Origin of the sequence: uncultured Chitinophaga sp. (assembly GCF_902168175.1) — a bacterium.
GTDB lineage: Bacteria > Bacteroidota > Bacteroidia > Chitinophagales > Chitinophagaceae > Chitinophaga.
The window spans coordinates 230,686-288,356 of the sequence record NZ_CABHOU010000076.1; the positions used below are offsets into that span (position 1 = coordinate 230,686).

General features: G+C 48.7%; 45 protein-coding genes (2 of these 45 only partly in view). 30 read left to right on the top strand and 15 right to left on the bottom strand.

Annotated elements, in window-relative coordinates; translation table 11 throughout:
- Nucleotides 1–560: the 3' end of a redoxin domain-containing protein gene (locus QZT80_RS18235; RefSeq protein ID WP_295125292.1), read on the top strand. It extends 952 nt beyond the left edge of the window; the window shows 560 of its 1,512 coding nt (coding positions 953–1,512); the start codon falls outside the window, past its left edge; it ends in the stop codon at nucleotides 558–560.
- A gap of 256 nt (nucleotides 561–816) precedes the next feature.
- Nucleotides 817–2,472, top strand: a complete 1,656-nt coding sequence (locus tag QZT80_RS18240) for a M1 family metallopeptidase (RefSeq protein WP_295125294.1) — start codon at nucleotides 817–819, stop codon at nucleotides 2,470–2,472.
- Nucleotides 2,473–2,592: 120 nt separating this feature from the next.
- Here QZT80_RS18240 and QZT80_RS18245 read toward each other — a convergent pair whose 3' ends face one another.
- Nucleotides 2,593–2,925 carry a hypothetical protein gene (locus tag QZT80_RS18245; RefSeq protein WP_295125296.1) on the bottom strand — a complete coding sequence of 111 codons (333 nt, stop codon included), beginning with the start codon at nucleotides 2,923–2,925 and terminating at the stop codon, nucleotides 2,593–2,595.
- Nucleotides 2,926–3,179: 254 nt separating this feature from the next.
- Here QZT80_RS18245 and QZT80_RS18250 point away from each other — a divergent pair, with 254 nt between their 5' ends.
- Nucleotides 3,180–3,788 carry a dihydrofolate reductase family protein gene (locus QZT80_RS18250; RefSeq protein ID WP_295125298.1) on the top strand — a complete coding sequence of 203 codons (609 nt, stop codon included), beginning with the start codon at nucleotides 3,180–3,182 and terminating at the stop codon, nucleotides 3,786–3,788.
- Between the two features lie 53 nt (nucleotides 3,789–3,841).
- Here the strand turns inward: QZT80_RS18250 and QZT80_RS18255 are convergent, their stop codons facing one another.
- The 6 genes from QZT80_RS18255 to katG all read right to left on the bottom strand — a co-directional run bounded on the left by QZT80_RS18255 (nucleotide 3,842) and on the right by katG (nucleotide 9,531).
- Nucleotides 3,842–4,648, bottom strand: a complete 807-nt coding sequence (locus QZT80_RS18255) for a helix-turn-helix domain-containing protein (RefSeq protein WP_295125300.1) — start codon at nucleotides 4,646–4,648, stop codon at nucleotides 3,842–3,844.
- Between the two features lie 47 nt (nucleotides 4,649–4,695).
- Nucleotides 4,696–5,715, bottom strand: a complete 1,020-nt coding sequence (locus tag QZT80_RS18260) for an SDR family NAD(P)-dependent oxidoreductase (RefSeq protein ID WP_295125302.1) — start codon at nucleotides 5,713–5,715, stop codon at nucleotides 4,696–4,698.
- A 161-nt stretch (nucleotides 5,716–5,876) separates the two neighbouring features.
- On the bottom strand, nucleotides 5,877–6,257 hold the full coding sequence (locus QZT80_RS18265; RefSeq protein WP_295125304.1) for a SnoaL-like domain-containing protein: 381 nt from the start codon (nucleotides 6,255–6,257) through the stop codon (nucleotides 5,877–5,879).
- Between the two features lie 90 nt (nucleotides 6,258–6,347).
- Nucleotides 6,348–6,845 (bottom strand): anthrone oxygenase family protein, encoded by a 498-nt coding sequence (locus QZT80_RS18270; protein WP_295125306.1) that lies wholly within the window; start codon nucleotides 6,843–6,845, stop codon nucleotides 6,348–6,350.
- Nucleotides 6,846–6,855: 10 nt separating this feature from the next.
- A complete protein-coding gene (locus QZT80_RS18275; RefSeq protein ID WP_295125308.1) occupies nucleotides 6,856–7,146 on the bottom strand; it encodes a cytochrome c in 291 nt (96 codons plus the stop codon).
- A gap of 114 nt (nucleotides 7,147–7,260) precedes the next feature.
- Complete coding sequence (katG, locus tag QZT80_RS18280) at nucleotides 7,261–9,531, bottom strand: catalase/peroxidase HPI (RefSeq protein ID WP_295125310.1); 2,271 nt, start codon at nucleotides 9,529–9,531, stop codon at nucleotides 7,261–7,263.
- 325 nt (nucleotides 9,532–9,856) lie between these two features.
- On the opposite strand from katG, the gene QZT80_RS18285 reads away from it, so the two are divergent.
- The 4 genes from QZT80_RS18285 (at nucleotide 9,857) to QZT80_RS18300 (ending at nucleotide 13,314) form a co-directional block, all read left to right on the top strand.
- Nucleotides 9,857–10,990, top strand: coding sequence for an MBL fold metallo-hydrolase (locus QZT80_RS18285; RefSeq protein WP_295125312.1), 1,134 nt, complete (start codon nucleotides 9,857–9,859; stop codon nucleotides 10,988–10,990).
- Nucleotides 10,991–11,327: 337 nt separating this feature from the next.
- Complete coding sequence (locus tag QZT80_RS18290; RefSeq protein WP_295125314.1) at nucleotides 11,328–11,612, top strand: hypothetical protein; 285 nt, start codon at nucleotides 11,328–11,330, stop codon at nucleotides 11,610–11,612.
- Nucleotides 11,613–11,739: 127 nt separating this feature from the next.
- On the top strand, nucleotides 11,740–12,030 hold the full coding sequence (locus tag QZT80_RS18295) for a hypothetical protein (RefSeq protein WP_295125316.1): 291 nt from the start codon (nucleotides 11,740–11,742) through the stop codon (nucleotides 12,028–12,030).
- Nucleotides 12,031–12,681: 651 nt separating this feature from the next.
- Nucleotides 12,682–13,314, top strand: coding sequence for a hypothetical protein (locus QZT80_RS18300; protein WP_295125318.1), 633 nt, complete (start codon nucleotides 12,682–12,684; stop codon nucleotides 13,312–13,314).
- Here QZT80_RS18300 and QZT80_RS18305 read toward each other — a convergent pair.
- Both QZT80_RS18305 and QZT80_RS18310 read right to left on the bottom strand, forming a co-directional pair.
- Nucleotides 13,311–14,303 (bottom strand): helix-turn-helix domain-containing protein, encoded by a 993-nt coding sequence (locus QZT80_RS18305; RefSeq protein ID WP_295125320.1) that lies wholly within the window; start codon nucleotides 14,301–14,303, stop codon nucleotides 13,311–13,313. The two genes, QZT80_RS18300 and QZT80_RS18305, sit on opposite strands and share 4 nt — an antisense overlap.
- A gap of 391 nt (nucleotides 14,304–14,694) precedes the next feature.
- Nucleotides 14,695–15,675 (bottom strand): c-type cytochrome, encoded by a 981-nt coding sequence (locus tag QZT80_RS18310; protein WP_295125321.1) that lies wholly within the window; start codon nucleotides 15,673–15,675, stop codon nucleotides 14,695–14,697.
- Nucleotides 15,676–16,051: 376 nt separating this feature from the next.
- Between QZT80_RS18310 and QZT80_RS18315 the strand changes: the two genes are divergently transcribed.
- The 9 genes from QZT80_RS18315 (at nucleotide 16,052) to QZT80_RS18355 (ending at nucleotide 30,149) form a co-directional block, all read left to right on the top strand.
- Nucleotides 16,052–16,819, top strand: a complete 768-nt coding sequence (locus QZT80_RS18315) for a MerR family transcriptional regulator (RefSeq protein WP_295125323.1) — start codon at nucleotides 16,052–16,054, stop codon at nucleotides 16,817–16,819.
- 145 nt (nucleotides 16,820–16,964) lie between these two features.
- Nucleotides 16,965–17,549: a sigma-70 family RNA polymerase sigma factor gene (locus tag QZT80_RS18320; RefSeq protein WP_295125325.1), complete on the top strand. Its 585-nt coding sequence runs from the start codon at nucleotides 16,965–16,967 to the stop codon at nucleotides 17,547–17,549.
- Between the two features lie 65 nt (nucleotides 17,550–17,614).
- Nucleotides 17,615–18,769 carry a FecR family protein gene (locus QZT80_RS18325; protein WP_295125327.1) on the top strand — a complete coding sequence of 385 codons (1,155 nt, stop codon included), beginning with the start codon at nucleotides 17,615–17,617 and terminating at the stop codon, nucleotides 18,767–18,769.
- A 422-nt stretch (nucleotides 18,770–19,191) separates the two neighbouring features.
- Complete coding sequence (locus QZT80_RS18330; protein WP_295125329.1) at nucleotides 19,192–22,731, top strand: SusC/RagA family TonB-linked outer membrane protein; 3,540 nt, start codon at nucleotides 19,192–19,194, stop codon at nucleotides 22,729–22,731.
- Nucleotides 22,732–22,750: 19 nt separating this feature from the next.
- The gene (locus QZT80_RS18335; protein ID WP_295125332.1) at nucleotides 22,751–24,217 is read left to right on the top strand and encodes a RagB/SusD family nutrient uptake outer membrane protein; all 1,467 of its coding nucleotides are present in this window, start codon (nucleotides 22,751–22,753) and stop codon (nucleotides 24,215–24,217) included.
- Nucleotides 24,218–24,241: 24 nt separating this feature from the next.
- The gene (locus tag QZT80_RS18340; RefSeq protein ID WP_295125335.1) at nucleotides 24,242–25,168 is read left to right on the top strand and encodes an ABC transporter ATP-binding protein; all 927 of its coding nucleotides are present in this window, start codon (nucleotides 24,242–24,244) and stop codon (nucleotides 25,166–25,168) included.
- A gap of 12 nt (nucleotides 25,169–25,180) precedes the next feature.
- Nucleotides 25,181–27,502, top strand: a complete 2,322-nt coding sequence (locus QZT80_RS18345; RefSeq protein WP_295125338.1) for a Gldg family protein — start codon at nucleotides 25,181–25,183, stop codon at nucleotides 27,500–27,502.
- Between the two features lie 5 nt (nucleotides 27,503–27,507).
- Entirely contained in the window at nucleotides 27,508–28,857 is a 1,350-nt protein-coding gene (locus QZT80_RS18350) for a DNA mismatch repair protein (protein WP_295125341.1), read from the top strand.
- Nucleotides 28,854–30,149: a DNA mismatch repair protein gene (locus QZT80_RS18355; protein WP_295125343.1), complete on the top strand. Its 1,296-nt coding sequence runs from the start codon at nucleotides 28,854–28,856 to the stop codon at nucleotides 30,147–30,149. The genes QZT80_RS18350 and QZT80_RS18355 overlap by 4 nt, the downstream gene beginning before the upstream one ends.
- Before the next feature lie 89 nt (nucleotides 30,150–30,238).
- On the opposite strand, the gene QZT80_RS18360 is transcribed toward QZT80_RS18355, so the two are convergent.
- The gene (locus QZT80_RS18360; RefSeq protein WP_295125346.1) at nucleotides 30,239–30,814 is read right to left on the bottom strand and encodes a ferritin-like domain-containing protein; all 576 of its coding nucleotides are present in this window, start codon (nucleotides 30,812–30,814) and stop codon (nucleotides 30,239–30,241) included.
- A 251-nt stretch (nucleotides 30,815–31,065) separates the two neighbouring features.
- Between QZT80_RS18360 and QZT80_RS18365 the strand changes: the two genes are divergently transcribed.
- The 8 genes from QZT80_RS18365 (at nucleotide 31,066) to QZT80_RS18400 (ending at nucleotide 41,767) form a co-directional block, all read left to right on the top strand.
- A complete protein-coding gene (locus QZT80_RS18365) occupies nucleotides 31,066–31,488 on the top strand; it encodes a hypothetical protein (protein WP_295125349.1) in 423 nt (140 codons plus the stop codon).
- Nucleotides 31,489–31,683: 195 nt separating this feature from the next.
- A complete protein-coding gene (locus tag QZT80_RS18370; RefSeq protein ID WP_295125352.1) occupies nucleotides 31,684–32,181 on the top strand; it encodes a sigma-70 family RNA polymerase sigma factor in 498 nt (165 codons plus the stop codon).
- A complete protein-coding gene (locus tag QZT80_RS18375; RefSeq protein ID WP_295125355.1) occupies nucleotides 32,171–32,800 on the top strand; it encodes a hypothetical protein in 630 nt (209 codons plus the stop codon). Before QZT80_RS18370 ends, QZT80_RS18375 begins: the two co-directional genes overlap by 11 nt.
- A gap of 131 nt (nucleotides 32,801–32,931) precedes the next feature.
- Nucleotides 32,932–35,004 carry a glycoside hydrolase domain-containing protein gene (locus tag QZT80_RS18380; protein WP_295125358.1) on the top strand — a complete coding sequence of 691 codons (2,073 nt, stop codon included), beginning with the start codon at nucleotides 32,932–32,934 and terminating at the stop codon, nucleotides 35,002–35,004.
- Nucleotides 35,005–35,042: 38 nt separating this feature from the next.
- Complete coding sequence (locus tag QZT80_RS18385; protein WP_295125360.1) at nucleotides 35,043–35,516, top strand: PPC domain-containing DNA-binding protein; 474 nt, start codon at nucleotides 35,043–35,045, stop codon at nucleotides 35,514–35,516.
- 1,045 nt (nucleotides 35,517–36,561) lie between these two features.
- Nucleotides 36,562–39,636 carry a TonB-dependent receptor gene (locus tag QZT80_RS18390; protein WP_295125362.1) on the top strand — a complete coding sequence of 1,025 codons (3,075 nt, stop codon included), beginning with the start codon at nucleotides 36,562–36,564 and terminating at the stop codon, nucleotides 39,634–39,636.
- Nucleotides 39,637–39,664: 28 nt separating this feature from the next.
- On the top strand, nucleotides 39,665–41,350 hold the full coding sequence (locus tag QZT80_RS18395; RefSeq protein WP_295125365.1) for a RagB/SusD family nutrient uptake outer membrane protein: 1,686 nt from the start codon (nucleotides 39,665–39,667) through the stop codon (nucleotides 41,348–41,350).
- 27 nt (nucleotides 41,351–41,377) lie between these two features.
- On the top strand, nucleotides 41,378–41,767 hold the full coding sequence (locus QZT80_RS18400) for a hypothetical protein (RefSeq protein WP_295125368.1): 390 nt from the start codon (nucleotides 41,378–41,380) through the stop codon (nucleotides 41,765–41,767).
- 42 nt (nucleotides 41,768–41,809) lie between these two features.
- Here the strand turns inward: QZT80_RS18400 and QZT80_RS18405 are convergent, their stop codons facing one another.
- From QZT80_RS18405 to QZT80_RS18425, 5 genes are read right to left on the bottom strand one after another with little or no spacing between them, the layout of a single operon-like run.
- Nucleotides 41,810–43,732: a sialate O-acetylesterase gene (locus tag QZT80_RS18405; RefSeq protein ID WP_295125371.1), complete on the bottom strand. Its 1,923-nt coding sequence runs from the start codon at nucleotides 43,730–43,732 to the stop codon at nucleotides 41,810–41,812.
- Between the two features lie 5 nt (nucleotides 43,733–43,737).
- Nucleotides 43,738–44,817, bottom strand: coding sequence for a glycoside hydrolase family 43 protein (locus tag QZT80_RS18410; protein ID WP_295125374.1), 1,080 nt, complete (start codon nucleotides 44,815–44,817; stop codon nucleotides 43,738–43,740).
- A gap of 28 nt (nucleotides 44,818–44,845) precedes the next feature.
- Nucleotides 44,846–46,978 carry an alpha-glucuronidase family glycosyl hydrolase gene (locus QZT80_RS18415; protein WP_295125376.1) on the bottom strand — a complete coding sequence of 711 codons (2,133 nt, stop codon included), beginning with the start codon at nucleotides 46,976–46,978 and terminating at the stop codon, nucleotides 44,846–44,848.
- 34 nt (nucleotides 46,979–47,012) lie between these two features.
- Nucleotides 47,013–48,041, bottom strand: a complete 1,029-nt coding sequence (locus QZT80_RS18420; RefSeq protein WP_295125378.1) for a LacI family DNA-binding transcriptional regulator — start codon at nucleotides 48,039–48,041, stop codon at nucleotides 47,013–47,015.
- Nucleotides 48,031–49,080 carry a LacI family DNA-binding transcriptional regulator gene (locus QZT80_RS18425; protein ID WP_295125381.1) on the bottom strand — a complete coding sequence of 350 codons (1,050 nt, stop codon included), beginning with the start codon at nucleotides 49,078–49,080 and terminating at the stop codon, nucleotides 48,031–48,033. Before QZT80_RS18425 ends, QZT80_RS18420 begins: the two co-directional genes overlap by 11 nt.
- Nucleotides 49,081–49,363: 283 nt before the next feature.
- On the opposite strand from QZT80_RS18425, the gene QZT80_RS18430 reads away from it, so the two are divergent.
- From QZT80_RS18430 to QZT80_RS18455, 6 genes are all read left to right on the top strand, one after another.
- The gene (locus QZT80_RS18430; protein WP_295125384.1) at nucleotides 49,364–50,059 is read left to right on the top strand and encodes a LytTR family DNA-binding domain-containing protein; all 696 of its coding nucleotides are present in this window, start codon (nucleotides 49,364–49,366) and stop codon (nucleotides 50,057–50,059) included.
- Between the two features lie 178 nt (nucleotides 50,060–50,237).
- Nucleotides 50,238–52,400: an ATP-binding protein gene (locus QZT80_RS18435; RefSeq protein ID WP_295125387.1), complete on the top strand. Its 2,163-nt coding sequence runs from the start codon at nucleotides 50,238–50,240 to the stop codon at nucleotides 52,398–52,400.
- Between the two features lie 144 nt (nucleotides 52,401–52,544).
- Complete coding sequence (locus tag QZT80_RS18440) at nucleotides 52,545–53,444, top strand: helix-turn-helix domain-containing protein (protein ID WP_295125390.1); 900 nt, start codon at nucleotides 52,545–52,547, stop codon at nucleotides 53,442–53,444.
- A 203-nt stretch (nucleotides 53,445–53,647) separates the two neighbouring features.
- Complete coding sequence (locus QZT80_RS18445; RefSeq protein WP_295125393.1) at nucleotides 53,648–56,350, top strand: alpha-L-rhamnosidase; 2,703 nt, start codon at nucleotides 53,648–53,650, stop codon at nucleotides 56,348–56,350.
- A 17-nt stretch (nucleotides 56,351–56,367) separates the two neighbouring features.
- The gene (locus tag QZT80_RS18450; RefSeq protein ID WP_295125396.1) at nucleotides 56,368–57,294 is read left to right on the top strand and encodes a hypothetical protein; all 927 of its coding nucleotides are present in this window, start codon (nucleotides 56,368–56,370) and stop codon (nucleotides 57,292–57,294) included.
- Between the two features lie 39 nt (nucleotides 57,295–57,333).
- Nucleotides 57,334–57,671, top strand: partial view of a D-TA family PLP-dependent enzyme gene (locus QZT80_RS18455; RefSeq protein ID WP_295125398.1) — the start only. The gene runs 784 nt beyond the window's last position; 338 of the gene's 1,122 nt are visible here — the first part of the coding sequence; the start codon lies at nucleotides 57,334–57,336; its stop codon lies beyond the right edge, outside the window.

Genomic DNA, 57,671 nt, shown 5'->3' on the forward strand with positions numbered 1-57,671 from the left:
CTTACGATAGCCTGGTGCTGAATTATGCCACAGATCCGACAGATGAGATATATGCACTGATGAAAACTTATGGCAGCAAACTGAAAAAAGATAATAAGGCGATCCAGGCCGATGTTTGGCAGCAACGTAAATCTACTTCGCAGCCTGCAACACCGTTCTCCCTGGCTAACTATACCGACAGTGGTAGAACTTCGCTGCCCGATCTGAAAGGTAAGGTGGTGCTGGTCACTTACTGGTTCCCCGGATGTGGCCCCTGCCGCGGCGAGTTCCCGCACTTCGAGGCGGTAGTACGCAAGTTCAGCAAAGACCAGTTGGCATATGTGGGTATAAACATAGCACATGAGCAGGACCCATACGTTGTGCCATTCATGACGCAAAGCGGTTACTCGTTCAATCCTGTTCGGGATGAACCGGAAAAACGCGGTAACCTTAAAGCGATCGGTGCGCCCACCAATTACCTGATCGATAAAGAAGGTAATATCGTATTCTCTAACTTCCGCACAGATGAACATAATCATCGCACGCTGGAGTTGATGATCTCCGAATTACTTGATAAATAATACCCGAAGGGCGGCCGGAAAACGGCCGCCCTTTTTTTGTTCCTGCAGCGCTGTATGGCGCGCGTGTGCGATCAACTACCTGTATTTCTTCACAACGGCACATAGGGCTGCCTGGCCGGCAAATGACGCTCCGGGTGCAGGTTAACCTGCAGAATTAACCAATACAGTTAAATACCGCTAACTTTCAGCTAAAAAACAGCCAAGTTTACACCGTAACAAACGTCATATTAGCATTATCCTAAAAACAGGGTAAAATATGCATAAGCCTTTATCTTTTTTGTTGATGTGGTTGTTGCCCACCGCGGCACTGGCGCAGAAAGAATTTACCAACGCCGATACGTTACGCGGCTCGCTTACACCGGAACGTACCTGGTGGGACGTGCAGCGCTACGAACTGGCCATTAAACCTGATTATACGGCCAAGTCGCTCAGCGGCTCCAACGAGATCAAATACAAAGTGGTACGGGCCAATAACGGTAGTGTAGCTATGCAGATCGATATGGCTAAACCGCTCGTGATCGACAGTGTAATCTACAATCAGCGGCAGTCGCTGCAATTCGCCCCTTACGAAAGTGTATGGCATATCACCGTGCCACCACAGAAGCTGGGCGAAAATAACAGTGTGCAGATCTACTACCACGGCAAGGTACACGAGGCTATCCGTCCGCCATGGGACGGCGGGTTCATCTTCGCGAAAGATTCACTCGGCCGCCCGTACATGACCGTGGCCTGCCAGGGTCTGGGCGCTTCTATCTGGTATCCCAATAAAGATCATCAGAGTGATGAGCCGGACAAAGGGGCTTCTTTAACGATGACGGTGCCCGATACCTTAGTGGCGATCGGTAACGGCCGCCTCGTATCTTCCAAAAACAATAACGATGGCACCACCACCACGCGTTATAACGTGGTAAGCCCGATCAGTAACTATTGCATCATCCCCTATATTGGGAAATATGTGAGTTTTAAAGAAGTGTATAAAGGCGAAAAAGGCCCGCTGGACGTGGCCTACCATGTGCTGGACTATAACGGGGTGCGTGCCCGTGCTTACATGCCGGAGCAGGTACACCTGATGTTTAAGAGCATGGAAAACTGGTTTGGTCCTTATCCTTTTTATGAAGATGGGTACCAGCTGATAGACGCTGCCCACACGGGTATGGAACACCAGTCGGCCGTGTCGTACGGCAATGGCTACCGTTTCGGTTACCGGGGTCGCGATGCTTCGGGGTATGGCTGGGGACTGAAATACGACTTTATCATTATCCACGAAAGCGGCCACGAATGGTTCGGTAACAACATTACCACCAACGACCTGGCGGATATGTGGATACATGAAGGATTTACCAATTACAGCGAAACCCTGTTCGCCGACTACCATTATGGAAAACAGGCCGGTAACGAATACAACTATGGTATCCGTAAAGGCATTCGTAATGATAGTCCTATTACACCTGCCTACAACGTAAATGCACAGGGCAGCGGCGATATGTACCCCAAGGCTGGTAATATGATCCACAGCATCCGGCACAGCCTGGATAATGATGAACTGTTCCGCCAGGTTTTACGCGGCCTCAATAAAGAGTTTTATCATAAAACGGTAGATGCTTCGCAGGTAGAAGCTTACATTTCTAAGAAAACCGGGTATAATTACGGCCCGGTGTTTAAGCAATATGTAACCACCACGCAAATTCCGCAGCTCGATTACTATATCGAGAAAGGGAAACTGTACTTCCGCTACAGCAATAGTATTCCTGGTTTTAACCTGCCCATCGTAATGCAGAAAGACAAGGTAAAGGTGAAGTTCATACCAGGCGCTGCATGGAAGAACATACCGGTAACACCGCAACAAGCCGCCTTGCTGGAGCCGAAGGATATTGAGTTTATGTATTATCTCAAAGTGAATAAAGAAAAGTAAGATTTGCAATAAACGAACTATAGCCGTACAGACGATGGTCCGTACGGCTTCGTTTTTTAGGCTAACAGCCATGAAGAAATCAACCGGAGAAGGACCTGTTATTAATCCCTATTCCTGTTATTAGTAAGTAATCAGGTAAGTCGCTACGCCATACTGAGATATCGTATAGTCGTAGTAGTTTACCACCAATGTATGAGCGTGTTGAGAATTGAATACATAGTATCCGTAATTGGGAACGCTCTCATACCAATAGCGGGGATAAGGCACGTCCGAGAAATAAATGATCTGTGTGATATAAGCCCCGTTTAAGCTTAATGTGATATCGTTGTTCGCATCGATATCTGCTGTTCCATTTACAGTGGAGGTAGGCGCTGGGGTAATAGTGGCTGCATTAGCCATCATGCTAAAGCTGCAGAGCAATACCAGTAAAGGCAGAAAGATGAATTTTTTCATAATTTGGATTTGTTTGAAAGTGTTGATAAAAGTGTCTATATAAGGGCTTTCTCCGGTTGGGAGTAAGGATTAACGAATTGGGCACGAAAAAGGGCCAACACTGGGTCATGTTTCACTATCCGAATGCAAGATAGTACAATGGTGAGCCGACGTGTAAATACTATTTTATCTACTTATATGCACTATTCTACCTTGTGTTTAAACCGGCGGGCACTCTTTTTGATTTACCTGTTCAACATGTAATACACTTTGTTATGAGAAAGATCATCGTGCACAACTTCGTGACCATGGACGGCGTGATACAATCCCCTGGCTCGGCACATGAAGACCCTGAGAACTTTCAATGGGGCGGATGGTCGGGTCCGCATTGGGACGATCAGATGGCGGCCAAAATGGGGAAAATTACCGCCTCGCCTTACGACTTACTGCTGGGGAGGCGCACCTACGAAATATTCGCCGGTTACTGGCCTCATCAAAAGGATAATCCTACCACGGAAACGTTTAATCGCATCACCAAGTACGTAGTGTCCGATTCGGACCCCGATATTTCCTGGCAACATTCCGTATTGATGACGGGCGATGTGGTGGAGGCGATCAGGGAATTGAAGGCATCCGAAGGGAGTGATCTGCTGGTATATGGTAGCAGTAACTTTGTACAAACTTTACTGGAAAACGGTTTAGTGGATGTAATGCATAACTGGATATTCCCGGTAACGATAGGAGAAGGTAAAAAGCTATTCGGAGAAGGTACGCAACCGGCGCAATGGAAATTAACAGAGGTCGAGGTATCAGGTACCGGTGTGATCATGGCTGCTTATGTGCCTGATGGGGAAATAAAAACAGGGGAGATGTCGCCGGATTGAGTCTTATCTATATAAATGAAAAGCCTTGCTACCTGATAGTAGTGAGTTTTTTTTTATTTTAATAATTCTGTAGGCACGTAACCGAATTCTTTTTTAAACGCGAAGGAGAAGTGTGAAAGGTCTTCAAACCCCGATTCTATATACACCTCTACCGGTTTCTTTTTTCCTTGTTTGATATGGTAGTGTGCCAGCTCCAGCCGCTTCTTCGTCAGCCAGCGTTGCGGTGTGATCTCGAATGCCTTTTTAAAGTCGCGGTTGAAGGTAGACAGGCTGCGGCCGGTGAGGTAACCAAAGCGTTCAAGCGGCATGTTGAACATAAAGTTCTTTTCCATAAAGGCTACCAGGTCTATCTTCCCAGGTTCCTCGAAATCAGAAAGTATATGATCAATGCCCTTATCAATAAAACGAAGAATGCTGATGGCCTCATTTATTTTGATAGAGGCAATGTTTTCAGGAAAGGTTTCTTTCATATCGAAATAAGGGATCAGCGAAGCCAGGCAGCTTTCCAGCAGTGGGTGATGATGAAAGGTTTTTATTTCGCGGGATACGGAGGTGGACGGTGGCACGTCTATATCAGCATAAAATGTTTTCAACCGGCTTTCGGTTAAGTGCATGACCACCGTTTTATGCGGCTGCCCATCCCTGGGATAATTGATGATAGTAGCCAGCTGGTTTTTAGGGATCAGGAAAATATCTCCCGCATTAAAGAAATGTTCCCTGCCGGCCTCTATGATCTTCGTGTGACCAGACATAAACCACACCAGCATGTGGTGTTCAAACACTACTTCCGATTTAAAAAGCTTGTCTTCGTAGTACGACAGCTTAATGTCCGGTGTGATATATTTTGCCTGAAAGTCCATGCCAGTGTGGTAATGAGTTACTAAAGTACGAATAATAGGGGAGTGCATCAATCTACATTAAATTTGATACCGGTCATTTGCTCCGTTAACGCCCACAACTGTTTGGCTTCGTTTTCGCCTACTGCGTAGGGTTTCACGCCACGTAACGTTTCGGGGGCCGACATCAGGTGTTCGATATGGCCGTTATCCAGCTCCGCAATATCCACATTTTCACAATACACGCCGCCTATATTGTTAAGTGCGGGACTGGTGGCGCACCAAACCGTAGTAGCCGCGCCCTGGGCCAATGTTTTCAATTGCTTTTCTACTTCCGGATAAATGTTGCCATTGGCATCGTGCGTGCCCATTTGTTTAAATAGTTCGATCGGTGCTTCGCGGCCAAGGTCGGTGTGGTTAACGGAGCCCGGATGTAACGCATAAGCCCGTACGCCGAAAGCAGCCGCCCGTGCATCCAGTTCCACCGCAAAAAGATTGTTGGCAGATTTCGATTGCCCGTAACCCTGTAGCGTTTCGTACGGCCGGTGTTCAAAGTTCGGATCTTCAAAGTTAAACGGAGCAATGTGGTGGCCGAATGAAGATACATTAACCACCCTCGCATTCCCAGCTTTTTTCAGCGCAGGCCATAATTTAGCCGTAAGCCGGAAATGCCCGAGGTGATTGGTGGAAAGCTGCGATTCATAACCACGGTTATCTCTCCGTAATGGCACCCACATAATACCCGCATTATTGATCAGCAGGTGCAGCGGTTGTCCCGATTCCAGGAAACGTTGGGCAAAGGCATCAATGGAGTCAGCGTCCATCAGGTCCATTTGTTCCACTTTTATATTTGCAAGGCCGCCGAGGTTTTTCTTTGCTTTCTCTGTATCCCTGGCTGGTACAATAACAGATGCTCCTGCGGCTACCAGTGTTTTAGCAGTTTCCAGCCCTATGCCGGCATAACCGCCTGTAATGATCGCTGTTTTGCCGGTGAGGTCAATGCCGTTTATCACTTCTGCTGCAGTAGAGGTGGCGTTGAAGCCGGATGGTAAAGGTTGCTGGGCGATGCCGTTGTAATTATTGCGTGTCATTTTTGTTGATGTTTTATTTCGAAACAAAGGTAGCTGCCATCTGGATTGGGGACTTTGTTCAGCATGTCAATCTTACTTTGTTTAAAATGTCATCATAAAAACGAAGGCCGGACAGGAATAATCCCTGTCCGGCCCTCATATCAGTTTTACATGGCGTTAACTCAATAAAAGAATTGCTCCGATACAATCTTCCCATCTCTCACTTCGTACAACATAATCTGCTTAATCTGTATCCGCCCATGTTCCTTTACCGTAAGGTCCTTTTCGCGCACCACCGCGAAGTGATGTGCCGTAACGATCGGCGCTCCCGTATACAGATGATGTACTTCTTCAATCCCTTTCACAAATGCCTGCCCCTTCTGACGTACGGCCTCTTTTCCGGCTGCATAACCCATGTACGGCGAGTTGGGCGGGTCAATGCTCTTCACATCTTCCGAAAAGAATTCCTCTTGTATATCAAACCATTTCTCCTGCTGCGCCAGTTCATGGAAGCGGGCAGCTACCTGTTGGGTGCTAAGCAATGCTGTTTGTTCTTTTATCATGATGTTCTTTTTTATAAAATTACAGCGCGTGCGAATGACGAATGGGGCGGTAACCAGACTTTCTAAAGGGGCAATCCGGACAAGATGAGTTTACTTGTTTCCCCAACTGCAGGCGATGATCATTAACACCACAGTTACGAGCGAAAAGAAAGTACGGACATTATTCAGCATGTTCCACCTCGCCTCGAAGTTACGGCGGGCTGCGGCAATAGCTTCCGCTGTGGTACCTTCTACAGAAAACTTATCGAGGGCTTCGTTAAGTGGCACATTGCCGGCGGCGGTAACGCCAAATACGCCTGCAATGTATACCAGCGAAGCCGCTGCAACCAGCCAGAAACGGGCGGGCAAAGGGCGTTCGTACAACAAAAAGGCGGAGGCGGGTAACAGTAACAGGCAACCCATAAAGGAGATAAAGAACAACGGGTTCAGAATAGCCCTGTTCATGGCCTGCATGGCTTCCATAAAACCACGGTCGTTCAGCCTGCCAATGCCGGGCATTACGGATACAGACCAGGAGTAGAAAAGGCCGGCAACGAGGGCGGCTAGTACGGTAGCAATAATAAGCGTGAGGTAGGAAAGGTTTGACATATGTTTTAGATTAAAGTGTGCGTAATGATTTAATGTATTTTACCAGGAGTTGTACTTCTTCCGGTTTAAGCCTTTTGCCGAACGAAGGCATAATACCCTTGCCCTTACTGATCTGTTTCACGATCGACGAATCGGTGAGGAGGCTGGCTTTGAGATTACGGGCGCCAAACTTACCACGGTCACCGTTATCACCATGGCAGCCGGAGCAATGTTTGCTGTACAACACTTTCGCGGGCGCTTCGTTTTGGGTGGCCGGGTTCAGAAAGTTGCCGGCCAACATCAGGAAAATCCACTTTGTCATAAGGGTTAAATTTTATACAAAGTAACGGGCTGGCGAAGGGGGATAATAGAACGAAACCGACAAAAATGAAAAAGCCCCCGTTACCGGAGGCTCTTTCTATCAGAACATTATAAATTATGCAAGATCAAACCTGTCCAGGTTCATCACCTTTGTCCAGGCAGCTACAAAGTCTTTTACAAACTTGCCTTGTGCGTCTGAACTTCCGTATACCTCGGCCACTGCCCTTAGTTCGGCATTGGCGCCAAATACGAGGTCGGCGCGGGTAGCTGTCCATTTACTGCCGCCGTTAGTGCGGCTGGTGGCCTGGTACAGTTCTTTATCTTCCGAAGCTGCTTTCCATTCGTAGTTCATATCCAGCAGGTTGATGAAGAAGTCGTTGGTCAGTACGCCCGGTTTGTCGGTAAATACACCGTGGGCGGAGCCGTCGAAGTTGGTGTTTAAAGCGCGTAAACCGCCTACCAGTACTGTTAATTCAGGAATGGTGAGGGTGAGCAGGTTGGCTTTATCTACCAGTAATGATTCAGTAGATACCGGCGACTTCGATTTACGGTAGTTACGGAAACCATCGGCTGCGGGCTCAAGGTAACCAAACGATTCAACGTCGGTTTGCTCCTGGGAGGCATCTGCACGGCCAGGGGTGAAAGGTACTGTAATATCCTGTCCGCCGTCTTTCGCTGCTTTTTCAACAGCGGCAGCACCGGCGAGTACGATTAAGTCAGCCAGCGACACCTTTTTTCCTCCGGTGTTAAATTCCTTCTGAATGCCTTCGAGTACGTTCAGTACTTTTTGCAGTTGCGGGGGATTGTTCACCTGCCAGTAGCGCTGCGGTGCCAGGCGAATACGTGCGCCGTTAGCGCCGCCACGTTTATCCGTACCACGGAAGGTAGATGCAGAAGCCCATGCGGTAGCCGCCACTTCGGAAACGCTGAGGCCGGACGCGAGTACTTTCGCCTTCAGTGCCTTAATATCACTTTCATCTATTAATGCATGATCAACAGCCGGAATAGGGTCCTGCCAGATCAATACTTCCTGCGGTACTTCCGGGCCCAGGTAACGGGCGCGTGGCCCCATATCGCGGTGTGTTAATTTAAACCATGCACGGGCAAACGCATCGGCAAACGCATCCGGGTTTTCCAGGAAACGGCGCGATATCTTTTCGTAAGCCGGGTCAAACCTTAAGGAAAGGTCGGTGGTAAGCATGGTGGGCAGATGTTTTTTGGAAGCATCGTACGCATCGGGAATAATGAGGTCGTTGGTTTTGGCCACCCACTGGTGTGCGCCGGCCGGACTCTTACCCAGTTCCCATTCAAAAGCGAACAGGTTTTCGAAGAAGTTATTGCTCCACTGCGTAGGTGTTTTCGTCCACGTTACTTCCAGTCCGCTCGTAATCGTATCGGGGCCTTTACCCGAATTGTAGCTGTTATGCCAGCCCAGTCCCTGCGATTCTATACCAGCCGCTTCCGGTTCTTTACCCACATTCGATGACGGTGCAGCCCCGTGCGTTTTGCCAAAGCTGTGCCCACCGGCGATCAGGGCTACGGTTTCTTCATCGTCCATCGCCATGCGGCCGAATGTATCACGTATATCTTTAGCCGCTGCAATAGGGTCCGGATTGCCATCAGGCCCTTCGGGGTTTACATAGATAAGCCCCATTTGTACGGCAGCCAGTGGTTTTTCGAGGTTGCGGGATTTATGCGGATGTCCGTCCGCGTTATCGTCTGCTGATACCACGCCATGATCTTTAGGCACGCCCTCTGAGCCATCCTCGTAACGGATGTCGCCGCCCAGCCAGGTGGTTTCGGAACCCCAGTACACCGCTTCATCCGCTTCCCATACGTCGGCACGGCCGCCGGCAAAACCGAAGGTTTTAAAGCCCATCGATTCCAGTGCCACGTTGCCCGTAAGGATCAGCAAATCTGCCCAGGAAATCTTTTTACCATATTTTTGTTTAATAGGCCACAACAGTCTGCGGGCCTTATCCAGGCTTACGTTATCGGGCCAACTGTTAAGCGGCGCGAAGCGTTGCTGGCCTGCACCAGCGCCACCACGGCCATCGCCTACACGGTAGGTGCCTGCACTATGCCAGGCCATACGGATAAACAAGGGGCCATAATGCCCGAAGTCTGCCGGCCACCAGTCCTGCGAGTCTGTCATGAGTGCATGAAGGTCCTGCTTTACTGCTGCCAGGTCGAGGCTCTTAAAAGCCTCGGCATAATTAAAATTTTCATCCATCGGGTCGGATAAGGACGAATGCTGGCGAAGGATGCTAAGTTTTAACTGGTTAGGCCACCAGTCGCGATTCCGGGTGCCACCACCGCCAACATTCTGTTTCATGCTTCCATTATGGAATGGACATTTACTGAGGTCGTTTGAGTCTTTTCCCATTTTTCTGAGTTTAGGATGTGGAATGAATATCTTAATTGCACTGGTCGCAGTGCAGGTTGGTCAAAAGTATGATAATGGGAATATAAGTTAAATCGATTAATCCTATAACAAAATAGATGGAAACTATGAGCAGGCATTATGTTATAGATGGAGAAGCTTTACTTATGTAAGGAGTAAGCTGCCATGGACTTTTAATTTACCTTCACGGGCGCTTAATGATGGAAGGAACGCTAAAATAGTGGCCAGCCGCACTGCCATTACCCTGAAAGCCGTATAACCGCTGGGGAAAGTCGTACCTTTTGCCCCGCAAACAAGCCGAGTGACGATGAAAAGATTTAAAAGGTTATTGAAATGGACAGCGATTATCACCCTTTGCCTGCTGGTATCAGGTGCCCTGGTGATATCGGGTTACATGCAACAGGCTAAGTTCGGTGCTGCTCCGTCCGGTAAGCGACTCACGCAGATCGCTACGTCCCCTGAATATAGGTCCGGTAAATTTCACAATACGGTCGAACGGCCCTCTTTAGCGGAGGGTCACACTTTTTGGGGTGAATTAAACGATTACTTCTTCGGCAAACATCCGCGACGCAGCCCCAGGGCACAGGTCCCGTCCATTAAAACAGACCTGAGCTCGATACCCCGCGATTCGAACGTTGTTATATGGCTGGGGCATTCCACTTGTTTTATCCAGGCCGATGGGATACGTTTTTTAACTGATCCCTCCCTTAGTGGCAATGCTTCTCCCATACCCGGTACAGTACCCGCTTTCAGGGGTGCGAACATTTACTCGCCCGACGATATCCCTGATATCGATTACGTACTCGTATCACACGATCACTATGATCATTTCGATTATGAAACCATGCGTAACCTGAGAGGCCGGGTAAAACATGTAGTCTGCGGCCTCGGTATCGGCGCTCACCTCGAACGCTGGCACTACAGCCCCGAACAGATTATTGAACGTGACTGGCATCAGCAGGCGGTATCCGGCAACGGAGTACTTATCTACACGGAAGAAGCCGCGCACTTTTCAGGCCGTACGTTTATACAAGACCGCGCTCTTTGGGTATCTTTCGTCATCCAAACGCCCTCCACCCGTATTTTTTATAGCGGTGATGGTGGTTACGGTAAGCATTTCGCCACCATCGGGGCTAAATACGGCCCTTTTGATCTTGCACTGATGGAATGCGGGCAATACGATAAAGCCTGGCATTACGTACACCTGTTGCCCGAAGAAGTGGTGAAGGCATCGGTAGACGTAAAGGCAAAGCAGGTATTGCCGGTACATAACTCCAAGTTCCAGTTAGCCAAACATCCCTGGGATGAACCACTGGAGAAGATGTTGGCGCTTTCTGCGGGTAAGCCTTACCGCCTCGCTACGCCTATGATCGGCGAACCCTTTAAAATAGGGGATACCACCCACCGGTTTACACAATGGTGGAAGTACGAGGTGTATTAGTTTTATACGGGTATCTGTTCCACCAGCATTTCGTGCCCTGCTTTATCGCAGCATGCCTGGCCGGGGCAGTAGCGTTGTAATCATTTGCACCGTAATAGCCGGTATGGCCATCCGTTACAAAGGTTTCATAATAAGTGCCCCCTAAGTGCTTAATCTACCTGGTATAGGCAGGGAGATCGGCGCCTGATTTAACTTTGCTCTATTGTAAACATAGTTGTGTTTTTTGGGAAGATGCAGGACATGCCTTGGCATTTCTTAATAGCTGTAGGGTAACAAAGTTGTTCTGCCGTTGATATACCTGTGAGCGATCGATATTCCGAACCTTAAACATCACATTATGAAAGCTTTTGCTATCGTTTTTACATTATCCCTTTTTAGTGCTACCGCCTTTTCACAGGTAAAAACATCCGTATCGGTGGTGACCAAAGGTGGCGGGGGAGCAGCGGCCGCATCTTACGCAGCAACCGGCAGGGCTATCGCACCATCCGATACCACTAAAACTCGTCCGAGGCAAACCCCCAATACATCTTTCGGGCAGCGTGCTTACATGGCTAAAGACGGCAACCCGCTTTACCAGGGTGGTGGATTGGCGGGGGATAATCCGTTGTATAAAAGAGATTAAATAAGTAGTGATTTTTAGTTAGGGGCACTGACAATATTTTGTCGGTGCCTTGTTGTCGGTGTTGCCGTAAAATATTTTTGTGGTATCAGATATTTCGTAAATTAGTGCTGTAAAAAATGGTGTAATAATGATCGCAACTATCACACAAACCGAATTGATGGCCGATGAGAAAAATATCATCATAAAGGCCTTTGATGATGCTACCGATAACTATTGGAAAACAATCACCGAAATTGCTGAAGAAACATCCATTTCATTGGAGCATGTGTTTAAAATAATCTATTCTTCCGATGAGTTTATAGAATCCTCCTATTGCGCTCCGGATGGTCAGCATCGTTTCTCTACCTTAACAGCATTCAGGAAAAAAGCATCTTTTTTTGAGAAGCTGAGGGGTGCCATTAATAATAGGATCGATTAGCGCCAGGCGTTAGATTATCATCGTTTCCCGATATCTTTTTTGTCCATTTTATGTTAATATTCCAACCACCCATTATTTGCTGCATTTTAGGTGCAGTAGCTGTTCAGCTCCTCCAGGTTATTGAAACGTCTAAATTACCCAGGAAAAAAAGGCAGGATTATACGTCGCTACAGTTTTACTTCAACCTGTTGTGTTCTATTGGTATTGCCGGCATTATAGGATACATCTACTTCGATGGAGATCATTCATATGGTAAGATCGTCTATTTCCACACCGGGGTGTCATCTCCGGTCCTGGTAAAGAAATTGTATGCCCGTATGCCGGCAGTTGTCAGGGCGAAGAGTTAGGGATGGCTTCTGGCAATTTGCGGCCGTAAGAGCGGGCCGGGTTGTGGTGAATAGTAATATTATGTGTGCCGGGTATCCTGGTGCGCCCATGCCCTTATGGCCTCAAAATTTGATCTGCATTATTTGAGGAAGGGGAAGGCCTGATCCGGGGGCGGGTCAATCAATATTAGTTCCTCAGTACGCGACCGTTACCCAACCGTCACGGAACCGTCGATTCTCCAATTTGTCGTAAATCACGCATATAAAAACACACATCATGCACATTCAAACGGCAAAATACAGCCGATCTTTGTAGAAAAACAACATGATACAAACGTCATTCAATGCAATATCTACAGGGGCTACCGGCATGTTCGGGAAGCAGGTGGTGATGTACGTGCGGAACGGCCGTCAAATCATTGCCAAAGCGCCCCGTAAGCGCCCGGGAAAAGGTACAGCGGGGCAGGAGCGTACCAAGGCCGACTTCAGGCTGGCTACGGGCTGGTCGGCCCGGGTACGTGCTAACAATGAGCTGCGTAGCTGGTACCTGCCCGGAGTAGCGGGTGGTAAAAACGTACATAACCTTTCTATTGCCGATTACCTGGTAGCGCCGGTAATACACGATGTGCAGATAACCGGCGGCCGCATCGCCATCAGCGCTTCTGATAACTTCCGTGTACATACCGTTACTGTTGCTATATCCGATGCTGCGGGTACAGTCCTTGAAACTGGCCTTGCAGTCAATATCGGAGATGATAACTGGGAATACCTGCCTGCGACCCGCGGGTTACAGGGCTGTACATTGCTGGTGACAGCCCGTGATTTACCAGGCAATGAAACGCAGTTCGAAAAGGAGTTGTTAGCGGGGGCGCCATCGCCGCGTATCACCGTTTGCAGGGTAGCGCGTACATGCCGGCAGCCTGTGTTAATGAACGATTCGCTTGCCAATACTGGTTAGTATTCACTTTTAGCCCGCCTGTATTCCTCCGGGGGGCAGCCTATTTCCTCCCTGAAGCTTCTGCCAAAAGCGGCGGCGTTTTTGTACCCTAGTTTATAGCTTATTTGCTGAACGGTATAGTCTGTAGTAAGCAACAGCACACAAGCTTCCCGCGCCTTCAATTTCTTTTGCAGGCTGGGCCATCCGCAGCTATACACTATTTTGACGCCTTCGGCAAAGTGCCGAACGGGTATGTCCAGTATTTTTGCCGCCAGCTTAATGTCGTGGTACAGCATGCCTTCTTTTCCCAATTTAACTTCTGCATGCTTTAATTTTTCGAGTTGTACGTCCGTTAACCGGTAAGGCCTGTGCTTCAGCACCTTTTTACTTTTAGACTGCTTCACGTATATGAGCAGCAGGTCCTGGATAGTCCAATCCATCAACAGTTTCCGATGCCCGTCCTTTTCAATGCAATGGGTAATCCGGTTAAGTAACATGCTGGTGTTTAACCACGTTTTTACCAATGGCATTACCCATCCTTCCTCTTGTCGCTGCTGCACCCGCCGCAATAGTTCTTCCATATCCTGCCGCCCATGACATGCCAGTACCAGCAGCTCTTCTGTAATATGCAGTTTTAGTGTAGTGCAGTTGCCTTCCGGTACAGTTATTTCGTGTTTTCCCGGCGACAGGTAATAGATATAGGCCGTTTTAGCAAAATGCTCAAGCTTTCCTAATTGACTATGCTGCATCACCATATTGCCTTCCAGCGTATAAGAGAGTACGATCACTGGTCCATCGTTTTCGATCACAAGGGTAGTGCTGCTAACCATCTGGAAGCAATGTTTCGTCAGCAGGTACTGCCTGCCTTTTTCCACCTGTTGTAATATGCTTCCAAAAGGCCCTGTCATCGCTTCTACATCAGCCATTGTAATAAGCCGGTGGTACGGATGCGGATATGGTATATGTTCAATACTGACTCCCTCAAGGTCCTTGGTCGGCCTGAATTTCATGGAAATGGTTTTGGGTGACGAATATGCTGAGAATGGTTAAGATGGAGTACATCGAATTTATGGAATAGGAGTGGTTTGGCAAAAAAGATTTGTCGTAAATCACGCATATCATTTCACACTTGATGCTAATTGGAATAGTGGGGAAAGGCGGAAATTTGCAGAGTTGATGGGGACGAGGCAATAGCAGGAGTACGCGTCAACAATAATAGAAATAAAGACCTGCCGCAAGGTAGTTCTCACACCCGGGGAAATAGTTCCCGGTAGTTCTTTGACATATTGGTAATACGCATGCGGGAGGCTGCTGCATGCGTAAGAAAAGGTAACACGGCGTATTGTCTATATATACAAAGAGCCGGGTTAATGCCCGGCTCTTTCTTATCACGATCGTTGTTTACTTCTTGTCGTACTTATAACGCTCTACCTGGTGTTTAATCGGTGTTACGCTTTTCAGATAAGCGTAAATCGCTTCCAGATCGGTGGTGGTCATACCTGCGTACATGCTCCAGGGCATTGGGCTGTTAAGCTCGCCCGGGTTGAGTTTGCGTGGAATAAAACCACTGTCGGTGTAGGTTTTGAACTTTTGGACAAATACTTCTTTCGTCCAGTCGCCGATACCGGTTTCTTTGTCGAAAGTGATATTGGGCGAGGTTACTGCGCCGCCTGGCTGGCGGAATTCCATGCCGCCGCCTAATTCGGTGCCGGCAATTACAGCGCCTTTATCGGTTTTACTGTGACAGTCGATACAGCCGGTAGCGTTTATCATGTACTTGCCGTAGGCTACCTGGTCGGCAGGATCGGGCCTTTTAGACAGTTCTGCTTTGGCAGGCATAGTGTTGATCAGGAAGTTAACCGGGAAATCGGCTACCGATGCGGGAATATCTTTGGCGATAGGGGCCAGGCTGCGGATGTATGCGATGATGGCGTAGATGTCTTCTTCGTCCATACGACCAAAGCGGTGGTAACCCATGATCGGGAATAAGGCTTTGCCGTCTTTATTTACGCCCGTGGTTACAGCGCGGAATATCTCCCCGTCTGTCCAGCTACCAAGTTTATAGGGGGTGATGTTAGGGGCATAGAAGGTGCCCGGGAATCCCATGTCCTTGTTGAAAGGTTCGCCGCCACCACCGAGGTTGTCGGCAGTCATTGGGCCACCGAATTTAGACCAGTCGCGGGAACTGTGGCAATCCATACATACGGCCACATGGTGGGCCAGGTAACGGCCACGTTCTACCCGTTCGGGTGTACGGTCGATTTTAATAGTGGGCGCTTCGCCAACATTCGGCAGGGCTGTTTTAACATAAGTGCCTGTGGCAGCAATTCCAATAATAATAACGAGTAAAATGATCCCAATGACCTTTAACGCTTTTTTCATGATGTAGTGTAGTGAGTTGTGATTTACTAACGCGTATAAATAGTTGATGCTCCGTAAATTTTGGTCGTCTGTGGGGAATGCACAACATATCTCATCCACCCCGGGAGGGGAGAAGTTGGCCGGTATAGGGCCTGCTAAAACACTAAATTCCTTAAACAGATGTAGCCTTATGGCTATTCTCGAACCGTAATGATAATACAAAGTTAGAAGAAGATCTATAGTTTGTATTGAATAAAAGCGCCATTTTTTTTAAATACGTATTTATACGTATAGGCGTGCTTACCCTGATTTTCTTTTAAAAAAGTGAAATTAGCCCTTGACTCTAACCTTACGTCATACCCTATATTTGCTGTTGTTAAAGGTATAAATCCAAACGATGGACAACTATTCTGTAAAAAAGCTGGCCAAGCTGGCGGGTGTAAGCGTGCGCACCTTACACCTGTACGATAAAATGGGCTTACTTAAACCTTCCGTCCGCACCGAGGCCAGGTACAGACTGTATGGTGAAAAGGAACTGCTCCGTTTACAGCAAATCCTTTTTTACAGGGAACTCGATTTTCCGCTCAAAGACATCTGTACGGTCCTCGACGATCCTGCATTTGATATCGTGCAGGCGTTGGAGGGGCATAAGACCGCTTTGGCGGCAAAAAAGGAGCGTATCAACACATTGATTGGCACCATTGACAAAACATTGGTAACACTTAAAAACAATGCTATGTTACAGGTAGAAGATTTATACGAAGGCATCCCGCGCGAAAAGATGGATGCCTACAGGGAAGAAGCCATGTCGAAATGGGGAAAGGACACCATCCTCGAAGTAGAAGATACGCTTCGCAGTTTCAGCAAACAGGAAATGGATTCGCTGAAGCAACAGTTGAACGATCTTACAGCACGGCTGGTCACACTCATACCAAAAGGGCCGGAACATGAAGACGTGCAGCAATGTATCGAACAACGTTACGGGATCATCCTCCGTTTAACGGGAGGGAAAATAGCACTCGGCAAACTGGAGTACTTCAGGAAACTGGGTGAATTGTATGTGGCCGATAACCGTTACACGCCCGTTAATGGCATGCCAAGTATGGAACTGGCGGTGTTTATTAAAGATGCGACGGAGTATTATGTGAAAAGAAAACAGGGATAAACGGGAGAGCCGGCTGCTACGCCGGCTCTCTTATTACTATCGTTACTACCATTTTTCTGATGTCGCTTATACAAACTTGCGCCGCTGTGCATACACCCGATCTCTATTTTCCCTACTTTTACCCTGGTGAATGCAAGGGTGAATATTGTCATGTGAATCTACAAATACCGACCAGGACCTGATCAACCAAATAGCCGCAGGGTCAGAAGAAGCCTTTGGAATCCTGTTCCAGAGGCACTGGGAGCGTTTATATCTTTCCGCCAGCCGCAAACTCGGCGACCCTGAACTGGCCCGCGAAGTAGTACACGATGTATTTATGGACCTCTGGCGTTTACGCGGACAGCGTGACATCACCAACGTGCCCGCCTATCTCGGTAAAGCACTTTACAACCGGGTCATTAACAAACTCGTTGGCAAAAAGGACACTTACTTCTTTGATATACTTGAAACCCACGGCCAATCGCTTTACGAAGCCGATCAGTCTTTATTGGAAAAAGACCTGCTGGGGTTAATCAGCGCCTGGATAGCGGTGTTACCCGAAAGGAGAAGGGAAATCTTTGTCCGCCATTACTTTGATCATCTTACCACCCAGGAAATAGCCGATAGTATGGGCATTTCGCAAAAAACGGTACAGAACCAACTGAGTATCGCTACCCAATACCTCCGCGCCAATTACGGGCATTTACTGCCGGCTTTACTGCTGATGCAGGCCTTTATCTCAAAAAAATAAAAAAAACCGGGTGATGGACGGGAAGAATGTTCTTTTTCCTTGTCTATATAACTAAACACCAGGTTGTGATTACACCAGATCAGGAAGATATTGAACACTATTTCGAGGTGCTGGAGCGGTATAATACCGGTACAGCCAGCCCCGAAGAGGTAGTATTTGTTGAACGATATATGGAGTTGCTGGAGCATCGCGCCCCGGTACCGCAGGATTTTGCATTAAGGAAGGATGATATAGGTAAGGAAATCAAAAACCAACTATTTAATGCAATTAACCAGGAAACAACGCGCCCGGTCATTCACCGGGTGCACTTCCTGCGCCGTTACTGGCTGGCCGCGGCTTCGGTGTCGTTGTTTATTGGTCTGGGCGGTTACATCGCCTACCACAACCAGCAAAACACTCCACAAATTGTACAACAGGCACCATTGGATGTATTACCCGGTAAAACAGGCGCTATACTCACGCTTTCTAATGGAACACAGTTACTGCTCGATAGCCTCGGTAATGGCGTAGTAGCTACGCAGGCGGGCGCTAATGTAAGTATACAGAACGGAGCCCTGGCTTACGATGTAAATGGTAAAGACGCCGTATCTAATACCGTCACCACGCCGAAAGGAAGGTTGTTTGAGGTAGTACTGTCCGACGGTACGAGGGTTTGGCTAAATGCGGCCAGCAGCCTTACTTACCCGGTTGCCTTTAAAGGGAACGAGCGCATAGTGAGCATCACCGGGGAGGCCTACTTTGAAGTGGCAGCCGATGTAAAGCGGCCATTTAAAGTAAAAGTGAATGAGGAAACGGAAGTACTCGTACTGGGCACCAGCTTTAATATCAATGCTTATTATGACGAGTCGCAGGTGAGTACCACACTGGTAAATGGGGCGGTGAAAGTACAGAACGGAGCCAATGGTAAAGTGCTGAAGGCAGGCCAGCAGGCTAATATCGTGGTAGGCAGCCGCGATGTAGTGGTAACAGCGGCGAATATAGACGAGGTAGTGGCCTGGAAGAACGGCAGTTTTGCGTTTAACGGGGCCGATATACAGGTAGTCATGCGCCAGTTGGCCCGCTGGTACAACATTGATGTAACTTACGACGGTATACCGGAAGGTACGTTTAGTGGGGAAATTGACAGATCACTTACACTGGACCAGGTACTGAAAGGCCTCGCAAAAACACGTATCCATTATAAAATTGAAAAAGGAAATAAAGTGGTGATTCAACCATAGTGGTCAACAATAAAAAAAACCGGGAGCAAAGATTGGCGTCCTACCCCGGTTCCGTTTCGTTCTTAAACAGGTGTCTTAAAACAGCCTATTACTAACTTAAACAATGTAAAAGTATGAAAATTTAGATTCATTTCATCCCTGCTTATCCTCACCCGTAAGGGAACCAAGTACAGCGCGCTGGTGTATGGCCCGCCCGCTAAGAATGAAAATCAACCAGGTCGAAACAAACAGCAGCAACAAAACAGTAGGGGAGCAAAGATTGGCGTCCTGTCCCCACTGCAAATTTTGCCAGCGTTAAAAGGTGTCTTAAGCCGCAATTATTAACACTTAAACAGATCAGTATGTTATTGAAGGATCATGTGATCCCCGTGCTTCGTGCGTGTGCGCGGGGTACAGGCAAATCAACCAAAAGAAAATCAACCATGAGATTAATTGCTGTCATATTATGTGCTTTAGCGATGCAGGTGAGGGCTCAGTCAATGGCGCAAACAATTACTTACACAGGCAAATCGGTAGCATTGCAAACCGTGTTCGCCAGTATTAAAACACAAACAGGGTATAAGTTTTTTTATAGGAATGAAGATTTGGCAGGGTTGCCTGCGGTAACCGTACAGCTGAAAAATGCTACGCTCGAAAAGGCCATGCAGCAAGTACTTGCCGGGCAGCCGCTCGATTATTCGATAGAAGGTAAAACGGTATTTGTGAACCGGATACCACAAGTGGAAGGAGTGGCCGTGGCCGTGCAGGGGGGAACAGGAGAAGTACGGGGTGCTATCACAGATGGCAAAGGTATGCGATTGCCCGGCATTACCATACTGGCAAAAGTAAGCCGGTTAATAACGGTGAGTAACGATGCCGGCGAATTTGTACTGCCGGGTGTAGCGGGTAACGATACATTATTGTTTAGCAGCATCAACTACGAAGCATTAACGCTGCCGGTTTCCTTTACCTCGCATTTGGCGGTGGTGCTTCGCCCGCGGATTACCGCCTTATCTACCGTTACGGTGTACAACTCCGGCTACCAGCAGGTGTCTAAGGAAAGAGCGACAGGCGCTTTTGAACTGGTGGATATGAAAGTGTTCCAGAACCGCGTGGTGACAAACGATATCATGACGCGCCTGGATGGACAGGTGCCGGGCCTTACCGTAATGCCTGGTAAATTTGAACAGGCCAAAAGCCGTAACGGTGTTACCACTAATAAGGTAGTAGTGCGTGGGATAACAACCGTAAATGGAGTTTCGGAGCCCGTTTATGTAGTGAATGGCGTCATCGTAAGCGATTTCTCGAACGTAAACCCACAGGATATTGAAGATATTACTGTGCTTAAAGATGCATCGGCCGCCGCGATTTACGGCGCACGTGCCGCCAATGGCGTTATCGTAGTGCATACTAAAGAAGGAAAGAAGAAACAGTCGCTTACCATTAATTACAGTGGCAACTATGCTTACCAGGGGAAACCGGATTTCGACTACCTGCCGTTGATGAATTCTAAGCAGTATATCCAGGCTGCCCGTGAAACTTTTGCGCCGGAGGTGTATCCTTACGAAACGTTCGCTTACAGGTTTATGTCGCCGCACGACAAAATATTGTATAATGAATACCGCGGCGTTATATCCGGCGCTACTGCTAACAGTCAGCTCGACAGCCTTTCTGGTATTAATAACCGGTCGCAGATCACTGACCTGTTTTACCGTAATGCCATGCAAACCAATCATACGATATCAGCTGCGGGTGGAACGGATAATTATTCGTTTTACGCCTCACTGGGGTATACAGGCAACCAAAGTGTTACGCCCGGACAAAGGGATAATACCTACCGGTTCAATCTTACGCAGAACATGAATATTGGCAAGAGGGTTGCCATCAGCCTTAATACTTCGCTGATCAATAATCTTACAAGCGCTAATGGAGGCCAGCAGGCTGGTATTACGTTCCTGCCTTACCAGTTATTTAAAGACGCGGCAGGTAACGAGATCAATATGACCTCACTGATGGGCCAGAACGACTCTATCAGGGCGGATTACCAGGCAAGAAGCCGCGTGAATCTCGATTATTTCCCTTTGCAGGACCGCCAGTACTCTTCCATGAAAACGAACAACCTGTTTATGAACGTTACGGCCGACGTAAATGTGAAGTTATGGAAGGGATTGAGTTATTCGGGCGTTTTCGGTTATGTTAAAAACCCCGGGACCAACGAATATTACAACGATCACCAGTCGTATTCGCAACGTAACCAGTTAGTGAACTTTACCATAGCGCCAACGGTGAATTCCGTTCCCCAGTACTTAATTCCATCCACAGGGGGTGAATACACCACCATGCATACCGAGCAGCGTAACTGGACGGTACGTAACCAGCTGGTGTATAATGCATCGCCAAGGATGGGGAAAGACAGGGTGTCGGTACAGGTAGGGCAGGAAGCACAACACAACTTCAGTTCCAATAAAACAACTACCCTGCTGGGCTATGAACGCGACCTGGGCACATACGCCCTCATTGACTACGTTACATTGAGCAAGCCCATATTTGGCACTGTGCCCGGTTTCGCGATGCTCAATTCACGGCCTTACAATGTGTCGCAAAACCTCGACCGCTTTAGCTCTTACTTCGCACTGGCCAGTTACACCTATGACGGAAAGTATACGCTGGACGGAAGTTGGCGCCGCGATCACAGTAACCTGTTCGGCAGCGACATATCTGCCCAAAACAAACCGTCCTACAGCATCGGTGCAAAATGGCAGATCAGCAACGAAGCTTTTATGATGCCTGTTACCTGGATCGACGAACTAGCGGTGCGCGGCAGTTACGGTATTACCGGTAATACGCCTTTTGGCGGTGGTACCTCCAGCGATATCCTGGTGGCACTCCCACAGGCTCAAAGTGGTGGCGTAGCCGGCGACGCGTTGAGGGTAGATCGAATTGCTAACCCTAAACTTTCATGGGAGGCAACCCGTACGATCAACCTGGGTATCGATTTTGGTTTCCTGAACAGAAGGATCAGCGGGGGACTGAACTTCTACCATAAGAACACCAGCGACCTGCTGGGTAATCTCCGACTGAACCGTTTCTCCGGTTTCGATATTACCTATGGCAACCTGGGAGAGATGGAAAATAAAGGTATAGAACTTGGTCTGCGCAGCACCAATCTGCAGTTGGGCGACTTTAGCTGGACGAGCAGCCTGGCTATAGCGCATAACAGCAATAAGCTTAAATCGCTGGGCGTAACCACTGCCACCTCGTACTCTAATACTTTAAACGGAAGATTGTATTCTAACTATATACAGGGTTATTCTTCACAAACACTGTTCGCATTAAAGTTTGCAGGGCTTGATGATATGGGTGATCCGCAGATCTATCTCGCTGATAAATCTATTACCAAAACACCCAATGTGGCAACAGCGAAAGACCTGGAATATATGGGTACTACGCAACCGGTATTAAACGGTGGCCTGGGCAATACCTTCAGTTATAAAGGACTGAGCCTGTCATTGAACATGGTATACAGTTTTGGTCATAAAATGCGTAAAGACGTTAACACTTTCTACAACGGATTAGTGTCAGGCGGCGGCGGACTTGCCGGCCAGAACCTGAACTCCTATTTCCTCGATCGCTGGAAGCAACCGGGTGATGAAACAAGGACAAATATTCCTTCGTACGTCGCGGATGATTTTACCCATTACTCACGCCGCTCTACGATGTATTACACCTACGGCAATATCAACGTAGTAAATGCCTCTTACATTAAACTGCGCGATATCACGCTGGGTTACGACCTGCAGCCTTCTGCACTGCGTTTACTGAAAGTACAGCGTGCGAATATTTTTGTGCAGACCACCAACTTTATGGTTTGGAAAGCAAATCGTGATAATATCGATCCCGAGTTTATCGAGATGCGCGGAGGGGGAAGGGTAGTGCCGGCTTCCAGGCACGCTTACAATGTTGGCGTTAACGTAACGCTTTAATTCAACTAAACGAACGATCATGAAGAAGTTAATATATCCGCTTATATATATCGCCTGCTCAATGCTGACGTCGTGCAGCGACAGTTTCCTGGAAGTAGTACCGATGGGCCAACGTGTGGCATCTACCACGGCCGATTACGACCTGTTAATGAACAATATGGATTTTTACCGCGATCAGTCCTACAGCATTAATGGCTGGCTGGAGCCGCAACTGATGGGGGATGAGGCAGCCGCTTCCGGTGCTTACCTGATGCAAAGCCCTGTACACGCTGTTCGCCTTTTTCAGTGGCAGGGAACTGTTTACCAGCAAAACGACCAGATACCAACATTCCTGCGCTCATCGGTGACGAACATCTACACCTTCAATAAGGTGATAGCAGAAGTAATGGATGCCACCAATGGTACAACTCAGCAAAAGGAAATATTACGTGCCGAAGCGCGTGCCAGCCGTGCCTGGACTAATTTCCAGATGATCAACTATTACGCGAAACCTTATGCGGCCGCAACAGCAGCCACCGATCCGGGTTTTCCTATTATTGATAAGGCAGATGCAACGATACCCTCGTACAACCGCGGTACTGTACAGCAGATGTATGATTTTATCATCAGTGATTTAACTGAAGCGATCAAGGTATTACCTGTAACCCCGCGTATCCGCACCCGTTTTTCCAAAGCAGCGGCAGAAGGTTTGCTGGGTAAGGTGTACCTGTTTATGGGGCGTACCAGTGATGCGCTGCCTTTATTAAATGCAGCCTTCGCCGACCTGGCGCAAAGCGAAGTAAAACTCTACGATTACAATGTTACGCTGGGTCCGAACGGCACCTTTTTGCCCGCCGATCCCAATTATGGTCCCGCTGGCCCCGGTAACGATTTTAACGACTTTACAGAAGATATCCTGTCTAAAATATTTACCAACGATCCGCAGTCGCCGTGGTACGTTACCACCCGCGGCCTGGGTTTAACCGCACAGGCAGCCGCATTGTTCGATAGCCGCGACCTGCGCCTGAAACTATATTCATCTAACACCGTAGATGGTACACCAGACCCCAATGGCCTGTTACGTAAATACGGTGTACGTTACTCCCGCTTTGGCTTACAGTTGTCAGAACTGTACCTGCTGCGCGCCGAGTGTAAAGCCCGCCTCGATGATTTAACAGGTGCTGTAGCCGACCTGGAAATGCTTCGCCGGAACCGTATGCCCGCTGATGCCTATGCGGTACCAGCAGTTGCTGCGGGTGATAAAAATGCGCTGGTGCACTTCGTGATCGACGAACGTATCCGCGAGTTTGCGCTCGAAGGTTACCGTTGGTTTGATATGAGGCGCTTGTCGGTGGACCCGCTGTTTGCAGGCATTACCTTTACCCACACCGTGTATAACGCAGATGGTACGGTAAGCAACTATACACTGCAACAACCCGACCGCCTGGTGATGCAGATCCCGGAACTATTTATACTCAGCAACCCCGGTATGCAGAACAACCCATAATTCAACAGACATAAAGCAATAGTTATGACGAGCATTGTAAAGCTCGAGCACTTGTCGCATAAATATGCAAGTGCCTGGGCAATCCGTGACATTAACATCGAAATAAAGCAAACGGGTATAGTAGGTTTACTCGGCTCCAATGGGGCCGGTAAATCTACCACCATGAACATTTTGTGTGGTACGCTTAATCAAACAGAAGGCAATGTGTACATCAATGGCATTGATATGCGGAAGGAGCCTGAACTGGCCAAAACGCAGATCGGCTTCCTGCCGCAGCAGGCACCTTTGTACATGGACCTTACCGTAAGTGAATACCTGCAATACTGCGCAGACTTAAGGATGATTCCCAAAGAACAGATGAAAGCAGCGTTGAAAGAAGCCATGGAGCGTTGCGGTATCGCGCATTTTGCCGAACGCCTGATCCGCAACCTTTCCGGCGGGTACCGCCAGCGTGTGGGCATTGCCCAGGCCATCATCCACAAACCTAAACTGGTAGTGCTGGACGAACCAACCAATGGTCTTGATCCCAACCAGATTACAGAAGTGCGTGGACTGATACGGGAAATTGCACGGGAACGTGCAGTGGTATTCTCTTCCCATATTTTGTCGGAAGTGCAGGTGTTGTGCCAGGAAATTACCATGATCGAAGGCGGTCGCGTGGTGTTTGCCGATACGATGGACGCGTTCAATAACTACATCGCACCGCACAGTATTTTGATGGATGTGGAAAACCCGCCGGCCGAAGCAGCGTTGCTGAGCATACCAGGTATAACCGGCGTAAACTTTCTTACACCGAGGCAGGCGCGGGTGTATTTCAGCGGCGACCAGGAAATAGTAGAGCGCCTGGTAGCGGCCAGCGTACAACAGGGCTGGAGGCTGCGTGGCATCCAGCTTGAAAGGAACGCACTGGACGAAATATTTAAACAACTTTCCAAACACTCATCTCAATAATACGCGGGAGCAATGAAGACGATATTTAAGATAGCGAAAACGGAGATCAGGCAACTGTTTTATTCACCTATTGCCTGGTTTTTACTGATCGTATTTATGGTACAATGCTCACTGGCCTACGCCCAGGTAATAGACGATTATGCCAGGCGGCAGGAGTTGGGCGGGGCAGCCATGACGTCGATGAAGGAACTTACTTCATGGATATTCAGCGTGCGTTACGGCATATTTCGCGGTATCATGCAAAACCTGTACCTCTATATCCCCCTGCTTACCATGGGGCTCATCAGCCGCGAAACCAGCAGTGGTACCATTAAGCTGCTGTACTCGTCACCCGTAACAGTGACGCAGATCGTGTTAGGAAAGTATGTGTCTATGCTCATATACAGCCTGTGCATGCTGGCGGTTATTGTATTCCTGATGATCGTGGGCAGTTTTAATATACAGTCGGTGGATGTAGGCCTGATGATTACTTCGTTGTTCGGTTTTTACCTGCTGTTATGTACGTATGCTGCTATCGGCCTGTTCATGTCCAGTCTTACTACCTACCAGGTACTGGCGGCCATCAGTACGTTCGTAATGATCGGTTTCCTGAGTTATGTAGGCGACATGTGGCAGCGGTACGATTTCATCCGCGACCTCACGTATTTCTTATCGCTTACGGGACGAACAGAGAACCTGCTGGCAGGGCTTATCAGTTCCAAGGACGTGCTGTATTTTCTGCTGATCATTTACATCTTCCTGTCGCTTACCATACTGAAGATGAAAGGAGGCAGAGCGCCGAAGCCGCTGGCTGTGCGGAGTGGCTGGTATGCGGCTGTAATCGTTTCAGCGTTGCTGATAGGTTACGTTACGTCGCGGCCCGCAATAACAGTTTATTTTGATGCCACCCGTGTGAAGAGCCAGTCGCTATCGCCACGCGTAAGAGAGATCGTGGAGGAGCTGGGCGACGATAAGCTGGAAGTTACCGCTTATGCTAACCTGCTTGGCGGCCAGTATCACCTTGGTTTGCCACAATTAAGGAACAAGTACCTTTCCCTCTGGGAACCCTATGTGCGTTATAAGCCGGATATTTCCTTTAAGTACGTAAGTTACTGGGATAGTTCTTATGCCACTGGTCCGTTCATGATGATCCAGCCACCGGGTCAAAAGCCACAGACGCTGAGGGAGCAGGCAATTAGTATGGCAAAGAATTTCGATTACGAACTGTCCGACTATAAAACGCCGGAAGAAATGCGGAAGATCATCGATTTAAGGCCTGAGCATACGCGTTTTGTGATGCAGCTTAAGTACAAAAACCGCACAACATTCCTGCGGGTGTTCGATGATATGGATGTTTTCCCGAAGGAACCCGAAATAGCCGCCGCTTTTAAACGATTGCTGGACGCTAAGTTCCCTAAAATCGTATTCCTCACCGGCAACCTCGAACGCAGTCCGTACAAGTCCGGCGACAGGGAATACCAGTACCTCGCTAATTATAAAGTATTCCGCGAATCATTCGTCAACCAGGGCTTTGATGTAGATACCGTATCGCTGGAACATGCCAATATACCTGATGACGCTACCGCCCTGGTAGTGGCAGATCCCAGGGTGGCATTAAGCGCCGTAACGATCAGTAAGATCAGGGATTATGTGAACCGTGGCGGCAACCTCGTAATAGCAGGTGAGCCAGGCAAAGCGGATATCGTGAACCCGTTGTTGAACATGCTGGGTGTGCAAATGATGGAGGGCATCATTGCCCAGCCGGATCCGCAATCCACCCCCGATATCGTACGCAGCGAACTGGCTGCCGCCTCACAGGCACTGTCCGGCACAACGGCGCGCGGATACAGGAATAAAGGTATTGTGCTGATGATGGGCGCGGCGGGTTTAACTTTCTCGTCAGATAGTGGTTTCACTATCGCACCGGCGCTGGTCACCAACCCGGAGTTCAGTTGGTTGAAAAAGGGACAGATGGTTACCGACTCGGCAGCGGTTGAATTCGACGCGGCAGCAGGCGATGAACGAAAAGTGTTCCCGGTTGCATTGATGTTGACAAGGAAAATCAATAACAGGGAGCAGCGCATTTTCGTAGCAGGCGACGCCGACTTCTTAAGCGGCAGGGTAGGCTCGCAAAACATGCCGCCTGTAATGAACTTTGGGTACAGTACCGGTATTTTCAGTTGGCTGAGCGACGGCCAGTACCCGATTGAGCCCAATCGTCCGGAAAGCAAAGACCGTAGACTAAACATCAGTTCCGACGGCGTGAAGCCATTGCGCATCATGATAGCATGGGTGGTGCCCGGTCTTATGACCATACTGGCGGCGATTATATTGATCAGGCGTAAAAGAAAATAAACACCATGTTATTCTCCACAGATAAACAAACACTGGACGACCTGAACATATTCGGGAAACATGGCGGAACATCGGTGTATGAAATTTATAACCGAACACTTACCCGTGGCGGTGCAGCGGAGCTGGAACAAATGTTCCGGCATCCGCTGGCCGTAGCTGCGGATATTAACCGTCGCAGCAGCATCATTCAATATTTTGCCGGAACCGGCCTTCAGTTTCCTTTTGATGCAGCCGACCTCGAAGTGACCACCAATTACCTGGGCAACCGTGATGTACGAACGCAGTTGGACCCGGAGGATACTTCGGTGGCGAGGAAGCTGGGCCACCTCTTGGCCAGGGATGGCGATACCGACCAGGTGTACAGGGGCGTAAAGGCATTTGTATCCATACTAAAAAATGCACATCGTTTCCGGCAAGAGTTAAACCTGCCTGCAGGCCATGCATACGAAAGCGATGCCGCAGTAATAGCAGAAATACTGGCCGCACCTGAATGGCAGCCCGTACTGGCACATACAGGCACTAACATATCACATGAACAGGCAGCGGGGTGGGATGTACTATTCCGTTTCCGGCACAGCCGCGAATTGCAGTTGCTGTTAGGTTGTATTTACCGGCTCGATGTGTACATATCTGTTGCCACGGTCGCCCGCGAACGCGGGTATGCATTTCCTGCAGGTCTGCCCCCCGAACGGCCAGGCCTTGTGATCAGAGGATTGTATCATCCGGCTGTGAAGAATGCAGTGGCAAACGATGTACGTATTTCCCCCGAAGGAAATGTAGTGTTCCTCACCGGCGCAAACATGGCGGGCAAATCTACCTTTATGAAATCGCTGAGCATCGCCTTATTACTGGCACATGCCGGTATGCCGGTGGCGGCCTCGCAAATGGAGTTCGCAGTACTCGACGGTATGTACACCACCATCAACCTGCCCGATAACCTGGGTATGGGTGCCAGCCATTTTTATGCAGAAGTAATGCGCGTGAAAAAGATGGCGCAGGAACTGGCGGCAGGTAAAAGACTATTCGTGCTGTTTGATGAACTGTTCCGCGGTACCAATGTAAAAGATGCGTACGAGGCTACCATTGCTATCGCCGAAGGATTTGCCCGCAAACATGGCAGCCTGTTCGTAATTTCCACCCATATCGTAGAGGCAGGGCCTGTGTTAAAGGAGCGGTGCAGCAATGTACACTTCGTATACCTGCCTACCTATATGGACGGAAACCGTCCCGTTTATCCTTACAAGCTGGAAAACGGCATTACCAACGATCGGCACGGTATGATCATCATCAATAATGAAGGCATCCTGGATATATTAAGATCAGGCTTAGAAAAAATGCAAAACAAAGGGTCATGAGTTTTATAACCGACAAACAAACACTGGAAGATCTGAACCTGCTCGGCAAGTTCAAATCACAATCCGTGTTCAGCCTTTTTAATCACGTTAAAACTGCAGGTGGCGAAAGACTGCTGGAGCAAATGTTCCTGCATCCGCTAAGTAATCCGGCAGACATAAACGACAGGACCGCCATCTTCCGTTATTACCAGGCGCAGGCGCTTGTATTTCCTTTTTCTAAAGAGGAATTTCAACTGGCAGAAAACTACCTCGACGGTGGTGGCGCAGGAAATTACATAGGTGCAGTGGCGGGCATTTTGCAGAAAAAGGTGATGAGCAGCCTTGTGCGCGATGTTCGTTTCGGTGAATTGTATGCCGGCCTACAGGCCACTATCGGTCTGCTACAAAAGCTTACCGCATTTTCCGCGTTATTAAAACCCGGCAATGCCGAAGCGGAGGCACTTAAAGCTTTGCTGTCGGATAATCGCTTAAAAGCCGTTATACAGGCAAAAGGCCCGCGGTTAGCGGAGGTGATTAGTTACGATTATTTGTTGCGTACAAAAATGCGCCCGCAAATGGAGCGCATGTTACAGACGGTGCATAAGATGGATGTATACATAGCAGTAAGTGATGTAGCCCGCGCCGGCTATTATTGTTATCCGCAAGCCCTTGAGGCCGATCAGCAAAAGGCGGAGATCAGGGACCTGCGTCATCCTGCTTTGGCTAAAGCCATTCCCAATTCTTTGTCGCTGAACAGGGAAGGGAACCTGCTTTTTCTCACCGGGGCGAACATGGCTGGCAAATCCACTTTTATGAAATCGTTCGGCATGGCTGTTTACCTGGCGCATATGGGCTTTCCGGTGGCTGCCGCGCAAATGGAGTTCTCTGTACGCGACGGGCTTTATACTTCTATTAACGTGCCCGATAACCTGCAAATGGGGTACAGTCATTTTTACGCAGAGGTGCAAAGGGTTAAAACCGTAGCTGAAGCCGTGAGCCGCGGAGAACGCCTGATCGTGATATTCGACGAACTCTTTAAAGGCACTAATGTGAAGGACGCTTACGACGCTACACTGGCTGTGTCGGCTGCGTTCGGCGCGTACGGGACCTGCCTTTTCATTATTAGCACCCACATTATTGAAGTAGGAGAGGCGCTGCGTGAAACCGGCAGCCGGGTATTATTCCGCTACCTGCCTACCGTGATGGACGGTGCCGTGCCGCGGTACACGTACCAGCTGGCCGAGGGTATTACCGAAGACCGGCAGGGCATGCTGATCGTTCAGAATGAGGGGATACTTGAATTGTTAAGTTGACAGAGGTAAAGGCATTATTATATACAAGAAAAAGGCCAGCGTTTACACTGGCCTTTCCTGGAAATTATTACTGCGATGTTTAAACTTGTTTATTCTGCCGCCGCTTCTTCATTAATGCTGCCTACTGCAATTTCAGTAAGCGCCACGTCGGTTTGCTTTTCGTTATCGAGCGTTTGTTGCAGTAATTGCACCACTTCGGTGTGGCCCATATTTTCTGCAAAAGTTCTAAGTGTGCCGTACGTGCCGATTTCGTAATGCTCCACTTTCTGTGCTGCGAGAATGAGTGCGGCATCACGTATCATTGTACCTTTCTCTGTGTCTTCAATAATTGAAGTGGCTTCGGCCAGCAGGCCTTCCATTGCATCGCATTTTTTAGCTACGGCTTTTTCCCCAAGCGATTCGAACACTTTTTCCAGTGTCACCACATGTTGTTGTGTTTCCTGCGTGTGTTTTTCAAACGCAGCTTTCAGTTCGTCGCTGGTAGCCGCTTTTTGCATTTTGGGGAGCGCCTTTACCAGGTGTTTCTCCGCCCAGTAGATGTCCTTCAGTTCGTCAACGAAAAATTCATGGAACTCTGAGTTTTCCATTTTGCCCGTTTTTCCTGCGGGTTTAGAGGCGGATGACTTGCTTTTTGAAGGCGTTGTTTTGGTGCTTGTGTTTGCCATAATAGTTAGATTTATATTTACGTATCTGGGTTCAAATCACGTGCCCACAATCAAGCTCTCCAAATTCCCGGTACATTCGTGGTGTTTCGTCCCCAAGCGGGGAAGCGTATGATGATTTTGATTGAAACTGAATGTAGTGGCGGTCCCGGCAGTACCGGCCGGCATAATTATTATTGTTTAAAAGATGAAACACAACTTAATGCAGGCGGGCGATCTGGCCCTTTTGTTTTGTAACTCAAATACCGGAAAAGATGAAACTCACACGCACTATGATCGATAGCATAGCAGGCACCACAGCAATGACTCTTTTAAGTTATTATATTTCTGACAAGAAAAACAGGAATTACAGCGAGCCGGAGCTGCTGGCAGCTATGGTGCGTAAGCGGGCACCGGGGCTCAGTAAAAAGGCCGCCCTCACGGCAGGTTGGGGTATGCATTACGCCATTGGTATAGGCATGATGGCCGCTTTTCGTGGCATTTCAAAGAAAGGCGGTCTGGCGCGGCCGCTGATTTACGGGGTGGCTGGCGGTTTGTTAGGCATAGCCGCCTGGAAAGCCATGTTTAAAAAACACCCCAATCCACCATCAGCCGATCGAAGCGGTTTTTACAAACAACTGCTGCCGGCACATATCGTTTTTTGCCTGCCCCTGCTCTGGGACGACCACGAGAAGTAGCAGGTCTGCATTTTACGGCTATTTGTGCAGTAAGCCTATACATCCTATATTGGCACTTTTAGTGATGGCTGATGTTCCCAAAGCGGGGAAACACGAAGCTGTTAAGGGGTCCGTTATCCCTTTATGTGGAAAAAAAGACGTCCCCGCCTGTAAGAAAACATCTCCGCCTGCGACTAATGAGTAAACAGCCTGCGCATGGAGAAAGAATTTATGGACCTGGTAAACGATCACCGTGCCCTGATATTTAAGGTGTGCAACCTCTATTGCCAGGATGCAGGCAGCCGTAACGACCTGTTCCAGGAAATTGTATTACAGCTTTGGAAATCTTATCCGTCGTTCAGGAAGCAGTCGGCTGGCAGCACCTGGATATACAGGGTGGCGCTCAATACGGCCATCTCCAATTTCCGGAAACAGCAAAAGTCGCCCGGCAGTTCATCGCTGGATGAAATGGGTTTTGATATACCCGACATGCATCCGTCTGCCATGCAACAGGAACAGGTAGATGCGCTTTACGAGGCGATACAACAGCTCTCCGAAATCGAAAAAGCAATTATCCTGCTGTACCTGGACGAAAAATCGTACGAGGAGATCAGCGCTATTATGGGCATTACGCTCAGTAATGTAGGCGTTCGGCTGAACCGTATTAAACAGAAACTTACTCACCTTATAAAAAGCAAACAACATGGAGCTTGAGGAATTAAAATCCACCTGGAACCGCTATGAGCAGCAGATCACCTCTACGCAGCGGCTGAGTGAAAGGCTGATCACAAGTATGCTGCAGGAGCGGTCGCGTTCGAGAGTGGCAGGAATACGAAGGGAGAATAGCCTGCTGCTGGTATACCTTGTGTTATTGTTAGGCGTACTGGCCGCTATTTTTATCGGTAACCCGTTCGACTTTACCTATGGCTGGCAGTATATTCCGTACGGCTTGCTCTGCGCTGGCGTGATGGCGGCTGTTGCGCGCCTGGTTAAAAACCAGCGGGAGCTCAATACAAACATCAATACTATTGGTCTGGCCCCGTTTCTGAGTAAGGTGATCAAAGGTTACGAGAAAAGCGCCCGGATGGAAACCTGGTTTGGTTTGCTGATGTTTACGGGCGGAGTGGCTACGGTGTTTTCCTTTCTGCCCCATAAATTACAACATAAGGGATTGTGGCCGGCCTTGGGCGAAACAGCGATCGGTGTTGGTATTACGTTGCTCATTTATTTCGTTGCTTTTAAAGCCGGTGCGTTCCGTAACCGGAAGAAAGAAGGGTTTGAGAATGATCTTCGGGAGCTGAACGAGTTGAATGCGGAACTGAAAGGTATCTAACATAGAATAGATAGGGTTATAAAGAAATTAAGACAGGGTATGTTCCAAAAACATATCCTGTCCTGTTTTACAGCGCCCGCTCATCAAAATTAAAGAAATCATCATCACACCCCATTTAATTCCTTCGTATTTTGGCCGCCACATTTGAAACGAAGATGATAATACGACTTACGGGAATAATGCTGGGGCTGACCATACTGGCACTGCCGGCAACCGCGCAGCAGCGTACGCAACAGGTAAATGTTTTCCTCGGCACCTCCGGCGATCATGGGCAGCTTTCCCCCGCGGCCTCCTACCCATTCAGTATGATGAGCATTGTGCCGCAAACTTACCCGGCTATTCATACCGGGTACGAGTATGCGGCTAAACAATACCTTGGTTTTGCGCATACGGTGTTTGAGGGTGTGGGTTGCAGAGGGAGTGGAGGCAACATCCTTGTGAGGCCTTTCCTCGGCCATAGCGATAGTGGTAAATTGGAGAAGGCGGCGCAAGCAGCCTCTCCGGGCTTTTACAGTGTAGCTTTTACCAACCAGGTAAAGGCGGAGTTCACGGTGTTTGAAAAATCAGGCATTCATCATTACCAGTTCCCGGCAGGCCCTAAAGGTTTTACTATTGACCTGAAACATACGCTGGCGAACGATTTTGTAGCGGAGGGACACAGTGTGAGCGGTGATACGGTAAAAGGTTGGATAGAAGCTAAAACGACCTGTAATGCCGGTAAATACCGGCTGTATTATTTCCTTAAGTTCAGCGAGGCAGTAACCATTAGCACTACCGGAGAGCATAGCCTGCGGGTGGTGCCGGCCGCCGGTACCAGGGATATTGAGATGCGTATCGCCCTCTCGTCCGTAAGTACCGACTATGCACAGCAGGCCGTTCCCAATTTATCTTTTACAAATATGAAAAAGGCGGCAGACAGTGCCTGGCAGCAACAGTTGGGCCGTATTTCCGTATCAGGGAATAAAGAGCGGGAGTCGTTGTTCTACTCTTTGATGTACCGCGCTTTACAATCGCCCTACGATATTTCGGAACCTGATGGCACCTACAGGGCTACTGATGGCAGTTTACATCAATCGTCCACCAAACGGTACAATGGCTGGGCCATCTGGGATAACTATCGTACACAATTACCGTTACTGTCGCTGATGTACCCAGGGCAATACGCCGATATGGCTACTTCCATTGCCGAAATGTACCTGCGTGGTAAAAAAGACTATGCCACGCAAACCGAGCCGTCTAACACCGTAAGGACGGAGCATGCGATGGTTGTACTGCTTGATGCCATTCGTAAGGGATATAAGATAGACATTGCCGCCATCCGCGACCAACTGATCAAAGAAGCCGACGGCCTCGACTTCGGTACGCCAGACAAGGCCCTGGAAGCCAGTTATGATACCTGGGCACTTTCGCAAATACTGGCCGCTAACGGTGATACGGGACTTGCGGCGAAGTACCTCGCTAAAGCATTGGGATACAAAACCTACTGGAACAAAGACTTCCGCGATATCAGTAAAAACGATGTAGACAGGATGCAGGCCCGTGGTCTTTACCAGGGTACTATCTGGCAATACCGCTGGTTTGTGCCGTTCGATGTAAAAGGCCTGATCGGTCTTACAGGAAGAGAAGAGGCATTTACGCAACAACTTGATTATTTCTTCGATAACGACCTGTACAACCACGCCAATGAGCCTGATTTACAGGCCCCGCTGATGTACAACGCCACTGCCAAACCGTGGAAGTCGCAGCAACTGATGCACGCTTACGCCGCAGATACTGTAGTGCAATATTACTTCAACGACAACAGCCGCGGAATCGATCCGTTCGTTGACCGTATCTATAAAAACATCCCGCAAAGTTACATCCGTACGATGGACGACGATGCCGGTGCTATGTCGGCCTGGTTTGTATTTACCGCCAGCGGTATTCATCCCGCCTGTGTGGGCTGGCCGGTATATTACCTGAACGTGCCTTTATTTCCCGAAGTAAAGCTACAATGGCCGGGCAGGCAGCCGTTACAGATACGTGTACAGAACTACGCGGATAAAAACGTGTACATCGCTAAAGTGGTATTAAATGGGAAAGTGTTGAACAGGAATTACCTGACACAGCAGGAGATCACCAATGGCGGTACGCTGCTGATCACCGCTTCCGCCACACCGGTGAAAGAGCAGGCAACCGAACGGTGGGTGGCGGAAGTAAAGTAATGGCAAACGATTTGCGTAAAAACGATAAACAGTTTGTTATGCGATACGCCGTACTGAGCTTCCTGCTCCTTTTTACCATTGCTGCCAGCGCCCAGAAATACACCAAAGTACCCACAGGCTACCTGATGGTATTGCAGCAGGGCGACAGTATTATCCCGGAACTGGAACGGTTTGCGGTGAAAGAGAACATCCCGTCTGCTAATCTCACCGCGATGGGATTCGTGAACGTGACCTTCGGGTTCTTCGACTTTAAAACGAAACAGTATACGCCTAAAACCTTTAAGGAGGTGGAAATGGCGGCCATGCAGGGCAGCATTGCCTGGAAAGAGGGCAAACCCAGTCTTCACCTGCACGGCGTGGCTACAGACAGGGAGTTCAAAGCTTACGGCGGGCATATTCTGGAGGGTACGGTGTCTACAGGATCGCTGGAGATAATGATTATCGTGCATGATAAGCGGTTGGAGCGGAGGCGGGATGAAGCGTTAGGGGCGGATGTGCTGAGGGTGGAGTAAGGGAAACCAGCCTGTGATCGGGATGCGCCCGTTCATCCTAATACCTTGTTTTTACGCTGTAACACATCGCCGCTTTTGCTAAAATAGTGTTGCAGAAGGCCGCTGCTAACGTTCGAATGTGTGGGTGCGTACCGGTCCACAAAGTGAATAATATGATCCCCCCTGCCCCCTGATAACCCCGTTTTCTTCCGGCGACCCTATACTCATCCTATATCGATTCTTTATCCTGCTTGTGCACCAGCAAGGGTTTCAGAGGATTTGGATAAAGGATAGATAAAGGATGGTGTACCCTGTATAAGGCCCGCTTGTATAATCCTGCGATTTAAAGGTAGTTAATAGCATGTGTTTGCCTGTAGCCCGCCCCCGAGTTCTTAGTTAAAGCACACTTAGCAAGTGTTACGCAACCGGTTGCGTAACACTTGCTGCTTCTTATGCCGCCAGCAGCGCCTAAGTAGTTATTTAATACATTGATTAATAATGCGTAGTGGTCTTTTTTTCCTGTTGCCACTGGGTATTGCAACATCTGCGGGTTCGTTATCGTACATGGCAGCCCTATGGCCCTTGGGTGAGGCTATTAATGCCAGTGACGTGGCCACAGAGAGATTTAAATAAAAAATACTGCAACCGATTGTGTTTTTTGAAATATTTGCCTATATTCGTTTAACCAAGTTGTACAGACGATACGAACGCTGAAGAATGGCAGGAGCTTTCAGGGTCCGCGTGTTTTGTTTCAGGTAAATTCCGCCGAATCGTATACAGGTTATAGTGTAGCAAACTTGTCCCCGGCATCCCCGATAATTAGCATTACAGATATTAAGATTTCCACGTACGGTAATAAACAATAGCAACAGCAAGGACAATAGTTTTCACGTTAGGTATTATACTTCCGACTCTTTTAAATTGAGAAAAAAGACCAGAATTCCCGGATTGGTTTAACAAAAGCATATAGAACAATACTATCAACTAAGATCGGGCAGCTGATTGGGCCCCGCATTCCCTCCATCAGACAACAATTAATAATCGATTAAACTTCCACACAATGATTATGGAAAAACTGATTCTGCAACGAAACGGGTTAACCTGCGTGGTCCGGCAACTGGCTGGCCGTACGTTGATCGCTTTCCTTGCGATAGTGATAGCCTGTACCTGCGCTATACCTGTATTTGGCCAGCAGCGGACCATTCGGGGTAAAATTACCACCACCGCAGGCGAAATGGTGCCGGGAGCTTCCGTGCGCATTAAGGGTACATCTACCGGCACTACCAGTAATGCCGACGGGGTGTATAGTCTTGCTGCTACCAAAGGGGCTGTGTTCATAATTTCTACTATGGGCTACACCGAAAAAGAAGTAACCGTGGGCGATGATGCCGAAGTAAACATTCAGCTTGAACTAAGTTCTAAAGAGATAAGTGAAGTGGTGGTAGTGGGATATGGTACACAGCGTAAAAAAGATGTAACCGGTGCCGTGGCCAGTGTTAACCTTGAAGTATTACGCAATGCACCTAACACTAACATTGCGCAATACCTGCAGGGTACCGTACCCGGGCTCAACGTGGGTATAGCCACCAGTGCGGGTGGCACACCACCTATCGCCATCAGGGGCAGGGTCACCCTGAGCGGTAACCAGAGTGTACTGATGATACTCGATGGTATCCAGTACACAGGTTCATTATCTTCCATTAATCCGGATGATATTGCCAGCATTGATGTACTGAAGGATGCCAGTTCTACAGCAGTATACGGGGCACAGGCGGCTAATGGCGTGATATTGATCACCACCAGGCGCGGTAACCCTAACCAGAAACCGCGCATTGCTCTATCGTCTGCCTACTCTGTTCAAAAGCCAACGATCGGTAACATGAAACCGTACGATCGCGAAGGGTTCCTTAAACAGTTAACAGAATCGTTTTACGATAAAGCGTATATGGGGCCTGATTTTACAACACCTAACCCTGCCTTTAATCTTTCACAGTGGGCAGATGCGGTAATGCGCGACGGTAGCGGTAACCTGCTTCCAAATAACTACAACTGGTTTGAGGCAGGCACTAATACGGGCTCTGTATTCGAAACGAACCTGAGCGTTTCTGGCGGCGGCGAAAAGTTCAATTACCTGCTATCGGGCGCCTTGGTTGATCAGAAGGGGTACATCATTAATGATATCTTTAAAAGAAAATCGATAAGGGCTAATATTGAGGCCCAGCCGGCCAAGTGGTGGAAGGTGGGATTGTTATCGTCTGCCTCTTTTGTAAACCAGGACGGGGCCGAGCCTAACTTCGGCAGCATATTACGTATGTCGCCCTTACTGGTGCCGTACGATTCTGCCGGTAAACTGATCCCTTTCCCTACCAACACTTTGGAGCCAAGCCCTTTTACTACTTATTATGTGGATGATTATGATCGTAAGGATTATTACTTCGCTAATATATTTACGGAGATTGATTTTCCTTTTTTGAAGGGACTGAAATACCGCATGAACTTCGGTAATAACTACCGGTTGCAGCAGCACTACTTCGCCAGCATTTATGATGCCGGACAAACAGGCCGTGCTTACAAAGACATCCAGAGTTATTATGATTATACTTTCGATAACATCTTAACCTATGCCAACAGTTTTGGTCAGCACGATGTAACGGCCACTTTACTATATGGCGCTGTGGAAAGAATGTTCAACAGCACTTTTTCGGAAGCACGCGGTTTCACACGCCTGAACCTGAGTTACAACAATCTCGGACTGGGCACCAACCAGTTCGCCAGCTCCGACGCCTGGCAGGAGTCGCTCGAGTACCAAATGGCCAGGGTCAACTACAAGTTTAGGAACCGGTACCTGTTAACGGCCACTGTTCGCCGCGATGGTTTCTCCGGTTTTGCCAGGAACTATAAATCGGCCATATTCCCTGTGCTGGCTGCAGGCTGGGTAATATCGGAAGAGCCTTTTATGAAGAACGTAGCACCGGTGAACTTCCTGAAGCTGAGGGTGGGCTATGGAGAAAATGGTAACCAAACGGCCAGGTATACATCAATCGCCAGGGTGACTACGAGCGCTGCCTATGTGTATGGTGATGGTGGTACTACCGCTTTCGGCCAGCAGGTAAGCTCGTTGGGTAACGATAACCTGAAATGGGAACGTACGCGTGGCTTGAACATCGGAACGGATTTCGCACTGTTCAATAATCGCCTCGGTGGTTCGCTGGAATACTATCATAATGAAACCACCGATCTGTTATTCAGTGTGGCCATCCCATCTTCCTCGGGCTTCTCTAATGTAAATACAAATCTCGGCCAGGTAAACAACAGTGGTTATGAAGCTGCGATTACTTATAAATTCATCGAGAACCGGGACTTTAAATGGAGCGCCAACTTCAATTTCGCTTCCAATAAAAACCGGATCGTAACACTTACGGGTGTTGATGCAAACGGGGATGGTAAAGAAGATGATCTCATTTCGAGTAACCTGTTTGTCGGTAAATCTATCGGGGCTATTTACAATTACCAGACGGATGGCATTTATCAGCTTGCGGATACAAGACTGCCAGGTTTTCCCGCAGGGTCGGTGAGAATTATCGACCAGGATAAGGATAATGATATTACTGCTGAACGGGATCGCGTGTTTCTTGGTCGTGCCGAACCAGCTTACCGTATGAGTTTGCTGAATACTTTTGAATACAAAGGGTTGCAGTTGACGGTATTTCTGAACTCCGTACAGGGCGGCAACGAAGGTTTCCTCGGCAACAATAACCCGGCCTACTACCGCGAGGACAACAGCATTAGGATAAACTACCTGCATGGCATGGACTTCTGGTCGCCCAACAACCCTAATGGCAAATACCCACGCAATATATCGGGCAGTCGCGCCAAGATAGAGCCGAATATGTATGCCGACAGGAGTTTTGTAAGGCTGCAGGACGTATCGCTCTCTTACAACTTTACCACCGGCATTGTTAAAAAGCTAAAGGCCCAATCCATCAACCTGTATGTAAGCGGTAAAAACCTGCATACCTGGACGAAGTGGGAAGGCTGGGACCCCGAAGCGAACGATGTGGATGGTAATGCCACTGGTCTTACCGTTAACGGCCGACCCGTGTTAAGAGCCTTTACGCTGGGTGTAAACATAGTTTATTGATCAACCGCTACCGGTTAAAAATAATTGTATGAAAAGAGTTTATAAAATATCACTGCTGATACTGCTGCTGGCAGGCGGGTCCTGTAAAAGGAACTTCCTCGATGAAAAAGCACTGTCGTTTCTCAGTACCTCCAATGCGTTTAAAACAGCCGATGATTTTAATGCTTCGGTGAATAATTTGTACGGCCTGGTGCGCACCGAATTCTATTCCTCCAGCGACTGGCAGCCTATGCACTACCTGTACCGTACGGATGTGGGCGTAGAGGTGCCGGTAGGCAGCAATCCCAACCTGGCAGCGGAGTTCGGCCCCAGTGGTACACTGTCTAACAATCACTGGACGCAGATTTATAAAATTGTGTCCGAGGCCAATACGGTGATCAGCCGTATCCCTTCTTCCTCCTTATCGGCGGCCGATAAAGTTGCCTTCGAGGCTAAGGGCAGGTTCTTCAGGGCATTTGCTTACCGCACACTGGCCTACCTGTTCGGTGGTGTTCCACTGGTAACCGAAGAAATTCAGGGAGAGAAGACTGACTTTACCAGGGCTACAAAAAAAGAAGTACTTACCCAGGTGATAGAAGACCTGAAGTTTGCAGCGGCGAACCTGCCTGCCATTACAGATGTAAGGGACGGGGAGATATCCAACCTCGTGGCTCAGCACTTACTGGCCGAAGTATATATTGCCGACGGGCAGTTCCAGAACGCGATCACCGCCGCTACGGTAGTCATCGATGATCCGGCTACAGAGCTGATGAAAGCCCGTTTCGGCGCACGTCAGTCGGTTACGCCCGGCGATGTATATTGGGACTTATTCCAGGCCAGAAACCAGAACAGGAAGTCGGCCGGCAATACCGAAGGCTTATGGGTAATACAATTTGAAACCGATGTGCAGGGTGGTGGTGCTACCGCCACTGCTATGGCGGGATCTTATCAGCTGGAAAGGGTGCATGTGCCATTGTTCCGCGATATGCGTGTAAATGGTGTGGCACTTTTCCTGTGGCCGGTGGGGGATTATACGGGCGGTAGGGGCGTAGGTTTTCTGCAACCCTCCAAGTACTTCGCGGATACTGTATGGCAAAGCGATTTCGCGAACGATATCAGGAATGCGAACCACAACTTCGTGAGGGATTTCGTAGCTACTAATCCGGCCAGTCCGTTTTATGGGCAGACGATCTCTACTAAAAATCCGCCGGCCGGTGCGGGTATTACGTTCCCTTCGCGTGTGTTTTATCCTTATCAGTCAAAAGCTACCACTCCCTTTAATCATCCTGCAGGTTTGTACGTAAACCCGGGTTCGTCCGACCCGGTGCGTAAGTACGAAGTGAAATCTTCTGCAGGCGGTACTTATACCGACCAATACATGTTCCGCCTCGCAGAAACATACCTGCTGCGTGCCGAGGCTTATCTGGGCGCAAATAACGCCGGACTGGCCGCTGCGGATATCAATGTCGTAAGGTCCAGATCGAACGCGTCTGATGTACTGGCTGCTAATGTAACTGTCGATTATATTCTTGATGAACGTTTAAGGGAGTTTGGAGTAGAGGAAAAAAGAATGCTTACGCTGATGCGCCTGGGCAAACTGTACGACAGGGTGGTAACACATAATCCATTTTATGGTGTGAACATGCAGCCCCGTTTTAATTTGTGGGCCATTCCGCAGCAGGAAATTGAAAGGAACAGGGGCGCTAAACTCGAACAGAATCCGGACTATCAATAGCAATTATCAAATACGTAGAGGAATAAAATGGGGAGGGATGATCACATCTCTCCCTGTTTTAAAAATGATGAACATGAATGGATTTTATACCGGCTGCCTGCTCCTGACGGGTTGAAAATGAAGGGCGATGGGTCAGACCTTTTGTTCATCACGCTTCACCTCGAAGATGCAAACGGCCTGCCAGTGCCGGATGCGGACCATCTTATACAGTTCGAAATATCGGGCCCCGGAGAAATAGTAGCGACGGATAACGGTAATGCGGCCGATCTTATCGCATTTTCATCTACCCAAAGAAAAGCATTTAATGGCCTGGCACTGGTAATTGTACGGGCAAAACGGGGAAGTAAAGGGCCAGTTATCGTAACTGCCCGATCAGCGGGATTAAAAACAGCGAACATTACACTCAGTTTTTATTAGATAAATGTTAAACAAAGGGCCGGAATACTCCAGCCCTTTTTATTATTTATCGGTCCTGAACGGAGACGCCGGTAATCCCTCTTTGTTATACAAATTAGGCTGCACGGGGTTGTCGGCCCAGGCATATCTTACAAATTTTGGCGCTTTAATGTCTTCGTGCCATACAATGAGTTTATTGTTACTGATACGCGCTTTCGCCCACACAAATTTCTTGTCGGCACCCGCTATGGCCACATCGCCGGGCGCCTCGCCATCAATGGTAATTAAACCACTGCCGGTATCGGTAAAGTGGATGATAATGCTGTCGTTCGTTATGTCGGCCGACTGAAACAGTGGCCCGGAGGCTACGATTTGTTTGTCGCCATATGCAGTTCTTTGCGCGAGTAAGGCCAGTCTGTCGCCTACATCTTTTTTCTTATCAGGATGCACATCGTTCCATTCTCCAAGATCTATCGTAACAGCCATACCGGTATTGGGTTGCGAAAGTGCTTTGAACTGCGCTTCCCTTGTAGCTGCCCAGGAGCTTTCACCTGGCAGGTATTTCATCTCCATGTAGTTCGGTAGCTGAACCCAAAAGAAGGGTAAGTCGCCTAAGCCCCACTTGCCACGCCAGTCGCGGATGAGAGCGGGCATTAAATCGGTATACGCTTCCGGCGCGCCGCCATTCGCTTCGCCCTGGTACCAGAGGAAACCTTTTACGGTGTACGGAACTGTGGGGGCCAGCATGGCGTTATAGAGGGCGGCAGGACTGTAATGTGCAATAAATACAGGGGCGGCTGGTTGTGGTGTAAATGCATCACCTACTTTGTACAACCAGGTGCCTTTAATGTCGAGTGTATCTTTTCCGGCGCTGATATAGTAAGGTTTATCTGGCATAAAACCTCCTTTGCCGTTGTCATTAGTGACTTTGACTGTGATGATGTTTTTGCCGGCCTTTAACACTCCGGACTCCAATGGATATCTCCTTTGCGGATATCTATAGCTGGTAGTGCCCACCTGTTTGCCATTGATATACACCAAATCGGCATCTACAATCCTTCCTAAAGCCAGTTTTGCCGGCACATTCACCATTGATGCAGGTACGTCTATTTCGCGGCGGTACCATACAATGCCATCGAGATCTTTGATGCCCTGATCTTCCCAGTAACCGGGTACGTTGATGGGGCGCCAGCCTTTAGGTACGTAGTTTTCATTGTACCAGGGCGTGCTGCCTGTAAGGCCAAGGTCCTGCGGTTTCGGGCGACTGGCATTAGCGGCTGCTATTTTGCGTTTTAAGTCGTTGATGTAGGCAGTGTCTTTATTTTGCCTGATCGTTTTTGTGATGCCGGGGAATGCGGAGAGCCCTTCTTCGCTTGTCCAGGCTTCGATTGGTGTACCGCCTATGCTGGCGTTGATCAGACCAATGGGCACTTTATAACGATCGTATATCTGTTTGGCGAAGAAATAGGCCACGGCAGAGAATTGTAATACATTCTCAGGATCGGCGGCTTTCCAGGAGCCGGCGGGCAGGTCGTCGTGCGGCGCCTGCAGGTCGGTCAACATCGGTATGGCGAAGTGCCGGATGTTGGGATTGGCGGAAGCTGCGATTTCTTTCTCGTACCGCTCCCGGTGCAGCGCCACCTGGTGAACCATGTTCGATTGTCCTGAGCAAATCCATACATCACCGATCAGTACATCTTTTAGTGTGATGTGATTGCTGGCGTCGATATTGATCGTGTAAGGACCTCCGGCTTTGGTGGGAGGGAGAAAAACCATCCATTTGCCGTTAGCGCCGGTGGTAGTTTTGTAGGTTTTGTTGTTGAATTTGATGGATACTTTTTCTCCTGCACCGGCCCATCCCCATAACCTTATTTTTGTATCGCGCTGTAGTACCATGCTGTCGCGCACTAAACGGGGCAGCTTTACCTGTGCGGCTGCGGTTAACGAAAGCAGCAACAGGGCTGTTGGCATCAGTAATTTGTTCATAGTTTTTACTTCGTGGATTTTATTGTTTGTATACTCCCATCATCGTTATAGTGCAGCTCCGTTACTTTTACATTCCGTAAATGTGTTTTACCCGATAGTTGCACATCGTGGTAGAAAAGATACCACTTTCCGCCGGTTTCCAAAATAGAATGATGGCTGGTCCATCCCTCCACGGGTTCAAGTATTACGCCTTTATAGGTAAATGGGCCGTACGGACTGTCGCCAATGGCATAACAAATATTGTGGGTGTCGCCGGTAGAGTAGGAGAAGTAGTACTTGCCTTTGTATTTGTGCATCCAGGGGCCTTCGAAGAAGCGGTGGTCGTTGTTTTTCTCTTTATAGGGATTGCCTTTTTCGTCCACCAGTTGCAGTTCTTTTACCGGGCCGTCAAAGCTCTTCATGCCAGCGTTCATTTTCGCTACGCGTGGCAATATGGCAGGTTCCTCCGGTTGACGGTTGCCAGCTGTGGAGTCGTAAGTATTGTTGTTCCAGCGTTGCAGTTGCCCGCCCCATATACCACCAAAGTACAGGTAAAAACTGCCATCGTCATCCCCGAATATACAGGGGTCAATGCTGTAGCTGCCTTTAATGGGTTCTTTCTCAGGGGTGAATGGCCCTTCTGGCTTACTGCTGGTGGCTACACCAATCCGGAAAATACCTTGTTTGTCCTTAGCCGGGAAGTAGAGGTAATAGGTGTTGTTCGCAAAAGCAGCATCCGGGGCCCATAACTGGCGGCCTGCCCATGGAACGTTCTTAATATCCAGCGCAACGCCATGGTCCGTCACCTGCCCACCCACAGTATCCATGGACAGGATATGGTAATCGCGCATATCGAAATGACTGCCCAGGTCATCCTCCTTTGTTCCCGTAGCGGTATCGTGCGAATTATAGATGTAAAGCCTGTTGGAAAATACATGCGCGGAAGGGTCGGCGGTGTATATATGCGAAACGAGTGGTTGGGAGAGATATGTTTTCTCCGGTTTTACAGGGGTGGAGTCTGCGGCCGCTTCTTTCGTTTGTCCGCTATTGTTACAGGCAGCACTCATGGCGAGCAGGCCTGCAAAATAAAAAGAACGATGTTTCATACGTAAGCTTTAAGGTTTTGATAATTGCTTATTGCCCATTGCCCGGGGCATATGGGAAACGTAATTGCTGATAGTATTCCAGTGTTTTGTCGGGTTGTTCGTATCCCGTAGGTAAAGGCCTTCTGGAGAATTGTCCGAAGTACAACAGGCAGGCGTCGCGCCACCAGGTGGCTTCTTTCACCTGGATGTCCAGCAGCATACTTACCTGGCTGAAACGTTCCTCATCCACCAGCCCCTTTAACCCCTGCCATTGCTGACGGATGGTTTTTACGGCGTCCACACCCGCGTAATAGTCATGGCACAGTTCTTCCCAAAGCGTTCGGCCTGATCTCATTTTATGTTGCCAGGGTACATGATGGAACCAGAGTAAATATGCTTCCGGACAAGTGTTGATGTTCTCGTACAGCTGCCTTACCTGTGGTGCATACTGAGCCAGCGCATTACTGCCCGTGGCTGTCCTGTTAAACCCAATGCCCACCGTATCTGCCTGGTGATAATACACCGGGTTCCAGTCGGCCCTGCCCGCATTGCTCACCCATGGCGCCGGCCCGTAATGGTGACCGGTACCCATAATATGATGCAGGCCCAGTGGTGTCATATAATTCACCAGCGCCGGGTAAGAGGCCAGCATGATATTACGGACCGCATTAACAGTGGTTTTATGGTTGCCGAATGATTGTTTTATCCATTCGTCCGCTATTGCTGTGGCAGACAGTTCATGGTCCCAGGCCAGTCGCCCGAAGGTATACCAGTTAGCCTGGCCGAACGGATGGCCTGTCCAGTTAGCATCATTGCCGATATTGGCTACACCGGCAATGCCAGTCATTTTGTATTGATGCAAACTGCCGTCGATTACGCGGGCCACTGTAGACCCTTTGCCCTTTTGCCAGGTGTCTGCTTCCAGCGCTTCTTTGAACATCTGCGCTTCATACAACAGGTGAGTGCCTTGTCCCAGGTACTCCTGCGTCACCTGGAACTCCATCATCAACGGTGTTTTGGGCATAGCACCAAAGAGAGGGGAGAACGGCTCCCGCGGCTGGAAGTCGATAGGGCCGTTTTTAACCTGTACCAGTACGTTATTGCGGAACTGGCCGTCGAGCGGTTTGAATTCGTTGTAAGCCTGTTTGAAACGGTCTTCAGGTGTTTCGTTCGTATACACAAACGCCCGCCACATTACGATACCGCCGAAAGGCGCCACCGCATCGGCCAGCATGTTAGCCCCGTCGGCATGGGTCCTTTTATAGTTCTGCGGGCCAGGTTGCCCTTCTGAATTGGCTTTTACGAGAAAACCACCAAAGTCGGGTATGATGTCGTATATCTCCTTTGCTTTTGTTTTCCACCAGGCCTGCACGTCTGCATCCAGGGGATCGGCAGTTTTTAAACCGCCTATTTCTATGGGGGCGCTGAACCTGGCCGTCAGGTAAACCCTTATGCCGTATGGGCGAAACACCTTTGCCAGTGCGGCTACTTTTTCGAGATAAGGGCGCGTTAGCACCAGTGCATTCGCATTTACATTGGTCAGTACCGTACCATTAATGCCAATAGCCGCATTAGCCCGGGCGTAGTCGATGTAGCGCTGGTCAATATAGTCGGGCAGCGTGTGCCAGTTCCAGATAGAGATGCCCGAATATCCTCTTTCTACATAACGGTTCAGGTTATCCCAGTGATTTAAAATGCGGTGTTGGATCTTAGGACTGCTTTTGACGGTGGCCAGGGGAACGGGTTGTTGTGTTTGCAGCAGTCGCAGGAAGTGATACACGCCGTACAAAATACCTGCGTCCGTATTAGCGGATATAACCAGGCGATTGCCTGCCTGCCTGATCACGAATCCCTCTTTCCCCAGTTGTGTAAAATCTTCAGAGGGAAGTAGTTCTTGCACCTGTTTGCCGGCGCCTGCGATAATGCCGATGCTCATAAAACTCCCGGCAGTATCTACCGGCTGGCCTAATATGGTGCGCAAGCCCTGTTGCAGTTCAGTGCGGGCAAGGTCGAGGGTAGGGGAGCCGCCCTGTATATGTATAACAGGAAAGGCCCGCCTGTATTGCTGCAGTAGCGCCGGGTTATCTGTTTTGGTATAACGTATCCAAAGCCCGTCGTGATGACCGGCACGGCAGAAGTGGAAAAGCACCAGGAATAAAATGGAGCAACAAGTTGTTTTCATAACGGAAATCATAAATGGTTTAACTGGGCGGGTATCATGTTTTTTTCAGTGATGACCGGCGTACGAGCAACTCCGAGCGCAGTATAATTGTGTTCGTATTGGTAATAGGCGAGGTACCGTTCAGGTGATTGATCAGTAACCGCGCCGACACCTGCCCCATTTCATAACCACCGTAATTAATAGTCGTCAGGTTAGGCTCAATCACGGTGGCGACGGGATCGTTGTTGAAGCCCACAAATGCAATGTCTTCCGGTATACGGATGCCTTCCTGTTTCAGGGCCAGCATACAGCCCACGGCGCAGCTATCGTTCGCCACAAACACACCGTCGGGCATCGGTTTCATGTTCAGTATCTGTTTGGCAGCCTCCGTGCCCGCACCTTGCGTAAGGTCGGTAATGATCGTCTGCTCGTCCTTATATTTCAGTTTGAAATCAGAGAGAGCGTCTTTAAAGCCTCTCAGGCGGTCTTTGTACACGTTTTGTCTTGGAGGCGCGGTAATATGCACAAGCCGCTTACATCCCTGTTCTATCAGGTGTTTGGTGGCATTGTAGCCGGCCTGGCGGTTATCGATCAGTATGCTCGTGGAGTTTTCATGTTCCATTACACGATCAAAGAAAATGACGGGTGTATTCTTTTTGAAGAAAGGATCGAAATGTTTCAGATCGGCGATGTCGTAAGCCAGCGATACCAGCAGCCCGTCTACACGACTGTTAAACATCGTCCGGGCATTGTTCGCTTCTTTATCAGCCGATTCAGACGACTGGCTGATAATCAGCGAGTATCCATGTTCGCTGGCCACATTTTCCATACCGGCTATTACCGACGACATGAAATTACTGTTCAGCCTGGGAATGATCACCCCGATGGTATTGGTTCTCTGGCTGCGGAGGTTTTTGGCGAAGTGATTAGTCTGATACCCCAGTTCCAGTGCCAGGTCGGCAATACGTTTTTTGGTTTTTTTACTGATGAGGGGATGGTCCTGCAGGCCACGACTCACCGTGGTGGCCGATATCTTCAGTTTTTTGGCAATATCGTAGATAGTCACTTCTTTTTCATTTGCCATAATGTGGTGCTTGTACGTTCTTTAAAGATGATTCCCGTACGATCAGCTCCGACCGTACTACGATGGTATTGGTTTGGGTGATGCGGCTTACGCCGTTCAGGTGATTGATCAGGTAACGCGCCGCAATTTCTCCCATATCGTTGCCCGGGTAGTTGATCGTGCTAAGGGCCGGTTCTATCAGTTTGCCAATAGCATCGTTGTTAAATCCAACAATCGCAATATCCTCCGGGATGCGGACGCCGTGTTCCTTCAATGTACGCATACAAACGGCCGCTACAAAATCGTTCGTCACAAAAATTCCGTCAGGCAAGGGTTTCATTTGAAGCACCTGCATGGCGGCCGTTATGCTGGCCTCTTCGCTGAGGTCTGATACCAGCAGCAAACTTTCATCGGCGACGATGCCATGGTCTGCCAACGCATCGAGGTAGCCTTTGTAACGTTGCGAATACACGTTTCGCTGCAGACTGGATGTAATATGTGCTATTCGTTTACAGCCCTGGTTTAGCAGGTGTTGCGTGGCTATGTACCCGCACTTTGCATTGTCGATGATCACCACCGTGCTGTTGCCATCCTGCTCCACACGATCAAAAAAGATAACAGGAATGTCTTTATCGATGAACGGTTTGTAATGTGCCAGGTCTATGGTATCGAACGAAAGTGAGGCGATAAGCCCGTCCACTCTTTTATGAAAAAGGTTTTGGGCATTAGCCGCTTCTTTAATGTAACTTTCGGAGGAGTGGGCAATGATCAGGTCATATCCGCCTTCGGTGGTTACCTTTTCGATCCCAGCCAGTACCGAAGTAATAAAGTTACTTTTTAATTCATGTACAATTAAACCGATCGTTTTCGTTTTCTGCTGGCGGAGGTTACGTGCAAAGTGGTTCATACGGTAACCCATCTGGGCTGCTTCGTCGAATATCTTTTTTTTCGTTTTTTTGCTGACAGAGGAGTGGTCCTGCAAGCCACGGCTTACCGTTGCAGGGGAAATATTAAGCCGCTTGGCAATGTCGTAAATGGTAACTTCTTTGTCGTTTGCCATACAATCGCTTGCATACAGGGTGAATGTAGCTAATTTAAGCTTTATTATGAATATTTTTATACAATCGGTTGCGTAATGTATAATGTTCTCAGATTGGTCATTCCGGCACCCGGTTACAGGATGTTTCCATCTTCCATTATTTTTAGCGATATTTCGCCAGATTATCCATTTGTTAGTGATATTTCGTTAATCTTTGGAGCCTGAATGTTCGTTAAACAAATTAATATCAGTTAGTTATAACTGTGGCAGGCTATTTGGAAAAGGCCCCGCGAAACTACACAGCATGACCAGCCTTATAATAGACGATAACAAGATTGCGCGCTCCGTATTGCAGGAACTGGCCTCACAGATAGAGGGTATTACCATTGCCGGTGAATGCAGTACGGCCATGGAGGCCTATAACTTCATCAAACGTCAGCCGGTAGACCTCCTGTTACTCGACATCGAAATGCCCGGTATGAGTGGATTGGAGCTAACGCAGAACCTCGGTGCAGAACGTCCGGCCATCATCTTCACTACTTCAAAAAAGGAATATGCCGCTGAAGCCTTCGAGCTGAACGTGGTAGATTACATCGTAAAACCAGTAACGCCCGCCCGTTTTATGCAAGCCATGGAAAAGGCGCGGGAGGTGATTAACAGCAAGCGCGAAGCTGTGGAAACAAACGAAGATGAGTTCATCTTCATCCGCGATTCACATGTAGTTCGCCGCCTGAAGCTCGACGACATATTGTTTGCGGAGGCAATGGGCGATTATGTAAAACTGTTCACCGCCCAGAAGTTTTATGCGGTGTATACATCGTTAAAAGCGGTAGAAGAGAAACTGCCCGCCCGCCTGTTCCAGCGCGTTCACCGTTCGTATTTAGTAGCAATTGCGAAGATAGATACATTGCAGGGCGGCGTTATAACAATTGGCGAACACTCCCTGCCAGTAGCCGATGCTTACCGCAAAGCACTGAATCAGCGCATGCGGATACTTTAACCGGCAAAAATGCCGTTCCGGCGAGTAAAACCGGCTAAGGGGCCAGTAGCAATATCGTCACTCCCATAATTGCCGACATTTACAGCAGCAAGGGAATCAATTTATAGGCAGTAAAGACGCTGGCCGGGGCAAAAGTTAAGGCCCCGGCTTTTTTCTTTAGGCCGCAAACCAGCAATTCATGACGCAAAAACGGTTCATCTACCTTATTACAGCGGCCTTTTTTACAGGTACGCTGTTAATCGTTTATATTCACTTCAATGCCTCCCGCAACATCTCTAACCTTATTAACGGTAATGCCAAACTGTTGCGGGAACTAAACCTGGGCAAAGGTTTGGGCGAGGTGGAACGGGATATTATCTGGGTAGAAAGCCGCATTCGCGCTGCCATTGCCACCGACGACACTTCGCACATCGAAGGCGTAAACCGTAAGATCGAGGAAGTGGAACACCTGCTGGATACCATCGAAAGTGCGAACGTAGACCCTGCCGCCGTAAAATATATCGATCGGCTGGGTTTCCTCGCGCGCGAAAAACTCAAAGCAAAGAATAAGCTAATGCACGAGTTTTTCGAGCACGGCCGTATGGACGATACCAGCCTCATTGCCAATCCAAGAGCCAGGGAAATATCAAACGAAATCAGCCAGGTTACTAAAGCAATTTACGACAGCCGCCAGTCGTATCTTACCATGTTGAGCGGCGATATAGAGGCGGATGGGAAAAAGGCGCAGCAATGGAATATCGTCCTGATCGTAATTGTAGTGCTGGCCGCCGGAGCTGTATTGCTGTTTATTATCAGCCGTTATGGCAAACAAAGTGCGCTCATCGTTCGCCTGGACGCCTCGGAGAAAAAGGTGCGCGAAACAGCTCAAATTAAAGAAAACTTCCTGGCCAACATGAGCCACGAAATACGTACGCCGCTTAATGCCATGCTCGGTTTTACTAACCTGCTGAAGGTAAGGCAGCTTGATTCGCAGTCGCACCAGTTCGTAACGGCCATACAAAGCGCCGGCGAAAATTTAATGAGCATCGTTAACGATATACTCGATCTCTCCAAAATAGAAGCGGGTATGATGCGTATAGAAACAAGCGCTTTCAGCATCCGCGGACTGTTCCATTCTATCCAGACATTATTTAGTGAAAAGATAAAGGAGAAGAGCCTGAGCCTTTCTATAGATATCGATAAAACGATCCCTGATACACTGGTGGGCGACCCGGTAAGACTTACACAAATACTCGTAAACCTCATCGAGAACGCCATCAAGTTCACTGATAAGGGCGGCGTAACCATACGGATAAAGAACAGTGAACGTGCGGACGGGCAAATTACACTGGTATTTATAATCAATGATACGGGTATTGGGATCGATCCTAAAAAACTGCCTGATATTTTCGAACGTTTCCAACAGGCTGAAGATTCGATCACGAGGCGTTATGGCGGTACCGGGCTCGGACTTTCTATCGTAAAGAAACTGGTGGAGCTGCAGCACGGCTCTATCGGTGTGACGAGTATTCCAGGAAAGGGCACCGAATTCCATTTTACCATTCCTTACCGCATTTCTACGCAGCAATACACCTTACAGCAACCGCAGGACATTACCGCGTTCAAACGCGAAGGCAGCACGCCGGTACATTTATTGGTGGTAGATGACAATCGCATGAACCAGGAACTGATGCGTCACCTGCTGGCCCAGTGGGAGTTGTCGTTCGACGTAGCCGGCGATGGTGCAGCAGCACTTGAACTGCTAAGAACGAAAAAGTATGACTTAGTACTAATGGATATCCAAATGCCGGGTATGGATGGCTATACCGCAGCTCAGTCTATCCGCCAGCAGTTACACCTCGATACGCCGATCATCGCGATGACCGCCCATGCTATGGCCGGCGAACGTGAGAAATGCCTGAGTTACGGGATGAATGATTATATATCCAAACCCGTAAATGAAAGTATCCTGCACGAATTGATACTGAAGTTTACAGGCACGCCAACGGAGGAGGCCGGGCTGGAATACCAGTTTATCAATTTAGGATATCTTAAATCAATCAGTAAAGGAAACAGGAGTTATGAAAAGAAGGCCTCTGCGCAGTTTATAGAAATGGTGCCCGAAGAGTTGCTGCTGATGACACAGGCCATCGTGCAGGACGATCTGCCATCACTGGCGCGGGCGGCTCACAATATGAAAACCAGTGTATCCATCATGGGCCTCACCGAACGCCTGCAACGCCTGCTCGATTTGCTGGAGTATACGAACGATAAAAATATAGCAGCGCAGGCGCTACAGGAGCTGTCGGTTATTTGCCGGAGCGCACTGGATGAAGCGCGGCATTTTCACGAAAGATGTTAGGAAAAAGGGATGCCGGAGCATCCCTTTTTTATTTACCGAGCGGTATTGCCTGTTCAACGAGTAATGGTTGATGAACGATGCGGAACAGAATATTTTCACATTGTAAAAACAACAAACGCTTTTCAAACCACCTAAACATTGATCATGAAGTCGACATTCACAGCACCCACACGTACGCCCCACCTCTATCAATGGAAAAACTACGCACAGGAAGTAGCAGTACAAGGCCCGTTCTTTGAGATACGTGCTATTGGAAATAACCTGCCTGCCGACGAATGGACCCCGCACCGGCACGAATTTGTGGAGGTGATATGGCTTACTCATGGTACCGGCAAAATTGTAGTCGATTTGCAGACATACGAACTGGCCCCAGACCGTATATGCTGTATTTGTCCGCGCCAACTGCACGAATTGAAATTGAACGGAGATGCAGAAGGATATGTGATGCGGTTTAACGACAGCTTTTTGTTTACGGGTAACGACGAGCCAGGCATGGCCTATCATTCTACCTTTTACCAACTGCTGCGCAACGCTGTTACAACCAGGCTGGATGATGATACCCTTCATGAACTGGTCGATATCGTTAATAAACTTACTACAGAGTACCATGGCAGCAGATTGTTCCGTACGGAAATGATGCATCGTTACCTGAAGATTTTTTTCGTGTATTTATCGCGCCAGTTAAATAACGAGCCGGAAGATATTTACCGGATGAATAAAACGCTGGTGGACAAATTCCTTGGTTTGGTAGAAGAGCATTACCGTACTAATAAAACCGTAGCGGAATATGCGGCGCTCCTGTTCGTAACGCCCAACTACCTGAGCGGTGCGGTTAAAAAGAATACCGGGTTTTCGGCCGGGCATCATATCCGCCGCAGGATAATACTCGAAGCACAGCGGCAGGCTGCGGTTTCGGATGTAAGTATGAAGGAAATAGCTTGGGCGCTTGGCTTTTCAGATCCGGGGCATTTTTCTAAGTTTTTTAAGAATGGATGTGGGAGAAGGTTCAGCGACTTTAAGCGGAACCAGGTAGCTGTGGCATAAAGGACGATAGTCCTTTAACAGCTGCGGTAACAATAATCGGTTTGGATATACCTTCGCTGAAGGCTGATTTGAATAGGTTGATGTAATTTACCACCCCACGGTGCAGGTTGCAAACCTAAACTGAATTACGTACTTTCCTTCCCGTTTCCCGGTAACGGCATAAATACAGCCGGTTGGGAGGTACTAACAATATCAGTCACGTCATGAAGAAACTCCTTTTCGCCGCTTTATTATGCAGCTTTACCGCTGCTACGGCCCAAATACAGGTACAGCAGCCAGTAGTCGAAAACCTGGATAACCCGATCGGGCTGGATATTACCACGCCGCGTTTCAGCTGGCAACTCATATCACCCAAACGTAATGTCATGCAATCGGCATACGAACTGAGGGTAGGCAACGATCCTAAAGAACTGGCAAGAGGTAAAAGTACCTGGAGCACAGGAAAAGTGGCGTCAGATCAATCGTTGCATGTTCCGTATGAAGGCCCGGTGCTTAATGCCGGTCAGCGTTACTACTGGCAGGTAAGGGTATGGGATAATTCAGGCGCTGCTTCGGCATGGACAACCCCTGCCTTTTGGCAGATGGGACTACTCAAAGCCGCCGACTGGAAAGCATCCTGGATAGAACCAGGTTTCGTGGAAGAGCCCTTACGCCCCTCACCACAGTTTTTCCGGAAATTTACAGCCCAAAAGAAAGTAAAAACTGCGACCGCTTATATTACTGCTCACGGCCTGTATGAAGCACATATCAATAATAAAAGAGTGGGTGATGCCTACTTTACCCCCGGCTGGACGAGTTACAACAAACGCCTGCAATACCAGGCCTACGATGTAACCGCGGCCTTGCAACAAGGGCAAAACGAAATCAGTGTACTGTTGGGAACGGGCTGGTACCGCGGCAATTTCTCCTTCGGCAATACTAAAAATATTTATGGGAAAGATGCAGCCCTGCTGTTTCAACTCGATATCACTTATGCAGATGGTACACAGGAATCGATCGTGTCAGATGAAAACTGGAAAGCGGCTGCCAGCGGCATCCGTTACTCCGAGATATACGCCGGCGAAAAGTTTGATGCCCGGCAACAGCAACTTAATAAAGACAACTGGCCCGCAGTTAAACGTGCCGGTTACTCAAAAGACGTACTGGTAGCTACTTACAACGAGCCGGTTAAAAAGCATGAAGTGATCGCCCCAATCAGGATATTTAAAACCCCGAAGGGCGAGCAGGTTATAGATTTCGGGCAGAACCTCGCCGGCTGGGTAGTTGTTAAAGTGAAAGGCAAAGCAGGCGACAGTATCACCATCTCACATGCGGAGGTGCTGGATAAGGCAGGCAACTTCTACACCGAAAACCTTCGCTCCGCCAGGGCCCAGGACATCTATATTTTAGCAGGAACAGGGGAGGAAGTATTTGAACCGCATTTCAGTTGGCATGGGTTCCGTTACATTAAGGTGGATGGCTACCCCGGCGAACTTACACCCGAAAACTTTACCGCTGTGGCGCTCTATTCCGCCATGAAACCTTCCGGCTCATTTACCACGTCGAATAAGCTGGTAAACCAACTGCAACAAAACATCGAATGGGGATTGAAAGGTAACTTTCTCGATGTGCCCACCGATTGTCCGCAAAGGGATGAACGGCTTGGCTGGACAGGCGACGCACAGGTGTTTTTCCGGACAGCCTCTTACCTGCGCGATGTAAATAACTTTTTTGATAAGTGGATGAAAGACGTAGCGGCAGAACAAATGCCCAACGGCAGCGTACCGCGTGTGGTGCCCAATACCTTCGACGGCAGCGGTGGCCCCGCAGGCTGGGCCGATGTAGCTACCATTATTCCATGGGGCATGTACCAGGTGTACGGCGATAAAAAGATATTGGAAACGCAGTACGCCAGCATGAAGGCCTGGGTAGGTTATATGGAGAAACTGGCTCCCAACGGTTTGTACAACACCGGCACCCATTATGGCGACTGGCTGTTTTATAGCGTTAACGATGACCGCGATGGCAGATCGGCCATTACGAATAAATTCTTCATTGCGCAGTGTTTCTTTGGCCACTCTACACAACTGATGATCAACGCTGCAAAAGTGTTGGGCAGGAACGAAGATGTAACCTACTACACCGCACTACTGCAGCGTGTAAAGAATGCCTTCGTAAAAGAATACCTCACTGCCAACGGCGCCACGATGTCCAATACCCAAACATCTTACGTACTGGCCCTGCAGTTCGATATGTTGCCCGAAAACCTTCGTCAGCAGGCGGCAGACAGACTGGTAGCAGATATCAGGTTGTATAGAACGCACCTGACTACAGGGTTCCTCGGTACGCCTTATCTCTGCGAGGTACTGAGCCGCTTCGGGCACACGGACGTAGCTTACGAATTGTTATTACAGCAAAGTTATCCATCATGGTTGTACCCGGTAACAAAAGGCGCTACCACCATCTGGGAACGTTGGGATGGCATTAAACCAGACGGCAGTTTCCAGGAAGCATCTATGAACTCCTTTAACCACTATGCCTATGGTGCCATCGGCGATTGGATGTATCGTGTAATGGCCGGACTGGATATTGATGGCGACGGCGTCGGTTACAAAAAGGTACGCATTAAACCCCATATCGGTGGTGGCTTCACCAATGCCGCAGCGGGGTATACCACACGTTATGGTAAATTATCATCTGCATGGAGGATAGAAAATGATAAATTGTTGATGGATATAGAAGTGCCTGCAAATACTACCGCTACGGTATATGTACCTGCCGGCAGTGTGGAAGAAGTAACGGAAAACGGAAAGGTTTTAAATAAGGACATACAGCCCGCAGGCAGGGAAGGAGCCTATGTAGTGTTGAAGGTAGGCTCGGGCAGCTATAAATTCAGCACGCCCTGGAAAGGAAAACCTGCGTCATAACATTAAAACACACAGTCATGCGGAAACGAATACTGCTCTTGTTCCTGGCTATTCCTGTGCTGTCGGTTGCACAGTTGCCGCAGGGTATTGCCGGGCGTTATCCGGGCGATAAAGGGATTGAAAAAGATAGTAACGTTCTGTTCGTTGAAGATTTCGAAACGGGCATGAATGAAGTGTTGGCCCGCTATTCTGACGTGTTAAATAAAGCGGGAATGTCTATGGATGCTGATGTGCCGAAAGGCAGCGCGGGCAAGCAGTCTATGAAAATGACGAATATCGGAGGGGTGAATACGGGCGGGCATCTATACCGCAATTTCAAGCCCGGGTTCGATAGCACAGTGTATATTCGCTATTATGTGAAATACCCAAAGTCAGACAGCAACTATATTCACCACGAAGCCATCTGGTTCGGCGGTTACGATCCTGTGTTGCCTTACCCATCGCCCAAAGCTGCAGTTTGCAACGTAGAGGGCAGGATATCTGTATCCTACGAAGCCAGTCAGGGTGGCCAACAGATGGATACTTACATTTACTGGCCGTTCATGAATAGCGGAAACGGTTTCCGGTGTTACGGCAATGTATTTTTCGATCCTAAAGCGCGCAGGAAGGTGGATTGGGACGAGTGGATGTGTATAGAAGTAATGGTGAAACTAAATAACCCCGTAGAAGCCTCGAATGGTGAGCTGGCCGTATGGTGTAACGGTAAACTGATGGGACACTGGGGGCCAGGTTTTCCCGGCGGTCGCTGGGTACGCGACAAATTCATCGCCAACGATACTGACCCGGGCTTCGAAGGCTTCAGGTGGCGTACCAAACCTTCGCTGAACATCAACTATATCTGGATCGAATATTTCGATGACTTTACGCCCGCAGGTATGAAAAATCATATCAAATACGACCATATTGTAGTGGCCAGGAAATACATCGGTCCTATAAAGGAATAGCCGTTTGTTTTTCTCCGCTAAAACCACGATCATTATACCATGACAACGAACGATACCGCTGCCTGGTACAGCATCCGTAACATATCCACCATCGATTCTCCCGCACTGGTCGTTTACTACGAAAAAGTAAAGGAGAACATCCGCCTGCTCAGGCTGCTGTCGGGCGATGTAATGTTGCTGCGACCGCACGTAAAGACCAATAAAATAGCGGAGGTATGCCAACTGATGCTCGATGAGGGTATTACACAGTTTAAGTGCGCCACCATCGCCGAGGCAGAAATGCTCGCAGGCATAAAGGCCCCGGATGTGTTGCTGGCGTACCAGCCGGTTGGCCCCAAAGCGGAACGTTTTATCCAGTTAATCAAAACATATCCCAC

Bases quoted from the DNA above. Each gene is read 5' to 3' on its own strand.
- katG (WP_295125310.1), bottom strand. From the start codon at position 9,531: ATGGGAAAAGACTCAAACGACCTCAGTAAATGTCCATTCCATAATGGA.
- QZT80_RS18355 (WP_295125343.1), top strand. From the start codon at position 28,854: ATGAGTTTTATAACCGACAAACAAACACTGGAAGATCTGAACCTGCTC.
- QZT80_RS18255 (WP_295125300.1), bottom strand. From the start codon at position 4,648: ATGGACTTTCAGGCAAAATATATCACACCGGACATTAAGCTGTCGTAC.
- QZT80_RS18415 (WP_295125376.1), bottom strand. From the start codon at position 46,978: ATGAAAACAACTTGTTGCTCCATTTTATTCCTGGTGCTTTTCCACTTC.
- QZT80_RS18385 (WP_295125360.1), top strand. From the start codon at position 35,043: ATGCGATACGCCGTACTGAGCTTCCTGCTCCTTTTTACCATTGCTGCC.
- QZT80_RS18305 (WP_295125320.1), bottom strand. From the start codon at position 14,303: ATGAAATTCAGGCCGACCAAGGACCTTGAGGGAGTCAGTATTGAACAT.
- QZT80_RS18375 (WP_295125355.1), top strand. From the start codon at position 32,171: ATGGAGCTTGAGGAATTAAAATCCACCTGGAACCGCTATGAGCAGCAG.
- QZT80_RS18285 (WP_295125312.1), top strand. From the start codon at position 9,857: ATGAAAAGATTTAAAAGGTTATTGAAATGGACAGCGATTATCACCCTT.
- QZT80_RS18250 (WP_295125298.1), top strand. From the start codon at position 3,180: ATGAGAAAGATCATCGTGCACAACTTCGTGACCATGGACGGCGTGATA.
- QZT80_RS18365 (WP_295125349.1), top strand. From the start codon at position 31,066: ATGAAACTCACACGCACTATGATCGATAGCATAGCAGGCACCACAGCA.
- QZT80_RS18440 (WP_295125390.1), top strand. From the start codon at position 52,545: ATGAAGTCGACATTCACAGCACCCACACGTACGCCCCACCTCTATCAA.
- QZT80_RS18245 (WP_295125296.1), bottom strand. From the start codon at position 2,925: ATGAAAAAATTCATCTTTCTGCCTTTACTGGTATTGCTCTGCAGCTTT.
- QZT80_RS18295 (WP_295125316.1), top strand. From the start codon at position 11,740: ATGATCGCAACTATCACACAAACCGAATTGATGGCCGATGAGAAAAAT.
- QZT80_RS18290 (WP_295125314.1), top strand. From the start codon at position 11,328: ATGAAAGCTTTTGCTATCGTTTTTACATTATCCCTTTTTAGTGCTACC.
- QZT80_RS18330 (WP_295125329.1), top strand. From the start codon at position 19,192: ATGAGATTAATTGCTGTCATATTATGTGCTTTAGCGATGCAGGTGAGG.
- QZT80_RS18410 (WP_295125374.1), bottom strand. From the start codon at position 44,817: ATGAAACATCGTTCTTTTTATTTTGCAGGCCTGCTCGCCATGAGTGCT.
- QZT80_RS18310 (WP_295125321.1), bottom strand. From the start codon at position 15,675: ATGAAAAAAGCGTTAAAGGTCATTGGGATCATTTTACTCGTTATTATT.
- QZT80_RS18300 (WP_295125318.1), top strand. From the start codon at position 12,682: ATGATACAAACGTCATTCAATGCAATATCTACAGGGGCTACCGGCATG.
- QZT80_RS18350 (WP_295125341.1), top strand. From the start codon at position 27,508: ATGTTATTCTCCACAGATAAACAAACACTGGACGACCTGAACATATTC.
- QZT80_RS18395 (WP_295125365.1), top strand. From the start codon at position 39,665: ATGAAAAGAGTTTATAAAATATCACTGCTGATACTGCTGCTGGCAGGC.
- QZT80_RS18345 (WP_295125338.1), top strand. From the start codon at position 25,181: ATGAAGACGATATTTAAGATAGCGAAAACGGAGATCAGGCAACTGTTT.
- QZT80_RS18360 (WP_295125346.1), bottom strand. From the start codon at position 30,814: ATGGCAAACACAAGCACCAAAACAACGCCTTCAAAAAGCAAGTCATCC.
- QZT80_RS18340 (WP_295125335.1), top strand. From the start codon at position 24,242: ATGACGAGCATTGTAAAGCTCGAGCACTTGTCGCATAAATATGCAAGT.
- QZT80_RS18425 (WP_295125381.1), bottom strand. From the start codon at position 49,080: ATGGCAAACGACAAAGAAGTTACCATTTACGACATTGCCAAGCGGCTT.
- QZT80_RS18315 (WP_295125323.1), top strand. From the start codon at position 16,052: ATGGACAACTATTCTGTAAAAAAGCTGGCCAAGCTGGCGGGTGTAAGC.
- QZT80_RS18450 (WP_295125396.1), top strand. From the start codon at position 56,368: ATGCGGAAACGAATACTGCTCTTGTTCCTGGCTATTCCTGTGCTGTCG.
- QZT80_RS18445 (WP_295125393.1), top strand. From the start codon at position 53,648: ATGAAGAAACTCCTTTTCGCCGCTTTATTATGCAGCTTTACCGCTGCT.
- QZT80_RS18405 (WP_295125371.1), bottom strand. From the start codon at position 43,732: ATGAACAAATTACTGATGCCAACAGCCCTGTTGCTGCTTTCGTTAACC.
- QZT80_RS18370 (WP_295125352.1), top strand. From the start codon at position 31,684: ATGGAGAAAGAATTTATGGACCTGGTAAACGATCACCGTGCCCTGATA.
- QZT80_RS18270 (WP_295125306.1), bottom strand. From the start codon at position 6,845: ATGTCAAACCTTTCCTACCTCACGCTTATTATTGCTACCGTACTAGCC.
- QZT80_RS18420 (WP_295125378.1), bottom strand. From the start codon at position 48,041: ATGGCAAATGAAAAAGAAGTGACTATCTACGATATTGCCAAAAAACTG.
- QZT80_RS18260 (WP_295125302.1), bottom strand. From the start codon at position 5,715: ATGACACGCAATAATTACAACGGCATCGCCCAGCAACCTTTACCATCC.
- QZT80_RS18335 (WP_295125332.1), top strand. From the start codon at position 22,751: ATGAAGAAGTTAATATATCCGCTTATATATATCGCCTGCTCAATGCTG.
- QZT80_RS18435 (WP_295125387.1), top strand. From the start codon at position 50,238: ATGACGCAAAAACGGTTCATCTACCTTATTACAGCGGCCTTTTTTACA.
- QZT80_RS18390 (WP_295125362.1), top strand. From the start codon at position 36,562: ATGGAAAAACTGATTCTGCAACGAAACGGGTTAACCTGCGTGGTCCGG.
- QZT80_RS18430 (WP_295125384.1), top strand. From the start codon at position 49,364: ATGACCAGCCTTATAATAGACGATAACAAGATTGCGCGCTCCGTATTG.
- QZT80_RS18400 (WP_295125368.1), top strand. From the start codon at position 41,378: ATGGGGAGGGATGATCACATCTCTCCCTGTTTTAAAAATGATGAACAT.
- QZT80_RS18275 (WP_295125308.1), bottom strand. From the start codon at position 7,146: ATGACAAAGTGGATTTTCCTGATGTTGGCCGGCAACTTTCTGAACCCG.
- QZT80_RS18265 (WP_295125304.1), bottom strand. From the start codon at position 6,257: ATGATAAAAGAACAAACAGCATTGCTTAGCACCCAACAGGTAGCTGCC.
- QZT80_RS18240 (WP_295125294.1), top strand. From the start codon at position 817: ATGCATAAGCCTTTATCTTTTTTGTTGATGTGGTTGTTGCCCACCGCG.